Origin of the sequence: Alteromonas sp. CyTr2 (genome assembly GCF_947311905.1) — a bacterium.
Lineage (GTDB): Bacteria > Pseudomonadota > Gammaproteobacteria > Enterobacterales > Alteromonadaceae > Alteromonas > Alteromonas macleodii.
Genome location: NZ_CAMZMZ010000009.1, coordinates 1 through 57,671 on the forward strand (window position 1 = coordinate 1; position 57,671 = coordinate 57,671).

Below are 57,671 nucleotides of genomic sequence, written 5' to 3' on the forward strand. Positions count from 1 at the left end.
ATGCGAACAACCATCAAGGCTAGAAGTCAATTGACTTCACGAAAAAGCCGAATATATGGCAGCAATGAATCACGTTATTAAATCAACACGGTGTCTTGCAATCGGAGAGGGTCCATATATGGTATAAGGTATGTGCTCGGCTTTCGCTATCTATGTAGTAAAGTTTATTAGACTCTAACTATAGACCGAGTTGGACGTTTTTTTCATTCATTTACATCAAAGGAAAGCGCGCGCTGACGACTACACCTGTACTATCCTTCCGATTGGATAACGACAACTGACCTTTGTGGAAGGTCATTATGATGTTGGCAATGTAAAGCCCTAGCCCCAAGTGCGGCGAAGAGGCATTTTGCACATCGCTTTCTTTTCTCACCGACACCATAGACTGAAGCAACTGAGACCTCATTCCTTCAGGAAGAAGCGGCCCGGTATTACTAATGGTTAACTCAGCTTGCTTGTCCTTAACCGTAATACTGACTTGGATTTCACTTTCTTTTTCACTGAAATCTACGGCGTTAGCGATAACTTTATCGAACATTTGAGCCGTAAGTTCAGGGGAGCCAAGTATGCGCGCAGTATCAGCATTGTGGGTAAAACTAAAGCGTCGATGGCTATAGGCATGTTCGTAACCAGCAATACACCCAGATATCACCTTAACTAAGTCGAATGGTTCTAAATCTTCTTGTTGAATGGCCTGCTCTAATCGGGTGGCTTCACTCATACTGTTTAATATTGTACTTAGGCGGTTCACCCCTGATTGCGCCCTCTCAACAAAAACGGCTTGTTGGTCGGCGTCATTCACCTGAGTCAGCATATCCAGCGACGATTTTACCACGGCAATGGGCGTTCTAAGTTCGTGAGATAAGCGGGATGCCATGTTTTCTAAATAGGAGTTGTACTGCTGTAACCGTGAAAGCACATCCGCAAATGAACGGGATAAATCACCAATTTCATCACGCTGATTTGAAACCGGAAGGGTGCCAATGATTTTGCCATTATCATCTATCACCGCTTCGGTATTATCGCGAAGGGAGCGAATGCGGTTTGAAATTCGCGTAGCGAACAGCAGTAACCCTAAAGTACCTATGGTCATCACTGCTAAAATCACGTGAAAGAGCTGTTCTAACGCCCGGTTCCGCAACGTACGAATACCATTGGTGGTTTGCTCTACAATAACCGCCCCCATTACGTTGCCTTCAATAAAAATAGGGTAGGCAGCGGAAAGTACTATGGCTTTGTTATCGGGTGACAAACGCCATAGTGAATCGGGTTGGCCTTTCAGCGCAGTGCCTAAATCCTGCCCTACCAATGCATAAGCATCGTCTAGCTCGTCAATAAAGTCGGCAGGTGGCCGCGTAAGAATCTGATAATAAAGTGGAAGTAACCACTCACTCTCAACCCAGTGCCAAATTGCATTTGAAGAGGTTTCTTTTTCATCTACTTCAATGCCTGTGGCCGATTGAATGTCACCAGCGCGGGCGAGTACCCGCTTGTGCTTATCTACAACCCAAACCCGTGAATCGGCATATTTTAAACCTGCCAAAATGCGCTCAATTTCAGGGGAAGGAGTGATAACAGTACCTAATTCAGCGAGCTCTTTTGTATTCGCCGTACCTAACGCGTACTGCTTCAATCGACTTGCCCTGTCGTCCACATCGACAATTGAAAATGCTAAGCCGCCTGTGGTCATTGATAGCGGAAAGCGCAGTTCAATGTTGTAGCCCGTGGCAGTCTCTTGCCATCGGCCTTGAATAGAGAGCGCGTTCTCTACCGCCCGAGTTGTCGTTGTGTTATCTGCGAGCTTGTACGCATTTACCCAGCCACTTTCATAAGGAGCGACAACATACCTTGCTAATTCTCCCTGTGGAGTTTCCATGCCCACAAGTAAGTGGTCGCCAGTCTCCACGCTTAAACTATTGGGTTGCCGCCACAGCAGTACGTCATCACTGACTTCAAACATGGCATACAGAAATTGACCGTAGCGCCCCACCATATGCTTGAACGATAAGCTGGTAGGTTCTCCCGCGTAGCCATTGTAGTACTCAATAACTTCGCCACTGCCATACTCACTCATTAACTCGCTGACTTGCTGCCAGTCGTTAAGTTCGCCATCCAGTCGAATGGGGGACGGGATAGGTGGCGCGTAAAGATCTGTTCCAGGGCGCACGTCTTGAAGATACGCCGATTGGCTATCAAATAAAGCGGGACGCTCATGAAGCGCAGTGGCAACGGCTCGCGCCGTGCCAATCATGGTTTGTTCCTGACCGTTTCGCAGATACTGCTCAAGCTCCCACACGTAGTTATAACCTAAGTAGGGGATGGTGAATAAGAACAGCGACAGCACCATAAGCTGAAGGCGTATTGAAAAGCGAAATCCCATGTTTTTAGTCGGTTGCCCTTATCTTTTAATCAGATGAAACGCGGTCTTAGTCGAAAGCCAGCTACAGTTGCCAGCGATATCCCATGCCGTACACGGTGTCGATATGATCGAAGTTTGGGTCAAGCTGCACAAACTTTTTACGCATACGTTTGATATGCGAGGTAATGGTGGTGTCGTCTACTACCATTCTGGACTCATCCATTAGCTGTTGGCGGCTTTTCACATGACCTGGGCGCTTAATGAGTGCATGCAGCATCCAAAACTCTGTTACCGTTAATAGAACGGGCTGGTTCTGCCAGCTTACCGTCATTCTGGACACGTCTACTTTTAAGTCGCCAACTTTTAGTTCATCTTTTTGCTCTGTTGGGGCGGCAAGTAAATCTGTACGCCTGAACAAGGCGGCAATTCGCGCAAGCAGGTGAGCCATGCTGATATCTTTAGTCAGGTAATCGTCCGCGCCCATTCTAAGGCCACTGATAGTATCTACGTCGTTATCTCGTGCAGTAAAGAAGATGATAGGTAGGGTTTGCGATAGGCCTCGCAGTTGCTGACACAGCATAAAGCCCCCCTCAATTTCATCTTTCAAACCAATATCGATAATGGCTAAGTCGGGTAAGGTGTGGTTAAACGCTTCAGCAGCAGAAGGCCTGTCCTCATAGGCATTCACGCTATAGCCCTGCGCTTTAAGCGCCATAATGTAATTTTCGCGAATGGCCGCGTCATCTTCCACTAATGCAATTGTCTTTGGCATACATTAACCCGCAAATATAATTCTGATAGAGCGCACACTATACCTATGAATGACAGCTATTGCCTAAGTTCGGCATAAAATCCTCAAGCCTGCCTCATTTACGCCATATTTGAGGGGCTTATCGTGAACTTTATCTTTGGCGGCAGCCCCACACAACGTCCCGAAGCGCGGATTAATAAAACGCTTGGCGTGCAGCTTCACGTGCTAAATCTACAGGAAAGCTAAATCACCACCACATTTCCACAATTACGCGCTTTTTTTGCCATGAATAACGGGTTTAATAGTATTTGTCCGTCGAGTTTAGTGCACTGCTTTTTTTAAGTGCCAAGCAAGATAGACGGATTGCACTGTAGAAGCCTCTTCAAAGACTAGGAGAGGGGAAACAGTGCCGTGGAAGCGGTAAGGCTGAACTTCTACGTAAAAGTCTTAATTATCTATTCAGACTGGTATTAAGCTACCCTTTGCGCTGCGTACTACCCCAACGGTACGCGGCGCTTTTTTATTGGGGTTGAAAAAAGGCGTTTTCGCTCTCATTTAGAAGACGAAAGCTTAAACTGTTTAAAGCAACCACTAAACGCGAGTGTATTCATTTAATAGCATGAACTAGGTTACACTTCGTTGGTTGTAAGTTGTTAGCGACAGATAACTGCATCTCACTAAAGTTAATTAGGGCGTGCTGACCTTTGGTTTGCATCAAAGGTCAATACGTCTTAGTGATCACACTCTCACTACGGGCAAATCATGAAAGCGTTGGACATTAAAGGGTTAACCAAAACCTACAAAGGTGGCGTACAGGCACTAAAAGGCGTCGACCTTACAGTACAAGAAGGAGACTTCTTTGCATTACTTGGCCCAAATGGGGCGGGTAAATCTACCACTATTGGTATTATCAGTTCACTTGTAAACCAAACTAATGGCAGTGTGTCGGTGTTTGGTTATGACCTCACAACGCAAAAAGAGCAAGCCAAAGCCTGCATTGGTCTGGTGCCACAAGAGTTCAATTTCAACCAATTTGAAACTGTACTGCAAATTGTATTGAATCAGGCAGGTTACTACGGCGTACCGCGCAGTATTGCGAAAGAGCGTGCTAAAAAATACCTTGCTCAGCTCGACCTGTGGGAAAAACGCGATGCCCGCGCGCGTGAGCTATCGGGTGGTATGAAGCGAAGACTGATGATTGCTCGAGCACTCATGCATGAGCCGAAATTGCTTATTTTAGATGAGCCAACCGCGGGCGTAGATATTGAAATTCGCCGCTCAATGTGGGGCTTCTTAGAAGAGATTAATCGTCAGGGGATCACGATTATCCTCACTACCCACTATCTTGAAGAAGCAGAAATGCTGTGTCGCAATATCGCCATTATTAACAAGGGCACCATTGTCGAGAACACCAGCATGAAAGCTTTATTGTCTAAATTAAGCCTAGAAACCTTTGTGTTGGATATCAAAATACCAGAGGGCATGACGACGACAGATGACCTACTAACGGGCTTTGAACACCGTTTGATTGACGACCATACCCTTGAAGTTGATGTTGAGAAAACGGAAGGATTGAACCCGGTTTTCACCCAGCTAAGTGAAAAGGGCATTCAAGTAATGAGCATGCGCAATAAATCAAATCGCCTTGAAGAGCTATTTGTGCGTTTAGTTGAATCAGCGAAGCAAGCTGGCTAAACCCACAGCAGGTAAAGGTGAAAAACATGAAAACTGAAAGTACACAAATGAATACAGAAGAAAACGTGGGTTGGTTTAAGCAAAACTATGTGGCGCTAACCACTATTTGGATAAAAGAATGTACGCGCTTTTTGCGCATATGGGTACAAACCCTTGTGCCGCCAGCTATTACAATGAGTTTGTACTTCGTGATATTCGGTAGCCTCATCGGCAACCGTATTGGCGAAATGGGCGGCTTTACTTACATGGAGTTTATTGTGCCCGGCCTTATTATGATGTCGGTGATCACAAACTCCTACGCCAACGTGTCCTCTTCATTTTTTAGTGCTAAATTTCAGCGCAATATTGAAGAGCTGTTGGTGTCACCAGTACCCACTTCGGTCATCATTCTCGGGTATGTGGGCGGCGGCGTGGCCCGCGCCATACTGATAGGTATTATCGTTACCTTAGTGTCGCTGTTTTTCGTTGATGTTCAAATACACAATTTGGGCATTATTGCGCTCACGTTGTTACTCACTTCTACCTTGTTTGCGACTGCGGGTTTAATTAATGCGGTATTTGCGAAGACCTTTGATGATATTAGCGTGGTTCCAACGTTTGTATTAACACCGTTAACTTACTTAGGTGGTGTGTTTTATTCACTTACCCTATTGCCTGAATTCTGGCAGTGGGTGAGTAAGGCGAACCCTGTTGTGTATATGGTCAACGGGTTTCGTTATGGGTTCTTAGGGGTCTCTGACGTAAATGTAACCTTGTCGCTTGCCTTGTTAGTGGGCTTTAATGCACTGCTATTTGGTGTGGCGTACTACCTACTTAAAACGGGTAAAGGTATTCGTAGCTAATGGCCAGCGGTAATTCTAGAGAAATCACAACATCGCAGGTAGGTATTCACGATAAGTTAGACGACTTAGTGAAAAAGTACCAAGCGAGTGAAAATAAGCGACCGATTAGCGACCATACACAAGCCGCGTTTGATGATGTCAGCGCGTGGCTTGATGGCTTTAGCGGCGAGATCATTTTAGATTCATGCTGCGGCGTTGGCGAAAGTACGGCGAATATTGCAAGAGCAAACCCCGATGCGCGTGTTATCGGTATCGATAAGTCGGAGCTGCGGGTGGATAAACACGAGCATTACAGTGCACAGCAAGATAACTATCGGGTCATTCGTGCCGATGTGAACGACTTTTGGCGCTTAGTAAAGCAGTCTAGTTGGAACGTGACTCAGCACTTTCTGCTGTATCCCAACCCCTATCCTAAAAAGACGCAGGTTCAAAAGCGCTGGCACGGTAGTGCGGCCATGGTGGACCTGATGGCGATCACACCTAATATTGAGGTGCGTAGCAACTGGCTTATTTATCTAATGGAATTTGCGCAAGCGGCTAAACATTACGGCATGGTATCTGATTTATCTGAAGTTACTGGCGATGATCACATGACGCCGTTTGAGCGAAAGTACCGAGGGAGCGGTCAATCGTGCTGGCAGCTTAACTGCCGTAGCGAAGAAGGCTGAGTCTGCTATAGCAGCAAGAAATACTGAAAGCTGATAAAAGTGGGGTGAGATGAAAATCTCGCCCCGTTTGTTATTCAAATTCGTATAATTCGCTTGTTAATGGCGCGCAGTGGCACTTCGCACATTCGCCATGGGCGGACTAAACACATATCCCTGTGCATAACGAATGGGCAGGCGTTTTACGCGTTCTAGATGCGCCTCATCTTCTACGTGCTCGGCAATAGTGCTTACTCCATGGCGTTCACATAGCGACAGCAGATAGTCTACATATTCCCTCACTGCCTCTTGTTCGTCATAGTGTTTAATTAGCCCGCCAGCGAGCTTAATCCCCCGAACCGGCAAGTTCATAAGCGCTCGTATGTTACCTGGGCATGATCCAACGTTGTCGATGAAAACGCCCAGCCCCACATGCATGCTTTTTTCGATAAATGCGGTAAGGCTTTTCGGATTGGATAGGGCAGTAGAAGCACTCACTTCTATACTTACACGCTCCGGCGTGGGATAGCTTGCTAAATGGGTGATGAGGGTATTAGTAAGCTCTACATTGTGAAGGTCATTGGCAGTTATATTGATGTTCCAAGGGATATTAACGTCGTGAAAATAGCTGGCACATTGCACAAACATGCTCGCTGCAAGCGTATTTACGTGTTGTTCGCGCTCTATAAGGTAGAGAAATTCGCTAGGTAAAAAAGTCTTATCACCTCGGGTTATCAAGCGTGCCAGGCACTCGTAGCGCCATACTCCTTGGCTTTGTAAGTCAACGATGGGTTGAAAATAAGGCACGATATCATCGATAGAGAAATCCTCGGAAATTTCACGAATGGGCATAAACAGACCCCCTTGCTTTGAAGCAGTACTTTATCGCAGCGATGAATGCTTGAATGTGAGTTCAATGGCTACTTAGGCTCGCAATTAGAAGATGGAAAACCAATACGAGAGACTCGTGTTGGTACTATTCATAAATTAAATATAGTAGAGACTGATAAAATTTGCGGTACAAAATTCGGGGGAATTCGTTTAAATACGTGTGCAGAGTTATCCGCTTCATAAGTTTTTTGCATGTAATAAAACGTTAATAGTCGCTTAAATGCCGTGCGCTAACCCTTGGCGAGCATTGCAATCTGATGTAAAGTGCGACACCCTGAAAGTATTGTGATAAGTTTTCAGGTTTGGCAACGAATGGACCGCGTCAACGCGCATTAGCCCAGCCGATGTACCGTTAAGGGATATGTTGGATAAATAGCTGCACCAGTCGCAAAGTAATTGTGTCGAATGCTATTTGGCTAAAAGGAAAAGTAAGTGTCAGGCCGGTGTCCTACAAAACCGCCTGTTGATTTCGCCCAATAAATGTAAGCGAAATGTGTGATTGTTTTAAGTATGAGGTGTGTTGAGTGGGTGAAGCGCAAGTTAGTTTAGAGCACCTGTTTAGGGTCTTTACCAAGCCTGAGCACAAAGACTCAAAGCTGGCTCAAATAGAGCAGCATTTATCTGACAATATCTTAGATTTTTTGTCGCAGCACGTAGTGACAAAAAAGACGTCGTTAGAAGAAATTGAAAAAGACTTTTCAGACTCCAAGGTGCCTGAGTCACCCGAGTTTGTGTCTACTCATGCTGAAAGCTTGTTAGATAAGCTTGTTGCGCATTCAGTTAATACTTACTCGCCTACCTTTATTGGTCACATGACCTCAGCGTTGCCCTATTTTCACCTGCCGCTTTCTAAGTTAATGGTCGGGCTTAACCAGAACTTGGTTAAAATAGAAACGTCTAAAGCTTTCACGCCGCTAGAACGTCAAGTATTGGGTATGATGCACAACCTTGTGTACGATCAGCCTCAAAGCTTTTACGACAACCATCTACACAGTGCGGCCCATTCTTTGGGGGCATTTTGTTCTGGCGGAACCATTGCCAACATCACTGCCTTATGGGTGGCTCGCAACAAACTACTAGGCCCACAAAAAGGGTTTTCTGGCGTGGCAAAAGCAGGTCTTGCCGCTGCCTATCGTCACTACGACATTAACAATTTAGGCGTGATGTGCAGTAAGCGTGGGCATTACTCGCTGTCAAAGGCAGTGGATGTATTGGGGTTAGGCCGCGAACAATTATTAACTGTGCCCGCGCCAAAGCAAACCCTAGATCCAGCAAAAGCCCTTCGCATTGGCAAACGTTATCAAGAGGAAGGCAATAAGCTTCTTGCTATCGTTGGGGTAGGCGGCACCACCGAAACAGGGCACGTAGACCCACTAGACGAGCTTGCTGACGTAGCCAAAGAGTTAGGCTGCTGGTTCCATGTAGACGCAGCCTGGGGCGGCGCTACGCTGTTCTCGGCGCGCTATCGCGACAGATTAAAGGGAATAGAGCGAGCAGACTCTGTCACTATTGATGCACATAAGCAAATGTACGTGCCAATGGGCGCAGGAATGGCGCTTTTCAAAGACCCACAAAATGCCAATGCGGTAAGACATCACGCGCAATATATTTTGCGTGCAGGCTCTAAAGACTTAGGTGCTACCACGCTGGAAGGCTCCCGAAACGGTATGGCCATGATGGTGTACTCGGCGCTGCATATATTCGGTCGCAAAGGGTACGAGCTACTTATTGATCGCAGCATTGATAAAGCCAAAGACTTTGCGCAGATGATTGATAAAGCCCAAGACTTTGAATTGACGACCACACCTATTCTATCACTGTTGACCTATCGCGTTTGTCCCGCTGAAGTGCAGGAAAAGCTGAAGCATGTGAATGCTAAAACCCGCAACGCTATTAATGAGAAGGTTGACGCCCTTGTTGTTGCGGTACAAAAGCAGCAGCGTGAAGCAGGTAAGTCTTTTGTGTCTCGTACTCGCCTGGAAGCGCCTGATTACCCTTCCCAGTGTATTACCGTGTTTCGCGTAGTGTTAGCGAATCCGCTTACTAGCCATAACGACTTGGCCGCAATTTTGGCTGAGCAACACTTAATTGCGAAAGAGACTCAGGCTTGGAAAGAGCTAATGGATTTCGTTCGCGAAACAGAAACCGTTGCGTCTTAACCGCCGACTTTAACAGCAACATATAAAAAACGCCCGATACAGGCTCTGTTTAGGAGTCATGCATCGGGCGTTTTCTTTTGTAGTTCGAGACTATCCGCGAGGATTGGTATTACGCTTAATCTCGCGTAATTTGCATATTATCAATTAAGCGTGTCTTACCCATAAACATAGCAACAAGCAGAACTAATTCTTTGTCGCTATCGTTAGCTGGTTCAAAGGTGGCGGCGTTAACTACCTGACAGTAGTCTTTCTTAAAGCCTTTTGCTTCAAGGTTACTGACCATGGCATTTTCAAGCTGAACAAAGTCGGTGTTACCACTTTCTATGCCCGCTTTTAAGCGCTGCATTTCTGCAAAAATAGCACTCGCCGTCGCTTTTTCAGTGTCTGTCAGGTAGCCATTTCTAGAGCTCATTGCTAGGCCTGACGTCTCGCGTTCAGTAGAAACCCCGTGAACCTTCACTGCCATTGATAAATCGCGAGCTAACGCGCGAATAACTTGTAGCTGCTGGAAGTCTTTTTCACCAAAAAACGCATCGTCGGGCTGTACCATGTTGAAAAGCTTGGTCACCACGGTAGCGACGCCGCGAAAATGGCCAGGGCGACTGGCGCCACAGTGCGAGTCTGAAATACCGGGCACTTCAACGAACGTCTGCGCATCCAGACCTGCCGGATACATTTCCGCTACGCTAGGTAAAAACACCGCGTCTGCACCCACAGAAATAAGCTTAGCTTTATCTTCTTCGATAGTGCGTGGATACGCGTCTAAATCTTCGTTCGCACCAAATTGCATGGGGTTAACAAAAATGCTAACCACCACTTTGTCGTTGTGCGCTTTCGCTTTTTTAACTAGTTTGAGATGACCATCGTGCAGGTTGCCCATAGTGGGTACAAAACCTACGGTTTCACCATTACGTCGCCATGCGTTCACCGTGCTGCGTAATGCTGAAATACTATCAACCACCTTCATAATTTACCTCGTTACTCGAAGCTGTGTTCAGCCGATGGGAACGCACCGCTTTGCACATCTTCAATATATTTTGATACGGCTTTGCGCATATCGCCGGTTTCTACAAGGTAGTTCTTTGAGAACTTCGGCATATAGTTTGCGCTGATGCCAAACATGTCGTGCATCACCAGAATTTGACCGTCGGTATCTTTGCCTGCGCCTATACCGATAACCGGTATGGTTAGGGCTTCGCTAACCGCTTTGCCTAGCGATGAAGGCACGCACTCAAGCACTAATAACTGAATACCGGCTTCTTCCAACGCTTTCGCTTCGCTAAGCAGTTTTTCAGCCTGGCTCGCTTCGCGGCCTTGTACTTTAAAACCACCGAATACGTGCACTGACTGAGGCGTTAAGCCTAAATGGCCACACACAGGGACGCCGCGCAGGTTTAAGCCTTTGATGGTGTCGCACAACCAGCTTCCACCTTCCATCTTAACCATACTTGCACCTGCAGCCATAAGCTTTGCTGCATTGGCGTAGGTTTGCTCAGGAGTGGCGTAAGACATAAACGGCATATCGGCTAATACGAAGGCGCGTTCAGTGCCGCGACGCACACTTTTCGTGTGGTAGGCAATGTCATCGATGGTTACCGGTAGGGTGTCGTCTTCACCTTGAAGGACCATGCCTAAAGAGTCGCCAATAAGAAGGGCGTCAACGCCTTGTTCGTCGAACATTTTGGCGAAGCTGGCGTCGTAAGCGGTTAAAGAGGTGATCTTTTCCCCGGCCTGCTTTTTCTTAAGCAAGCCCGATACAGTTACTTTCTTCATGACATGTCTCAGATTGATATTGTTGGTATCGTGTGGCGAACTATACGGATTTTGCCGCTAATTGGAAGAGCGCAGGCGACGAAGTCCATCCAGCGAGCAGTTAGCGACCCATGCCGAGATGGGTTTGCCATCGTGCATAACCATATTGGGCGCAATTTCAAACAGCGGCACCATAACGAACTCGCGTTCTGCCATGCCGTAATGGGGAATGATTAAGTCTGCGGTGTCGATAGTTTCGCTGCCGTACAACAAAATATCCAAATCCAACGTGCGTGGTCCCCAGCGCTCACCTTTGCGCTCACGGCCTTCTTCCAGCTCTATGCGTTGCAGCTGCTTCAATAAGCCGTGGGGCTTTAACGAGGTCTCAATTAAGCACACCGCGTTAATATAGTCAGGTTGGTCTTGCGGCCCCATCGGTTTACTGGAATAAAGTGAAGAGGTTTTAAGTACGCGGGTGTCTTCTATTTGACCTATCGCATCAAACGCGCGCTGGGCTTTTCCCTGGCTATCGCCGAGGTTGCTACCTACACCAATGTACACGTGCTCTTTATGCATCAGGACCTCGCTTCGCTGGTTTACGCTTGCGCTTACGCGGGGCACCTTTTGCGCCGCCTTCGCTTTTGCGAAGGGCGTTAAGCATGCCTTTCTGCTTACCGTTGTCAGCGTGCTGGAAGTGCGTCCACCACTGAGCTAGCTCTAATAGATCGCCACCTTCAATTTGGCCTCGGGCAAGCAAAAAGTCATAGCCTGCTCTAAATTTAGGGTGCGTAAGCAATTGGAAAGCGCGACGGCCAAAGCGCTTAGGTAGACGTTGCTGTAAAATCCAGATGTCCCGAACCACGGTAGAGAAGCGTTTAGGGATCATAATACGTTGTGTTTGACGTGCGATGACCTCGCCTGACGCAATATTAAATGCATCATGAGCATTTAAGCCAGACTCGCTTTGTAAGCGTTGTGACTCTTCTTCAACCGGATACCAGAGTAGTGCGGCATAAAGGAACGCTGGCGTAACACGCTGGTCGCTATTAATGCGCTCGTCGGTATTGGCAAGTACACGACGTACAAACTGCATTTCACGGCTGTTTTCATCTTTCAAAAACGGCGTTAGCTGAGGGAACAATGGCTCGATTAAGCCGTATTCGTGCAGCATTAAGAAGGTTTCTTCTCCCTTACCCGATAAAAACAGTTTAAGGGTTTCTTCAAACAAGCGCGCTGGTGGAATGTTCTGTAAAAGGTTGGCCAGAGATTTTATCGGTGCAGCGGTTTTTGCTTCAATGCGCATGCCAAGCTTAACGGCAAAGCGCACCGCACGTAGCATGCGTACCGGATCTTCACGGTAGCGTGTTTCCGGGTCGCCAATAAGCTCAACTTCTCGTTTTTCTATGGCGGCTAAGCCATTAGCAAAGTCTTTTACCGTAAAGTCTGCCACGCTGTAATACATGGCGTTAAAGGTAAAGTCACGGCGTTCAGCATCTTCTTCAATGGTGCCAAATACGTTATCGCGTACTAATTGACCGTGAGCGTCGCGCTTTGCGATAGCCTTGCCCTTGGGAAGGTTTTCGTCTTCGTCTGACTCTTGGTGGTGCCCGCGGAACGTGGCTACTTCAATGATTTCACGGCCAAACACAATATGGGCCAAACGAAAGCGCCTGCCGATAAGGCGGCAATTTCTGAACAAGCCTTTAATTTGTTCAGGTGTGGCGTTCGTCACCACGTCGAAATCTTTTGGTTCGTGACCCATCAAAATGTCGCGTACACAGCCTCCTACCAAATAGGATTCGAAGCCAGCTCCATTAAGGCGATACATTACTTTCAATGCATTTGCGCTTACGTCTTCGCGAGATATACCGTGTTCTCCACGGGTCATAGTCCTTGGCTTTAAAGCGTTAGGAGACGAACTCTCTTTTGAAAAAGCGCGCTTAACAGATTTAAAAACACGATGAATGATGATGGTATCTCCGCAGACTATAAAGGTTCGCTATAATAAGTGGATTCATGCTGTGGAACAATAATTTCGGGTGTTTTCACTACTTTTTTCCTATTCCACATTGAAATAGCCGTCTTAAGCGCCGAATCAATATCACCAAATTCTGACGCATTTGGAAAGGAAAAGCCTAAAAAGTGCATCACACGCACGAGATTATCTAAAGCTGATTCGTTTTTAACTGGCGCTGCACGGTTTTGTTTACTTAGTTTTCTGCCTGGTGCCACGGCAGCGACCGGCACGTGACCGTATTCAGGAGTAGAATAGCCCAGCGTGTGATATACGGCGCGCTGTAAAGGCGTGACATCAATTAAATCACACCCTCTAATGACATGGTTAACTTGCTGAAATACGTCATCTAAAATCACGACAAGGTTATACGAAAATAAGCCGTCTCGACGTTTCAGCACTACGTCTTCGGCTATTAAATCAGAGCTTGAATTAGAGGGCATAACTTTGCCCATAAGCACGTCATCAAAGGCTTCAAGTTGAGTATCTACTTTTAAACGAACTGCACAGTCCTGTGTGTTGGAGTGTACTGGCTCAGTCCGACAGTAGCCGTTATAAACACCGCCCATGGCTTTAATTTGCTTACGTGTGCAGGTACAAAAATAGGCTTTTTGTTGTGTAAGTAAGTCATCGAGAACCCCTTGATAACGGGCATGTTGTTGGCTTTGATAGATGACGTCGCCGTCCCAATACAGGCCGTGGGCTTCTAGGGTAGTGAGTATGTCTTTATCTACACCTTTAATACAGCGCGGCTCGTCTATATCTTCCATACGTAGCAGCCATTTTCCGTTATGGCTTTTGGCATCTAGGTAGCTGGCAACAGCGGTAACTAACGAACCGAAGTGAAGTTGGCCGGATGGAGAGGGAGCAAAGCGCCCTACATAGTGGTTATGCATAATAAAGGCTTAACAAAAAGCCCCATCTTTTCGGGATGAGGCTTTCTATATCAACGTAATCGAGGCTAGTAACTTAACCTTGAAGTTGTTTTTCTTTAATTTCAGCCATGGTCTTACAGTCGATACATAAATCTGCTGTAGGACGAGCTTCTAAGCGACGAATACCAATTTCGATACCACACTGGTCACAGAAGCCGAAATCGTCTTCTTCAATTCGCTTAAGCGTTTTTTCAATTTTCTTTATTAGCTTACGCTCACGGTCACGTGTACGTAACTCAAGGCTGAACTCTTCTTCTTGAGCTGCACGGTCTACAGGATCAGGGAAGTTTGCTGCTTCATCCTTCATGTGCGTTACTGTACGGTCAACTTCTTCACGAAGTTGGTTGCGCCATGCTTTAAGCAATAGACGGAAGTGCTCCATTTGGGGCTCGCCCATGTACTCTTCGTCAGCTTTTGGCTCGTACGGCTGTAAACCTGCCAGCGCTAATAGTCCTAGGGATTTTGTTTCTTTTCCTGTTGGCATCTGCCACATCTCCTACACTACGACATCCATCTTGTCCTGATTGGACCGATATCTATATCAGACTCGACAACTTCAGGCAATCAATCGTGTCTATGTAATTATTATGCTGGTGTATTGCTTTCATAAATTAGCCAGGTGTTTTTTCATTTAGCCCACTGGCTACCAGCAAACGCATTAGTGCGTTCTCCCACTAAAACAAGGCGCAAATATGAAGGCGAAATGAAAAAAATCAACCTATTTTTTATAAAATCAAAGGGAGTGTTTGATTTAATAGGATTTTTTGTTCCTCTATTATACAGCTTGCCGCCAAAACCGTTACGCCAGCGTTTGCGGCAATCTTTACGCTTTCTGCATAAGTTGGATCAATATGCTCGGCCACTTGTACACTTTCGATGGCGGTGTGTTGTACGCAGAATAATAGATTGGTTTTTATACCACTGTCAGATAAACGAGCAAGTTCTAAACAGTGCTTCGCGCCGCGTTGCGTGACTGCGTCGGGGAAGAACCCTTTGTTTTCATCTGCTAAGGTGACGGATTTAACTTCCATATACTCAGTAACACTCTGATGTTCGGCATTTTTTCGAGTTAATGCAAAGTCGAACCGGCTATTGGCGGTTGGCGGTGTTACTTCTGCTTTCCAATCTGTGATGTCTGAAAATTCGCTTAGCACCTTGTTATCTAGCGCTTCCGCCACCAGTTTATTAGCATTGTGCGTATTAATGCCGATGAAGTGACCATCAAATGTTTGGGCTAGCTCCCATGTATACTTGAGTTTTCGATTAGGGTTGGTGGACTCACTTAAAAAGACAGTGTATCCAGGAACAGCGCAGCCAGTCATAGCGCCAGTATTTGGGCAATGTGCAGTTACAATAGTGCCGTCGTCTAACTCAACATCGGCAAGAAATCGCTTGTACCTTTTTATAAGGGTGCCGCGTAATAAGGAAGGTGAAAACTTCATGTGACGCCTTTTTTAGAATGTAGGTGAAAACACGTTAGTGTGTTTCGCTAATTGATATGTGTGCTTTTGAACGAGCACGTATAGCGTATGCGCTTAGCGAACAAAGCGTATGTGGTAGCGAACAACAAGCGCAGTAAACAAGGCGCCAAAGAGTAACAAACATTTGTGCAAGCGCAAAAAGCGCTTTGCAATAATATAACGATGTAATAAGGAATAAAACGCGATGGCAGAATTTACCGTTAGCCTTTCTAGAAACAGTGCTGAAGCAGTGTGGGGCGAGAGTGCTAAGCTTTCTTTCAATGAATCAGGTGCAGTTATTCACCTGCCTGACGACAAGCTTAATGAGCGTTTAATTCAGCAAGCGGCAAGAAAGCTAGATGGCTTAAGCCTGCCAGCAGTCACGCTAAGCGGTGATTGGCACAAAGAGCAGCAGTGGGCTTTTGCACTTAGCTTCACGCGTGCCCGCAAACCAGCGTCAATAAAATGGGCCGAAACGGCTGACAAAGAAGCGCTAGAGCAAGAATATGCGGCGTTACTATTTACCCGTCAGCTGGTAAACGAAACACCTGAAGACTTAAGCCCTGAAACCTTAGCAACCCGAGCAGCACAGTGGCTTAAGTCACTGGGTGGTGACAAGGTAACCTACTCAATGACGGTAGGTGAAGATCTTAAAGAGCAGGGCTGGATTGGCATTTATAATGTGGGCCGCGGTAGTGAACGTCCGCCTGCAATGCTGGTACTTGATTACAACCCAACAGGTAATACGGGTGCGCCAGTTGATGCCGTGCTAGTTGGAAAAGGCATCACCTTCGACAGTGGTGGCTACAGCATTAAATCAAGCGAAGGCATGTTAGATATGAAATGTGACATGGGCGGCGCAGCGACGGTAACAGGGGCATTAGGGCTATCTATTTCTCAAGGCAGTGAAAAGCGTATTCAGCTTATTTTGTGCTGTGCCGAAAACCTTATTAGCGGTCACGCTTATAAGTTAGGTGATGTGCTTACCTATAAAAATGGGGTAACCGTTGAAGTGGTTAATACCGATGCTGAAGGACGTTTAGTGTTGGCTGATGGCCTTATGGCGGCAACAGAGACGGGCGCACCGCTGATTATTGATGCAGCAACACTAACCGGTGCTGCAGTGGTTGCACTGGGTTCTGATTACCATGGCGTATTCTCGTTAGATGATAATGCCCGCGAACAAATGCTTAAAGCAGCAAAGGCAGAAAACGAACGTTTTTGGCCGCTACCACTTGAAGATTTCCACGCAGAGCGCTGTCCATCGGCGTTCGCAGATACAGCAAACAGTCGCCCGATGAAAGGTGGCGGTGGTGGCGGTGCATCAAACGCTGCGGGCTTCTTATCACGCTTTGTTAAGCCAGAAGGCTGGGTACATTTGGATTTAGCCGCTGCTTACCATGGCGGGGCAACATCTGAAATGCCGGTAGGGGCAACAGCGAAAGGTATTCGCTCAATTGCGAGAATGCTGAAAGACTTCAGTGCATAAATAAAATAGCGTTCGACGCCTCCAATGGCTGTCGAACGCTACTCTACTCTATTTTTAAACGTCGCACGTTGTGCCACGTGGATGAGTAGAAGCAAAGCGAATAGCGTTACTTGAACTAACGTCGCTTCGCGCAAAAAAATAAAAAGGGCGTGACTTTGCAAAAAATCACGCCCTTTTTCTGTAAATTAGATCCCGCCTAAACGCTCGGCTAGCGTTTTATAGCGTTCAACGTCGCCACTGTCGAAAAGTGGGTTACCGTCGGTGTCTTTATCTTTCGAAACCAAAAGGCTTTCACGCTCAAGGCGCTCTACGCGCACTTCTTGTACGCCAAGAAAAGCAGCCACTTCTTTAACAGTCATCAAACTCATTGCAATATTTCCTATTTTTGGTTGTTCTTATTGAGGATTAACAGGTTCCAACGCCGAACAATGCGCAGAACAAAACGTTAAACAAAATGATGTTACCCACTATTACATCAAAAGCTCTGGAGATAAGACATTATCCAAAAGGTGTAGAAAAAGCCAATTGGGCTGTTTGAATTCTGACCGTGAATAAGGCGAAAACACCGCTTAGAAATGACAAACACTTCTCCCTACGCTTTAGTAAAGCGCACTTTCGTTATTTTTCGAGTATTTTTTGCAGGCTCTAGATAAATGAAAAACAATCATGCCTTAAAAGGTGTTTTTAACTAAGTCAGCTTGGTTTACCATTGCGCGCCTAAAACGACCATCTGTAAGAACTTTGAGTTATACTCAATGGTTTACGCGCAAACGGGCTTAGCCTCACAACCGGAGACAGTAAAAAAATGGATACTTGGTCTGCTGCCATCATGCTCTTTTTGATCATGGATCCCTTAGGTAACCTCCCTGTGTTCATGTCGGTACTCAAATCGATAGAACCAAAGCGTCGTCAAGTCATCCTAATTCGAGAATTATTATTTGCTCTTGGCATCCTGTTTCTCTTTTTGTTCAGTGGCCAATCGGTTCTCAATTTTCTGAACGTGGAACAAGAGACAGTAAGTATCGCTGGGGGAATTATTCTGTTCCTTATTGCGCTTAAAATGATTTTTCCATCATCTGGCAACCCCAGTGGATTAGCTGTAGGTGAAGAACCTTTTCTAGTACCTCTAGCTATTCCTATGATAGCGGGCCCTTCAACGCTGGCTGCGCTTATTCTTCTTGCCAACCAAGCGCCAGACAGAATGGCTGACTGGTCGATTGCGCTTGCGGCTTCATGGTCGATAAGCGCAGTGATCTTACTATTTTCAAATGTGTTCCATAAAATTCTGGGGGAGCGCGGTCTAGTTGCGATGGAGCGATTAATGGGTATGATCCTAGTTATGATTGCTATCCAAATGTTGCTGGATGGCGTTACCCAATATTTCATGCATGCCACTGGAGCCCTTTAAATGGCAAAGCAAAAACTTAATACCTTTGGGCGCGTTCGCGCCTTGGAAGGCTGGAAAGCCGTTGCATTCGGTGCTGCATTACTTGAGCGTATGCTACCCAACTACACGCTTTTCTGTGAATTAACGGAAAGTGGTGATGCAAGCGCATTGCGCAACTGTTTGAATTTGGTGTGGGAAACGTTGAAATCACCCAAGAGCAAATTCAACATTGCGGTACAGCTTGAGAAAGTTGAAGTGGCTACACCTGATACCAGTGAGCATGACAACTATGGCGTTTATCCAGCAATTGATGCAGCTATTGGTCTAGCTGGTTTGCTAAATTTGATGGCAGGCGACGATCCGCAAGGCGCAGTGGTCATCAGCAAGTTATCGCAAGGCAGCGTAGAAGCCTATTTGCTAGAAAGCGAAGAAGCCGATGACGAGACTGTAAAAGGGCATCCGCTGATGGAGTTTGAAGTTGAGGTACAAAACGAATTGCTTGATTATGTAGAGCAAGCCAAATACCCAGCGAAAGCGGCAGACGAAATGAAGGCACTTGCCTTGGAAGCTGGAATCTCCAATATTGGTCTTGAGCTTTAATGACAATGCAACTTGATCTTGCTTAGGTAAAACGAGCAACAGATCCTTAGCTCTTATGCTCAATAAAAGCCGTGTACTTAGTTAAAGGTCACGGCTTATCTCTCCTCAATTGAGGCACTTCAATCGTTATCAATCAACATATCTCAATTAACATATAGCGCAGCGCGCTAGTTTGTTTGTCTTTAATAATTTGCCAATGGGCGGGGAGAGCGGGCGTTGTTAGCGCACTTTCGTGCTCTAAATACACCACGCTACCACTATGAACAAGTTTGTTATCTTCTAGCGCAGCCAGCGTAGGTGCTACCAATGATTTCGCAAAAGGCGGATCGACAAAAACAATATCGTAAGGCGCTTGGCTGATGCCTTTTAAAATACCTAGTGCGTCCCCTTGATGAACGGTTGCTGACGCCAGTTCATTTGCTTTTAATAAGGTAAGATTACTTTTAAGCTGGCTTGCTGCCTGTTTATCCAGCTCTATAAAATCACAATGTGCTGCATAGCGAGACAGAGCTTCTAAACCTAGTCCACCAGAACCCGCAAATACATCCAAGCAGCGTGCATCGTTTATGTACGGCATTAACCAGTTAAACAAGGTTTCTTTGTTTCTGTCTGTAGTTGGCCTTAACCCTTCTGCATTTAGTACGGGTAACTTTCTACCACGCCATTGGCCACCGATAATGCGTATTTGCCCAGGACTATTTGTGCTTTGGGTTTTCCCTGATTTTTTCCCTTTTTGGGATGAATAAGGTTTTTTTGCAGAAGATGGTGCCCGAGTAGGGCGAGAAACTCGCTTCATAGTGGCTGACAATGGTATCATGCGTTCATACATTAGGCGGCAAGTGTAGCCGAAATTGCTAAGAATTTATAAGGATTTGTCCTAACGATGTCGAAACTTTTTGGCTGGTTCAGTAAGAACAAAAAAGCAGATAAACAAAAAGCCCAAGCGGAAGAAGAAGCTCGCTTACAGGCAGAAGCTGAAGCGCAGGCGAAAGCTAAAGCGGAAGAAGAGGCCCGCGCAAAGGCGGAGGCTGAAGCGCAGGCGAAGGCGCAAGCGGAAGAAGACGCCCGCTTAAAGGCGGAGGCTGAAGCACAGGCGAAGGCGCAAGCGGAAGAAGAGGCCCGCGCAAAGGCGGAGGCTGAAGCGCAGGCGAAGGCGCAAGCGGAAGAAGCGCGCGCTAAGGCAGAAGCTGAAGCACAGGCGAAGGCTAAAGCTGAAGAAGAAGCGCGTGCAAAGGCAGAAGCTGAAGCACAGGCGAAAGCCCAAGCGGAAGAAGAAGCCCGCGCAAAGGCAGAGGCTGAAGCACAGGCGAAGGCGCAAGCGGAAGAAGAGGCTCGCGCTAAGGCAGAAGCTGAAGCGCAGGCGAAGGCTAAAGCGGAAGAAGAGGCCCGCGCAAAGGCAGAGGCTGAAGCGCAGGCGAAGGCGCAGGCGGAAGAAGAAGCGCGCGCAAAGGCAGAGGCTGAAGCGCAGGCGAGGGCGCAAGCGGAAGAAGAAGCGCGTGCAAAGGCAGAGGCTGAAGCACAGGCGAAGGCGCAAGCGGAAGAAGAGGCTCGCGCTAAAGCAGAAGCACAGGCTAAAGCCAAAGCCGAAGAAAAGCCTAAAGAGAAAAAGTCGTTATTTGCACGTTTAAAAGAAAGCCTATCTCGTACAAAAGAAAACCTAGGCAGTGGTATTGTTAGCCTGTTTAAAGGCAAAACCATCGATGACGAGTTGTATGAAGACCTTGAAACGCAGCTGTTAGTCGCTGACGTGGGCATGGATACTACGCAAAAAATCATCGATCACCTAACCGATAGTGCTTCTCGAAAAGATTTAAAAGATGCCGAAGCCTTGCTGGAGATCATGAAGCAGCAAATGTCTGGCATGTTGTCTCAAGTGAACCAGCCTCTGTCAGAAGTGATGCAGGCCCATGATTCCAGTGAAGGTCCGTTCGTTATCTTAATGGTTGGCGTAAATGGCGTAGGTAAAACCACGACTATTGGTAAGCTGGCTAAGCAGTTCCAGCAAGAAGGTAAGAAAGTGATGCTTGCTGCGGGTGATACCTTCAGAGCGGCGGCGGTTGAACAGCTTCAAGTATGGGGCGAACGCAACGATATTCCTGTAATAGCACAGCACACCGGCGCTGACAGTGCGTCTGTACTTTACGATGCACTAGAAGCAGCGAAGTCGCGCGGCACAGATATCCTTATTGCCGACACGGCAGGGCGCTTGCAAAATAAGAACAACTTGATGGAAGAGCTTAAGAAAGTGGTTCGCGTAATGAAGAAAATTAATCCGAATGCGCCTCATGAAGTTATGCTTACATTGGATGCAGGTACAGGGCAAAACGCCATTAGCCAAGCCAAGTTGTTTAATGAAGCCGTGGGCTTAACAGGCATCACGCTTACCAAGTTAGACGGTACAGCGAAAGGCGGCGTTATATTCTCTATTGCCGATAAGTTTAAAATTCCTATAAGGTATATAGGTGTTGGCGAAAGTATTGATGATTTACGCCAGTTTGATGGACAAGAATTTATTGATGCGTTGTTTAGCGAAATGGACACACCTGAAAGCTAAAACCAGCAAAGCGGTAGGGAAAAATAATGATAAAGTTTGAGCAGGTAAGCAAAACCTATCCGGGCGGACAACGTGCGCTAAGCAAGGTGAATTTTCATATTGCGCCGGGTGAAATGGCCTTTTTAACAGGGCATTCTGGCGCAGGAAAAAGCACGCTACTTAAACTTATCAGCCTAATGGAGCGCCCAACAGTAGGGCGCGTTCTTATTAATGGCCACGACCTTAACGCTATTACCCGTCGAGATATTGCCTATATACGCCGCGATATCGGCATGATCTTCCAAATTCACCAGCTGCTGATGGACAAGTCGGTTTTTGACAACGTGGCGTTACCGCTAGTCATTGAGGGTTACACCCACAAAGAAATTCGCAAGCGCGTAGAAGCTGCGCTTGAAATGGTAGGGCTAAGAGATAAAGCGCGTTGCCTGCCTATTACGTTGTCTGGTGGTGAGCAGCAGCGAGTGGGGATCGCGCGAGCAGTAGTAAATAAACCCCCGTTACTGCTGGCAGACGAACCGACCGGTAACCTCGACCCCAAGCTTTCCATGGAAATCATTCGCCTTTTTGAAGACTTCAATCAAGCGGGCGTGTCAGTACTTATTGCAACCCATGATTTAGGGCTGATTGCTCGCATGCGTTATCGCACGTTGACCCTCAAAAATGGTCAAATGATCACCGATGGCCTTACTGACGACCTTGATGGCACAAGTTCAGCCAGCAGTGAAGGAGACTGGTCATGAGCATTTTGTTTAAAGGACGTGCAAAAGGGGCGTCTTCTGCCAAAGTAGGCTTTGTCCAATCTATTGTGATGTTCTTTGTCAGCCATGTACGCCAAGCGCTGGCGAGTCTTGGAGAGCTGTGGCGTCAGCCGCTGGCATCTTTAATGACTATTGGGGTACTAGGCCTGAGTATTACGCTACCTAGTACGCTTTATATCATGGTGAAAAATACTGAGAAAATTACAGCAGGCTGGGATCAGGCGTCAGAAATATCTCTGTTTTTAAAGCCAGATATCAACGTGGCAAGTTCGCAACAGCTGGTGGCACGATTAAATAGCTGGTCTGAAATAGACAGCGTTGTTTATATTCCAGCGGATGATGCGCTTAAAGAATTTCAGCACTTGTCAGGGTTGGGCGATGCCATCGCCTATCTAGAGAAAAACCCACTGCCTGATGTAGTGCTAGTAACGCCAAACGAAAAACACGCGTCGCCGACGGCAGCGAAAGCACTGCTAGATAAACTGCGACAGCAGCGTGAAGTTGATATAGGTAAACTGGATATCGAATGGTTAGAGCGTTTATATGCCGTTATCGATATTGCCAGAGACTTGGTTACGCTAATAGGATTACTACTTTTCATCGCCGTTGTACTAATTATTGGTAACACCATTCGTCTGAATATTTTGAACAAGTATGACGAAATCGTAGTGATGAAGCTGGTTGGCGCAACCGATGCGTTTATCCATCGCCCGTTTTTATATACAGGCTTCTGGTATGGCCTATTGGGCGGACTAACGGCGTGGTTTGCCGTTATTATCATACTATGGTGGATGGATAGCAGCATCACTACGTTTGCCGCTATGTATCAGAAGGATTTCAACATTACCGGATTAACCGGTTCTGCATTGCTGACTATGCTGGGACTATCGGTGCTGCTCGGTTTACTGGGCTCACTTATCTCTGTGCAGCGTCATGTAAGGGAAATAGAGCCCAAGTAGTCGTAGACGTGAGTATACTTACACGCCTACAGTGCGAAATATATAAGTCACTGTATGACGTTATTGGCGGTAAGTAGGCGTGTTCTTAGTTTTGTACTTAAGCTATCGCACGGGGATAGTGTGAGGAGATAGCGCTGCGCACTCCATTGCCCCAAATGATGGCTTGGTTATACAGCATATGCAGCTGCTTCTGGTCAATATTAAGCACTTTAGCTTGTTTTATGACATTCATCCAAAGGGCGCTTTCAAAGGCGCGAACCAAAGTCATATAGCTGTTTATTTCTAAGTTCTTGCCAAGTAGTGCATCGTTAACCTCATCGGAAAGCGGCAGCTGCTTTACAATGTCTGTCATAGACTGATCAAGTAACCCTTCAAGAAGCGAAAATAAACCAACCAAAAAGGAGATGGGCGGATTATTTCTAAGACCTCTACGCTCAGCAAGTAAGTCGAAAAACTTAGCGCGAACTAACGACATATGAATGATTTCAAGAGGCTTTGTATCGCCTAAGTTCGTTAAACTTAACAAAGCGATGAATTTCTTAATCTCTACTTCACCCATGTAATTAAGCGCGTGCTTTAGTGATGTAATTTTGTAACGCTTATTAATAGTGGGGTTATTGATAAACTTCAGCAATAAGAAGCTTAAGGTGGCGTCTCGCTCTACAATTTGGCTGATACGGTCTATGTCAAAGTCGCTGCTAGAGCTTTCGCCCATCAAATCAACAATGTTCATTTTAGACGCTGGAAGCTGTCGTAGAATACGTGCTTCCGGTTGCGAGAAAAAATAACCCTGGAAGAAGTCGAAACCCAAATCTACGCACGTTGAAAAATTATCTTGTGTATCAACCTGTTCCGCCACTAATTGCACGTTCGCATCGTGATAGCGCGGAATGTGCTTTTCAATGGTTTCAAAGCGGGTTTTTGTCACATCGACTTTCACAATATCGATAAGAGGAAATATGTCGTGTTTTGAACCCACCATCATAGGGTCATCGATAGCTAGCTTAAAGCCAAGTTGCTTTATGTGCTGGCATGCTTCGAATAGGCCGCTGGTGTTGTCGGTTGGTTCAGCCAGTTCAACCACTACCGACTCAGGGTTCAGCGATGTAGGAAAGCGGGAAATAATTGTATCTGACGAGAACGTGATAAAAGACGTTTTTTCGCCGCTGATATCATCAAGCCCAAGTGGATGGAAGTGCTCAGAAATATACTTAGCTTTCTCTTCGTTATGTTCCGGATAAGCACCAGACTTGCCATCTCTGAACAGAAGCTCATAGGCGAAAACACTTTTGCTTTTATCTAAAATAGGCTGGCGAGCTATAAACGCGAACATAATCTATTCCTGATACAACACGGTTAAGGTTATTTTTATTGTTATATTTAGAGGCTTAGCTAGCGCTACGTCACACGCTAAGGTTAGGTGTTCTTTAATGTGTCATCCAAAAGAACTGACCCTAGTCTATGATATGTAAGCGCAATCTAACAACTATTCAACGATTAATTTCACATCAACTGGCGTAATCGTAGGCTTAGTTGTCGTTCAAAGCGGCCTTATGAATGTATTTAGCCCACTTTATCGCTTCGTTGTAATAACTATGCAGAAGACTCTGTTTAACACCATACTTTGTTGCGAATTGCTGAATGCCCGTCCATTTAGCTCTTTCAAAGAATTGTGACAGTGTCAGACAGTTGCGAAGCATACCAGGGCTACCGCACAGGGCATCTTTAACGTCGTCACTAATTGGAACCTTGCTGACCAAATCGTCAATTCGCTGTTCCATCATGGCATCAAGCAAAGAAAGCAGGCCAGTAAGAAAACCTTTTAACGGGTCATCGGCATCTTTAAGCTGGGTGTAGACCAGTTCACAGAACTTAGCGCGAACAAGCGCCATTTGCATTAGCTCAGTAGGTTGACCATCGCTTAGGTTTGCAAGAGCCAGCAATGATATGAACTTCTTCACTTCTACTTCGCCCATAAAGGTTAACGCGTGTTTAAGTGACGTTATTTTATATCGCTTGTTGACCAGAGGATTGTTGATAAACCGCAGCAGCAAGTAGGTAAGCGAGGGATCTCGTTCAATGATTTTGTTTACTTCATCGAAATTAAGCTTTGCCTGGCTACTTAGCGTAAGTAACTCCATCATGGTTAGGCTGCTGGGCCCTAACTTTCTGTGCCTTACGATTTCGGGTTTAGCTAGAAAGTATCCTTGGAAATAGTCGAAACCCATATCTTTGAATTTATTGAATTCTTCATAGGTCTCAATTTTTTCTGCAACCAACTGTATTTTGTTCGATTTGAAGCGTTCGACAAGGGCGGGAATTTTGTCGTGGGGGATCTCTGTAATGTCAATTTTGACTATGCTGGTAAATGGAATGAATGCTTCCCACTTCCCTTTCATGTCGTAGTCGTCAAGAGCAATAGGATAGCCAAGACCTCGAATATGTTTGCAAGCGGCTACCAGCGCATCATCAACGTCAACGGTTTCTACAATCTCAATGACCACTTTGCTTGCATCCAGAGAGGTCGGAAAACGAAACATAAGTGTGTCGCGGTGAAAGTTAATGAAGGCTTTCTTATCTCCGGTTATCTCTTCAATACCTAAGCTTAAATGGGTAGAGGTAAGAATTTTCGAGGTAGCCTCGTCAGGAGGTATATCGGGAAAGCAGTTATCTTCTCCAACACGAAAAAGTAGTTCGTAGGCGTAAACTTCTCTGTTTACATTAAATATTGGCTGTCTAGCGACGTAAGCAAACATCAAGATCCTCTTTGCTTCACTTGCCTTACTCCTTTCCTTAAGTATTTCCCTTCCAGTCTCTTATAATTGTTGTCTGGAAAATGCTGTACAGCGGTTGTAGTGCAAAATCGATTAATTCAATCTATTATTTTCAGTTTCCAGCCAGAAAAGCAAGGTATAAGATGACATATACAAGGTTTACATACTGTATTGACGCGTAGGCACCTTGCTGACTTATCTTAGAGATAATGGAAATCTTATGTTTCGGGTAACTAGCGTGTAATAAATAAGCGTTGGATTTCATACCAGTGAGATTAGCCTTCACTTTGGTATGTGTAATTAAAGTATAATGATGTAGTGGTTAAATGACCGACCCAAAGGCGCGACGCCAGAAAGTGCAGCGTGTCATTTGATGTGAAGTCGATAGTCTAGGCTTAGTGTTTGCGGTGAATGCATTCGTAAATGGACCGCAAGCTGTAGAGTTGAACTTTTTTTCTTTATTTAGGTCTTGATATTGTAGAAACTGTCACTATAACTACATATTGGTTAGACTTCATATCTTAATTAGGTCTCGCGCAGCTTCGGTTACTTTGCTAATATGAAGCGGCAATAAATGAGGTGAACAATGAGCAACAATTTGCAATCTATGGCCCTGTCAGTGCCACACAGCGGTAGCATTGAAGGCTACATCCAAGCTGTAAGCAGCATTGATATGCTTAGCGCTGAGGAAGAGCGCGAGTTGGCAGTGCGCCTTCGCGAAGACGAAGACTTACAAGCCGCTCGTAAGCTAGTAATGTCACATCTTCGTTTTGTAGTGCACATTGCAAAATCTTACTCAGGTTATGGCTTACCACAAGCCGACTTAATTCAAGAAGGTAACATCGGTCTGATGAAAGCCGTTAAGCGTTTTGACCCAACGGTGGGCGTACGTTTGGTTTCTTTCGCGGTACATTGGATCAAAGCAGAAATTCATGAGTTTGTACTTAAAAACTGGCGAATAGTGAAAGTTGCGACAACCAAAGCGCAGCGCAAACTATTCTTTAACCTTCGTAAGGCGAAGAAGCGTCTTGGTTGGTTTACTCATGACGAAGTGCAAACAGTAGCGAACGAATTGGGTGTGAGTACAAAAGAAGTGCTTCAAATGGAAGCGCGTATGAGCTCTCAAGACCAAGCGTTCGATTTAACTGCGGACGAAGATGAAACAGGTAACTTCGCGCCAGTTCAGTATTTAGAAGACAAATCTTCAGATGTTGAAACTGACGTAATCAACAACGACTGGGATACAGCGGCGAGCAAGCGCTTGTACTCAGCGATTAAAACGCTAGACGAGCGTAGCCAAGATATCATCGAAACTCGTTGGTTAGCAGACAACAAGATTACTCTGCAAGACTTAGCTGATAAATATCAGGTTTCTGCAGAGCGTGTTCGTCAAATTGAAAAGAACGCGATGAAAAAGCTTCAAGCAGCTATGGTCGCGTAGTACACGCAGTGCATAGCTTACAAATAGCTTAACTACGAAAAAAGCGCCTTACCGGCGCTTTTTTTATGAGTGGATTTTTGTTCTTAGTGACGGCTCGTACGAAATAGTGATGATCGCTAATCCGTAACGCTACTCTTCTTCATTTTTAGAGGGAGGAAGCACGTAGAATACCCCTTCAAATTCCGCCACAGGGGTGTCGCCATCCAAAATTGCCACACTCAGCTCAAACCTTGCCTTGTTGCAGTTCTCTAGCGGTTTGAATTTTCCAGACAAGGTTTCAATATTGCAGATTGCCCTTGGCTTCATCGTGATGGGTTTATGGTAATGAATATCACCATCGCCCAATACAATGTCACCGTCTAATCCACGCTCTTTAAGCTGCAAGTAAATCATGCCCCAGCCAGTTAGCGTAGCTAGAGAAAAAATACTGCCAGCAAACATAGTGCCGTGAATATTGATGTTTTTGTTTAATGATGCACGGGTTTCAAGTGTGCGGCCAGTGTACTGGTAAAGCTTAATTCCCATGTGCTCGGTAATAGGAATGGTCTCAGACCATGTCTCTTGCAGCGATTTACACCACTTAGGGTGAAGTACTAATGTGTTGTTTTCAGTGAACTTCTTGACCATTTGTTGACGTTTCAGCATGCCTAGTTCGTTAGGCGCTTCACGCTCAACTTCAAAGCCACATGCGCTAAAAAAGTCGATAGATATTTCGCGGCTGTTCGTTACAGCGCGCTCGGCGCCCAAGTCTTTCGCAACGTTTTCTAGTGCGGCCATGATCATTTGGCCTAAGCCCTTGCGTTGATGGCCTGGGTGAACCGCAATATGACGAATTTGTGCCTCTTCGGCTGTGTTCAAATGCACACGGCCGCAAGCTACAATTTCGCCATTTCGGTTAGTAATAATACGGTGCTCTGCGACTTGTTCATATTCGTCTTTTTCAGAGCCTGGAGGGAAATTCCATGGCTGGCGTAAGTGTTCCCACCGAAAATGAAAATAGGCTTCAAACTCGGCATCGCTTTTTGGTGTGACTACCTTGTACACAATAAACCGGCCTTCTTAAATGAATGAACGAGTATTTAAACGTAAGAATACATGCGGTACAAGCTTAATTATGTAAGCAAGTTTGGGATGCTGACGAAGCGTACGATTTTACCCGCTAAACGCTAAATTGAAAGGTGACGGGGCCGTCATTAATTAGGCCTACTTGCATATCAGCGCCGAACTCGCCAGTGGCCACCACCATACCTTTATTTTTTAGAGACTGAACGAACTTTTCATAAATGGCTTGGCCGTGTTCTGGCGATGCGCCGCGTGAAAAACCAGGACGATTACCTTTCTGCGTATCGGCTACGAGTGTGAACTGAGAAACCACCAGTATTTCGCCTCCCACTTGCTCAACATTTAGATTCATTTTTCCGTCTTCGTCACTGAACATGCGATATCGACAGAGCTTATTTGCTAGTTTCTCTATTTCCGCGTCACCGTCTTCTTTCTCAACACCCAAGAGCACCAGCATGCCTTTACCAATTTCGCCAATAAGATTACCGGCAACGGTGACATTGGCTTCCGATACGCGTTGAATTAGTCCTATCACTTTGACGACTCCTGAATAAAGCGAGACATGTCGCGGGTAGCACGGCAGAGTGCGTAACCTATACTAGGCTCGGAAGTACTGTGCCCCGCGTCGGGGATAATTTGTAGCTGACTTTGAGGCCACGCTTTGTGAAGTGCCTCCGCCGCTTCTGTTTTGCAGATCATGTCGTAACGACCATGTACAATTGTTCCAGGAATATGACTTATTTTGCTAATGTTTTCAAGAATATAGTTTTCGTCTAGGAAGCATTGGTTAGATAGGAAATGGCATTCCAATGTGGCTAAACAGGTGACCAGCTGCATAGGGTAATTAGTTGTCGAGTCACCCACACCAGGTGGTAGAGTTATACGAGAAAGTCTCTCTTCCCATTGGTACCATCTTTTAAGCGCTGAATGTCTTAGTACATCATTGCTAGAACGCACCATTGCACTATAGAAATCACACACTGAATTAGAGGTCACAGGCTTAGGCACATCTTTTGTAAATTTCCGGTAATACTCGGGAAATAATTGAGCTGCACAGCCATTTGGCGATAAAAACCAATCCCTGTCTTCCTGTCGAGCTAAAAATACGCCACGTACAATGAGTCCTGTCACTCGCGGCGTGTACTTTAACGCGTAGAGCAGGGCGAGTGTCGAACCCCACGAACCGCCAAACAAGAGAAATTTTGGAATTGAAAGGTGTGTACGTAATGCTTCGATATCTTCAACATTCGACCATGTGTCGTTGTTTAGCGTGTCAGCGATAGGCGTAGAGCGGCCGCAACCACGTTGCTCATAGCCGATAATGCGATACTTATTGCTGTCAAAAAAGCATTTGTAATTAGGGGGTAAGCCTGCACCTGGGCCTCCGTGAATAAAGAGCACAGGGATGCCGTTTGGATTACCACTTTGCTCGAAGTAAAGCGAATGCCCACTTCCCACTTCGATAAATCCATTTTCATAGTAGGTAACATCGGGGTAAAGTCGTTTCATTTTGTTTCTGCGCGTTGTGTGAGTGCCTGTTTTAGTTTAGTTTATTGTTATACAAACGGTTGCGTGCTGACTGCTTTAACGCTGTTTATGCTTGTAAAATAAGCGATAAATCTTAAGTGTATACTATAGAACAAGTGTCATTACGTGCTAGCTAATCATATTATAGTCATAAATGCGAGGAGGTTTATATGGCAGGTCAAGGATCGGGCGGTAATGTAATCGCCGCAATTTGTAACTTCTTTATTCCTGGTTTAGGTCATTTGGTTCAAGGCAGAATACTGGGCGCGCTGTTCTATTTCATTACCGTAGGCGTCTGTTATGCCCTAGCTGCGACCGTCGTTCTTGCTATCGTATTCTGGCCATTAGGTGCCATTTTGCATTTAATCAGTATTATAAGCGCAGCGCGCTTTAGAGGTGGAGTAACCGCATGAAGCTACTTGCATCAGCATTTGTTGCTATCCTTGCCCTTAGTGGGTGTCAGTCTGCATATTACGCAGCATGGGAAAAGGTGGGCGTTGAAAAGCGTGATATCTTAGTAGACCGCGTTGAAAACGCGAAAGAATCACAAGAGGACGCTCAAGAGCAGTTTAATTCGGCGCTTGAGGCATTCAGCGCGGCCGTTGCATTTGATGGCGGTGAGCTTGAAGATGTTTACAATCGATTAAACGGTCAGTACGAAGATAGTGTTGCCGCCTCGGAAGAAGTGAGTTCACGTATAGACAAGGTGGAAAGTGTAGCTGAGGCTTTATTCGATGAATGGTCTGAAGAGTTAGAGAAGTATGAGAACGCATCGCTGAAGCGGGATAGTGCGGCGAAGCTTCGCGAAACTAAGCGTCGTTACTCTTCACTAATGACGGCTATGCGCAAAGCGGAAAGTAAAATGCCGCCGGTATTAAGCGCGCTTCAAGATAATGTGCTGTACTTGAAACATAACTTAAATGCCAGCGCGATAGGCGCGCTGCAGGGCGAGCTCTCTACCATTGAGAACAACGTCGCTCAGCTTATCAGACAAATGAATTCTGCTATTGCCGAGTCTGATGCGTTTATTTCTTCAATGAAAAACTAGCTTTTAAGCAGTAATAAATAGAAAGGGAGCGAGAAGCTCCCTTCTTTATTTTAAACCTGTAGGGCTGATTATTCTTGAGGTACCTTGCGGGGTTCGTTTTCTGCTTTTCTGTTTTCAAACGCTTCACCTAGGCTGCAGGTAAATTCAGCACCAAACAGCACAATTACCCACGACAAATACACCCATAAAAACAGAATAGGTACCACCGCAAGCGCGCCGTAAATAAGTTCGTACGAAGGAAAGTTCGTAACATAAAGCGCAAAGCCTGACTTGGTAATTTCAAAAGCGATAGTAGCCACGATAGCGCCAACCAGTGCGTGACGAGCAAAGACTCTTCTATTAGGAACCACCATGTATAAAATGGTGAAAGCAAGCATGGCTGCGCCGCTTGGTACAAGACTGAGTAAGAAGGTACCAAGACCTGGTGTGTATTCTTCGGTGAATGCCGCTAATCCAGTTAAATAAGAACTGACCACCACACTGGACCCGATTAACATTGGACCAAGAGTGATCACCATCCAGTAAATAGCAAAGGTATACACAATAGGTCTGTCACTTTGCGTACGCCAAATTCTATTCAGGGTTTTATCTACGTTTGATATAAGCATTAACGCAACGAGCAGCAGCGACAAAATACCAATAGCACTCATTTGTGAGGCATTGCCTACAAAATCGGTCATGTATTTATGCACCACATCACTGGCGGTGGGAACAAAGTTGCTAAAAACAAAATGTTCGAGCTTGCTTCTCACAGATGCGAAGGCAGGAAAAGCCGACATAATGGTAAAGGTCACCATGATAAATGGTACTAAAGATAATAAAGTTACATAGGCTAAGTGCCCAGCAGAGATAGTAATATTGTCTTCTCTACAGCGCTTTATGAAGATGTTAAAGAGATCTCTAACCTGAGGAGTAACATTGTTATATAAGGCTTTAACCTTGTCTAAATCCACTCAATTTCTCCTGACGATACCGTGTAAATGGTAAACAGCGCGGTTTTATCTATGCGTACTGTTATAAAGCATCGATAGTTCATTACATGTTATATCAGATGGTAACTGCGGGCGGCCTTGGTGGCAAAGTTTAATGCAGGCTTTATACAACAAAGGCGCATTGACTGCGCCTTTTGTGGAGTACTTCATTAAACAACGTAAGCACGGTCCTGATTGTCGTTATTTATTAAGCGCCTGAACGCACGCCGAGCATGTGGCAGATGGCGTAGCTCAATTCACTACGGTTCAAAGTATAGAAATGGAAGTGTTTTACCCCTTCTTTAGCGAGTACTTTAACTTGGTCCATAGCAATGTTAGCGCCTATAAGATTACGGGTAGCTTGGTCGTCGGCATCAAGGCCGTCAAACATCTTGTGCAACCATCCCGGCACATGAACATTTGTGAACCCCGCAAATTTCACCAGTGTTTGGTAGTTGGTTACCGGCAAAATACCCGGAACGATATCTAAGTCGACACCCGCTGCGGCTGCACGGTCTCTAAATCGAAGGTACACACTCGTATCGAAAAAGAACTGGGTTATCGCTTCTGTGGCACCTGCTTCTGCTTTGCGCTTAAGGTTTAGTAAATCAAACTGCGCATTTGGTGCTTCAGGGTGCTTCTCTGGATAGGCAGCAACAGAAATATCAAAATCGGCAACGTCTTTTAGCAAGGCAACAAGATCAGAGGCATACATCTCTGTCTTTTCTACTCCTGGCGGTAAATCGCCACGAAGCGCAACAATACGGCGAATGCCTGAATCCCAGTAGTCTTTAGCAATTTGTTTAAGTTCATCTCGGCTAGCATCAACACAGGTCAAGTGAGGAACAGCTGCTACACCGGTTTGCTGCTGAATGCGTTTTACAACGTCGTGGGTTCTGTCACGCTCACCGCTATTCGCGCCGTAGGTTACCGACATGTAGCTTGGCTTTAGTGGCGCGAGACGTTCAACTGACTTCCACAGGGTCTGTTCCATGGCTTCCGTTTTAGGCGGAAAGAATTCAAAAGATACATCAATATCACGCAGTTCCGACAGGGACTGGTTTAATGCATCGATACCTTGTGCGTAAGAAACCATGGCTTTTTCTCTCAAAAATGTATTCTTATAGACGTTTAGACGTCTAAATTAAAGAATATATGTCTAGACGTCAAGAGGTTTACACTGCTCAATTGACCTTTTCGTGAACTTGTTTAGAATTTCTCTTCATAACATAAAAAAGAGTAGACCGAGTTAGTACAATGGCAGAATGGAACGGTAAATATATTCACCCCTACGCAGAGCATGGCAAGAAGAGCGAACAGGTAAAGAAAGTCACTGTCTCTATACCTATTAATGTGCTTAAGGCGCTTACTGATGAGCGTACTCGCCGCCAAATCAATAATCTGCGTCACGCCACTAATTCAGAACTGTTGTGCGAAGCATTTTTGCATGCGTTTACCGGTCAACCATTGCCTAACGATGATGACCTGCGCAAAGACAATCCCAATCGCGTACCGGCTGAAGCAAGACGCATTATGGAAGAAATGGGCATTGATCCAAGCTTCGAAAACGATGTGTCGGAAGACGACTGATATTTGGTATTAAAGAGAAACGGCGCTTTGTTGTAAGTTATTGCTAGTTGGTAACCTACAACACGGCGCCGTTTTTTATGTACTTGTATTCTCGAAGCGCACTTTTTAGCAAATAAAGGTTGAGCACTAGCCCCTCCATTTTTTTGCCTTATGCGCCAGAATTTTATTCTTCTGGGCTTTCAGGCACGCGTGCAACGCCAGATTCAATCGCAGCCTTAGATACGGCGGTAGCAATACGCTCGCATAAACGCGGGTCCATAGGTTTAGGAATAATGTACTCCTTACCAAATGTCAGACTAGTACTCTTACTGGCAGCTAGTACTTCTTCTGGTACAGGCTCTTTCGTGATAGCACGAAGGGCTTCTACTGCCGCTACTTTCATTTCATCGTTAATGGCCGTTGCACGAACATCTAGTGCTCCACGGAAAATAAACGGGAAACACAGTACGTTGTTAACCTGGTTAGGGTAGTCCGAGCGTCCGGTAGCCATGATAAGATCTTTACGTACTTCGTGAGCAAGTTCAGGTTTTATCTCAGGATCTGGGTTAGAGCATGCAAATACAATTGGGTTTTCAGCCATCAAGGCCAGTGTTTCTGGTGGTAAAACATCCGGTCCAGACACACCAACAAAAATATCCGCACCTTCCATTACATCTTCAAGCGTACGCTTGTCAGTATTGTTAGCAAATAGCTTTTTGTGCTCAGTTAAGTCTTCGCGACGAGTATGGATAACGCCTTTTCTGTCTAGCATATAAATACGCTCACGCTGGGCACCACACTTTATAAGCAGTTCCATACAAGCGACCGCTGCTGCACCGGCACCCATACACACAATTTTAGCGCTCTCTATGCTTTTACCCTGAATTTCCAGAGCATTAAGCATGCCCGCTGCAGTTACAATAGCGGTACCGTGCTGATCATCATGAAATACCGGAATTTTACAGCGCTTAATTAGCTCTTGTTCAATCTCAAAGCATTCAGGCGCTTTAATGTCTTCTAAGTTAATGCCGCCAAATGTGTCAGCGATATTCGCTACTGTATTAATGAACTCTTCGGTTGTACGATGCTTCACTTCAATGTCAATGGCATCCAGGCCAGCAAAGCGTTTAAACAGAAGGGCTTTACCTTCCATAACAGGTTTCGATGCCAGTGGGCCTAGGTTACCCAACCCTAAAATTGCGGTTCCGTTACTGATAACGGCAACCAGGTTTCCTTTACCCGTGTACTTATAGGCGTTATCTGCATCTTCAGCAATTTCTCTGACCGGCTCGGCAACGCCTGGGCTGTAGGCAAGAGCAAGGTCATCGACGCTGTCTGCTGGCTTAGATAACTCTACGCGGATTTTTCCAGGTGTGGGTTTGGCGTGATAGTCGAGTGCGCGTTGTCTAAAATCTGACATGTAAAAAGGTATCCTTAGATGTAGGGTTCATCGGTGTTTTCGTTCACGCTCTGTAGCTATTTTATTGTCGTTATAGTTATAGGTAGATAAACGTAAGCGCGTTACAACCAAGTAATGACAAAAGTGATTATAAATAGTTGTTAGCACTAGGGCTTGTTGATCTTTGTTTTACAGCAATCATCAATAGGCCCCAAGGTGGCATGTGGAAAAGCAGACTAGGCGTTAACCTTTACTGATTTTGTTCACATACCTTAATGGATACAAGCCTCAGGTTTATGTACCCAAAAGCGCCACAAGTCTTGAAAGTAATGCATTATTCACAGAATTAATGCTCACTATCAAAGTGCCGATCGCAACTCTAACACAGCCTATCACTGTGTACATATCTGATCAGAATTCTCATATACCAATGTAGGTTAGGCATACTAATTAGACCAGTAAAATGGGGCTATAATTGCCATTCATGCTATTTATTTTGACTTGCCATAGCATTCCGTAGGTCTATTGTGTGGAGGATGAAAACAAAGCTATCAAAGGGATCTACGTTCTCATAAATGCATTGGACAGAAACCCAAATCAGGAAAATAGAACGCAGGGAGACACCTCGTTAATTCTCCATCCAATATTTCTGATAAAATCCTGTGAAAGCCCACTCAAAATTCGCGCTGAAGGCGAGGATATGACAGAAAGAAAACTAATAACCGTGCTAACCGATGTGTGCGAAAGCGTAAAATCTACCAATAATGGATTTGTTTGGCTAACTCACGTAGGGCATTGGAGAGCGCCGCAAGTGATTGCCGTGTTTAATACTGAGCAGGAGAAGCAGCGGGCGTTAACTAATGGTTGGGATATAGACTTCATAAACCAAGTGAATATTGCTTTAGCGTCAATTAAGTCAGCACCCGTTGGTATTTATTTTGATAGCGAAGAAGAGTGTAAGAAAGTGAGTGGCGGCAATTGGGATAGGCATTTATCTAATGTTAAAAACCTTCACTGAGTTCAGGTTACGCTGAATGTTGCAAATTAAGCTAAAAACGTTTTCAGAAAGGCGAGTTGCAGGGCTTGTTACACTGGCTAGGTACTGGCCTGACGTAGGATAACGGCGGTAAAGCGCTGTTTGGCACACCTTGTTTGTGTGAAGCGTGAATTTTAAGCAATAAAAAAGCGCCATAAAGGCGCTTTTTTCGAACTCGATATCAGGCTTACTTTTTGCCTAATGCACCGAAACGCTTCTTGAAGCGATCAACACGACCACCAGTGTCAACGTTACGTTGCTTACCAGTGTAGAATGGGTGACACGAAGAACATACGTCTAGGTTGATGTCTTTACCAAGCGTAGAGCGAATGTTCATTACGTTACCACATGAGCAAGTTGCTGTGATTGCTTCGTATTTTGGGTGGATATCTTGTTTCATTGGGTTACCTCACATAATAAGGCCGTATCGCTATACAACCCGAAGTCGCACACCATACGTTACTTAATTCAAATGATAAGTCGTTCAAAGAACAGCCTATCGCAAAAGAGCGGCGCATAATAAAGGATGGCAGGGCCTTGATCAAGCGGTTTTTGGCCAAATGCTAAACAAGAGAGCTAGACAAGGCAGCCGTATAAAAAGGTAGCCGTATAAAAAGGCCAAACAAAAAACATTCCTTTTATGCTTACCTGTAAAGTATGTTTAAATATTTGTGTTTCAAGGCTAGGCCATAGCTCTAGTAGCAAAATCATGCGCTAATAGCAAAATGTGTAGCTAGCTGTTAGCAGCGTAAATTGCTGTAACGTATAGGTCTGCAAGAAGCCTCAGTATAATTAGTTTCAACATAAGAAGCTTAGTAAGCGCATTACGCGCTGTAACAATCGTCAAATAAGGTAGAACCTTCGCAATGGCCTTTATCCAAGTTGCCGTGCCAGTGCCACTGCGCCAACTTTTCACGTATACCCACGGAAACGCGCTAAGTGCGGGTGTAAGAGTGGTTGTGCCTTTCGGTCCGCGCAAACTTGTGGGCGTAGTTGCTGAAACCCTACACAAAACTGAAAGCGACATTGAAAACTCCAATAAGCTAAAAGCTATTGAGTCGGTACTGGACGATAGCCCTATTATAGATGGGGTGCTGCTGAAAATGGCCCAATGGCTGTGGCAGTACTATCATCATGCGCCGGGTGAAGTGCTACACGCCATGCTGCCTGTCTTATTACGCAAAGGCGAGTCAGCAGCGCCAACACCCCAAGACATGTTAATGCTTACCGAAGAAGGTAAGCAAACGACTGCAGACACGTTATCGCGGGCGCCTAAACAACAAGCCTGTTTTACTGCAATGGCCGGTGGTGCCTTATTAGCGTCCCAAGCGCGCAAGCAGTATGGCGCACCTGCGGTCAAAGCACTTGTCGAAAAGTCATTGATAAGCATTGAAGAAGTCGCGCCTGAATTTAAGTCAGGCAGTTGGCTTGCCTCGTTATCGGTGTCTGAAAAGCCAATTCCAGATACTGAGCAGTCGGTTGCCATTGCCGCACTTAATCGTCAGCAGGGCAATTTCGCTGTAAGTTTGCTTGAAGGGGTTACCGGTAGCGGTAAAACGGAAGTGTACCTTCAAGCCATCGAACCCTTACTGCGCGACGGAAAACAAGTGCTTATACTTGTGCCAGAAATTGGGCTTACGCCGCAAACGGTGTCACGCTTTGAAAAGCGCTTTGGTATTGCAGTGGGCGTTTTACACTCTCAGCTTTCTGATAAAGAACGGCTACAGGTATGGCAGCGAGCAAAAGCAGGTGAACTCGGGATAATCATCGGTACTCGCTCGGCTATTTTCACCCCGCTGCACAACCCCGGCATGCTGATTGTGGATGAAGAGCACGACGAGTCTTTTAAACAACAAGATGGACTTCGCTACCACGCCCGTGACTTGGCAGCTATGCGGGCTAAGCAGCACAATATTCCTCTTTTATTAGGCAGCGCCACGCCCGCACTCGAAACACTTAATAATGCGCTAAGCGGTCGCTATGCCCATTTGCAGTTAACTAAGCGAGCGGGAGGGGCGAAAAGCACGCATCAGCATGTGTTGGACGCGCGTGACCAACCCATTCACTACGGTATTTCGCAAGGCTTGCTAACGATAATGCGCCAGCATATCAACGCGGGAAATCAGGTATTGGTGTTTGTGAATCGCAGAGGCTATGCGCCAGCGCTGCTTTGCCATCACTGCGGCGAAACCGTCATGTGTAAGCGTTGTGACCGCCCGTATACGGTGCATAAAGCGCAGAACCGTTTGCAGTGTCATCACTGCGGCGGCATGCGCTCAATGCCATCAAACTGCGAAGCGTGCCATCACAATGAATTAGTTACGGCGGGTACGGGCACCGAGCAAGTCGAGCAAGGTCTTGCAAGCTTATTTCCCGGTGTTAAGCAGGTACGAATAGACAGCGATACCGTGCGGGGCAAAGACAAACTGCACCAGACGCTAGAAGCAATAAACCGCCAAGAGTACCAGCTGCTGGTAGGTACCCAAATACTATCAAAAGGTCATCATTTCCCGCATGTAACCTTAGTGGCGGTGCTAGATTGTGATGGCGCACTTTTTAGTGCCGATTTTAGAGCACCAGAAAAGCTCGCTCAGCTTGTAACTCAGCTTGCAGGAAGAGCAGGGCGCGCTAGTAAACCCGGTGAAATGTGGCTGCAAACTCACAATCCCCACCATCCTTTGCTACAAGATTTAGTACATAACGGCTATGGGCATTTCGCCAGACACGCTTTAATGGAGCGAAAAGCGGCAGGGCTTCCCCCTTTTATTAGCCAGTTTGTCATTCGCGCAGAAGCGACCGACAGCAGTTTGGCCTATCGCTTTTTACAAGACAGCAAGCAAGTATTTCACCAGCAGCATGCTATTGCGTTAAATGGCCCGTTTCCTTGTTTGATTGAAAAGCGGCAAGGCAGGTTTCGGTTTATGCTGGTATGCAGTCATGAAAAGCGTGCGCCGCTTCACAATGCGCTGCGTTTGGCGCTGCCATTTTTACAGGCGTTGCCACAGGCAATGAAGGTAAGGTGGTCGATAGATATTGATCCTACCGATTTCAGTTAGCTTGTTGGGTAGCAATACGTTAAAATTTCCGCAGGATTGAAGTGCAGGAAAGCTGCTGCTTCATAAAGATTTGGTATATGACGTTTTCTTACGCATACAAACAACGATAACAAGTAGGAATATTGCCGACTATGGCTCAACGCGATTATGTCTCTCGTGGACGCTCTCCTCAAAAAAAGAAGCCGGCTGGTAAAGGTAGAAAAACAGCCAGAAGTGCGCAATCAAATGCGCAATCTAACGCCCCGGTTTCTGGAAAACTTCCTATTGTGCGCCTTGTTGGCGTATTCGCATTGGTGATTGGCTTTGGTGCATTTTTGTGGTCAATAAAAGACAATGTAGAAGACGACGTGGATACACAAGCTTCACGACCTGTGGCTCCTACAGAAGAGACGTTACCTGAGCTTCCTGAAGAAGAATGGGAGTACATTAAGACCCTTCCAGGATATGAAGTAGAAGTTGAGGTCAAAGAGCAAGAAAAATCTGACAAACGCTATTTAATGCAGTGCGCCTCGTTTAGAACCCGCGCGCAGGCTGAAGAGATGAAAGCCAAAATTGCATTCCAAGGTTTAGAGGCGCTTATCAGACACAGCACTGGCAGCAACGGCGATTGGTTCCGCGTTATTCTGGGCCCTTACGAGTCTAAGCGTGATGCAGAAAAAGCCAAGCACAGTCTGCGTAAAGTGAACATTGCGACATGCCAAATTTGGTACTGGAATTTGTAGCAGTTTATTGTAGGTAACACTTAATGCGGTGCATATGGCGCTGAAATAGCGCGTAGAGAAAGGATGCGTTTACAAGGAAGTATCAATGAGTATTGCCATCACCGAGCAACCAAATTACGCCGCTTATAGCATAGAAGAGCTTGAGGACGTTCTGGAAAATATTGATAAGCAGGCCTTTCCAGAACGCTATCAGGCAGCAAAAAATGAGCTCGCTGCTAAGCGGGCAACGCTGCCACCTGAGAATGATACGGATAGCGCCCATCAAGATGAGCATTTTACTCGACCTAAGTGGTCTGAGCTTCATCCAATAACACGTATCAGTAACGGCGCTTTTTTAGTACTTATTGGCGCTTTGATTGTATCGGCATTCACCAACTTTATCGTGATTAACGCATGGCTAAATAATTCAACATGGGCCATTGTTTTATTTACTTTTGTTTATTGTGCCTTTTATTACCTGTCTATTTCCATCGATAAACGACAAGCGCAATTTGTGATGAAAGATTGGCGTGGAAAAGTAACAATTTTCACCATGCCGTTTTTGGGGCTTATTTTTACTTGGAATTTTATTGATAGGGCATTGCCCTACACGCTTCACTTGGCGTCCGGAAAACAAGAAACGGAACTGAAATTTGCTTATGAAAAAGGCAGCGGCTCTAAACACTGTCGACACTCACTGTTGTTAAAAGAGAGCGGTACCTTGTCAGATGGGCGATTATGCTTAAATCAAAGTGAGCACAAACGCTTACCAAATAAAGGATGGGTGTATGTTAAGGGCTCCGAAAGTGGTTTTGGTTTTGACATTGAAGGGTATCGATTTCGCTAAATTTCAACCATGAATGCCTGCGTACTAATCACTTCAAATGCAATTAGCCCAAGCAAAATGAGATTAACCAAAACCGTTACCCAATAAACCCTCATAAATGACGATTTACTACGCTTATGCTCATACCAGTCCGCATAGATCATTACCCACTCAGCGAGAGTTAAAATGTTCGTAATCGCGGCGTGTTACCGCAGGTATAGTGGTTCTACATCAAGGTGACACAACAAAGAGTACGGACATTTTAAACTCGCCCTTCGGGAAGGTCTGGCAAGCTTCCTAGCTTCATTCTGGGAATTTGAAAGGGAACAGCCATTCCTGCATTCCCACGCTTTGCTAGGAAACTTGCCAGCGCCTTCTGAGTGGGCAATTATCTATGCGGATTGGTATTGACATCTGTTGGACTAGCAATGCGCCAGGCCAACCTCCCAATAAGCTTAATATATGCAGTTTTGCCTCTGAAACTCGCCGTTTTTCCTTTTTTGCAGCCGATTTGTCTATGCCGTAAAACAGTATGGTAAGCAAACTTACCGCGCCATAAACGATAGGTACTATAAACGGTAGCCGACCTGACAATGTAAATAACGCAAGTGCACCGGAGAAAATACTCAGTACGATAACATTACGTTTTCTTTGCGAGGTTGGCTTATTGGCGCGTAAACGTTTTGCTTTGTGATCCTTGAGTAAGCTGATGTTGCAGGCGCGGTGATTACCATTTCTATCCTGCTCAACTTCATAAACAATAATGTCGCCATTAACCGGGCGCCTAGAGCGTTGTTTAAACGCTTTGATATGAGTAAACGCGCGCGTGCCTCCACCGTTAGGCTCTACAAAACCATAACCTTTAGCATCGTCCCACTGTTGAATTCTTCCCTGATACTTCACTACCACTCCTTTAAAACCATTATGTAGCGTCTTCATTGTTGCTACTTTATCTGTGCTCTATCACCTAGGCATTATTTCACTTGGCCATAGAGTGTGTTGGCGAGAGTATGCACTCAATAAATGGTGTATTCAATACACTAGCGAACACGCTAAGCCCATATAGTAGGCAGCTCAGAGCGCACATTCTTTTGTATTACCCTTGAAATTAAAAAGCCTTCCCCCACTTATTTGTTATTGAATTTGAACGCTGCTGCCTTTGCTAGACGAAAAACGCAGCAGCGCCCAGCCAAACGGGGAATTAACGTGACAACGATTGTATCTGTACGACGTGGGAATCAAGTGGTAATGGCCGGTGACGGACAGGTATCACTGGGCAATACCGTAATGAAAGGTAATGCGCGCAAAGTGCGCCGTTTATACCACGACAAGATTTTAGCGGGCTTTGCTGGTGGCACGGCCGACGCATTTACGCTGTTTGAGCGCTTTGAAGCAAAGCTTGAAGCCCACCAAGGCCATTTGACCAAAGCGGCAGTAGAGCTCGCCAAAGATTGGCGGACTGACAGGGCGCTTCGCAAACTAGAGGCATTGCTTGCCGTAGCAGACGAAACCGCATCGTTTATTATTACCGGTAACGGTGATGTGGTGCAGCCAGAACAAGATCTTATCGCGATTGGCTCTGGTGGTAACTACGCGCAAGCCGCAGCTACTGCACTACTTGAAAATACAGAGCTAAGCGCAAAAGAAATTGCCGAAAAAGCGTTGACCATAGCGGGTGATATTTGCGTATTCACTAACCATAGCCAAACGGTTGATGTACTAGATTACTAAGTAATAGCTGAGTGCTGTTATCGGCTTGCTGTCGCTCGTATGAATTTGAGTACAGCAAGCGCTGTTAGAAAAGGGTTTATTCATGTCTGAAATGACACCAAGAGAAATTGTTCACGAGTTAGACCGACATATTATTGGTCAACAAGATGCCAAGCGCGCTGTATCTATTGCACTTCGAAATCGCTGGCGTCGTATGCAGCTTGAACCTGAGCTGCGCCAAGAAGTTACGCCAAAAAATATTTTGATGATTGGCCCTACGGGTGTGGGTAAAACTGAAATAGCCCGCCGTTTAGCAAAACTTGCTAACGCGCCGTTCATTAAAGTTGAAGCTACTAAGTTCACTGAAGTGGGCTACGTAGGTAAAGAAGTTGAGACCATCATTCGTGATCTTGCTGATATTGCGGTGAAGATGACGAAAGAAAATGAAATGAAAAAGGTGAAATTCCGCGCAGAAGAAGCTGCGGAAGAGCGCATTTTAGACGTTTTGCTGCCTCCACCAGAAGATGCATGGGGTAATAAGGAAAACGTTGAAGATCGCGGTACGCGCCAAGCATTTCGTAAAAAGCTTCGTCAGGGCGACTTAGACGACAAAGAAATTGAAATTGATGTGGCACTTCCGCAGGTGGGCGTAGAAATTATGGCGCCTCCAGGTATGGAAGAAATGACCAATCAGCTTCAAGGCATGTTCCAGAACTTGTCGGGTTCGCAAAAGAAAAAGAAGAAGCTGAAAATTAAAGAAGCGTTCAAACTACTAATTGAAGAAGAGGCGGCACGCCTTGTTAATCAAGAAGATTTGAAGGAGAAAGCCATTGAGTCGGTAGAACAGCACGGTATTGTGTTTATCGACGAAATTGACAAAATTTGTAAGCGAGAAGGCAACTCGTCGGCAGATGTATCTCGCGAAGGTGTTCAACGTGACCTGCTTCCACTGGTGGAAGGTTCAACGGTATCGACAAAACACGGCATGGTTAAAACTGACCATATCTTGTTTATCGCTTCGGGCGCATTTCAAATGAGCAAGCCGTCTGACCTTATTCCAGAGCTTCAGGGTCGTCTTCCAATTCGCGTTGAGCTATCTGCCCTTAAAGTCGGTGACTTCAAGCGCATTCTTACCGAGCCGAATGCGTCATTAACGCACCAGTACATTGCGCTAATGAAGACAGAAGGCGTGGATATTAGTTTCGACGATTCTGGTATTCAGCGTATAGCCGAAGCGGCATGGCAGGTGAATGAGCGCACTGAAAACATTGGTGCCCGCCGTTTGCACACCGTGCTAGAGCGCCTTATGGAAGACATCTCGTTTGACGCCTCTGAAAAGAGCGGTGAGTCATTCGTGATTGATGCTGATTACGTTAACAGCCACCTAGAAACCTTGGTAGATAACGAAGATCTGTCGCGCTTTATTTTATAATGCAGTTTTGAGATAGCGAACAGCTCAGCTAAAAAGCTTATCGGGTATAACATGTCCCAGTGAGCTTTTGAAAATAGAGTATTTAAGCCCAGAGATATGCTCTGGGCTTTTTATTTTTCATTCAAAAATCTTGTCTTAATATTGCTATATAACATTTTAACGTTGCCCTCCTGCAAAATTTTTCGGCATACCAACTTCTAAAAGCCTCAATTAAAAACGACGTAGCGTGTAAAACCTCTTGTTAAATTTTTGTTGATCAGACTTTACATAAATAGTATAAACTAAAAAGACAACGTTGTTTATTTGAAATTACAGCACTTCAACAATCAAGGCGCGATATGAAAAATTACACATTGCATCCATTAACACGTCAGCTAAGGAAGGCCATAAAGCCTACTCCACTTTTACTGATGCTAATGGCAACGTCGTTACAAGCTCAAGAGGCTGGGTCTGGATCTGATGATTCGGAATTGCCAGAGGAAGTAGAAGTAATAGAGATTTCTTACGGTTACAGCGCCGTCGAGAAGAAAGATTTGACTGGAGCAATAGCTACAGTAGACATCGAAGACGTGATTGATTTGCCTGCCGGCAACATTATGCAAAATCTTCAAGGAAGAGTACCTGGTTTACAAATCACCACCACAGGTAATCCAAGTTCGACAGCAACCGTGAGGATCCGCGGTCAGGGACTAGGACCTCTTGGCAACAATGACCCGCTTTACATTATCGATGGAATTCCAACAAAGTCTGGCCTACACGAAATTAATAGCAACGATATTGCCGATGTACAGGTGTTACGTGATGCGGCCGCCGCAAGTATTTATGGGGCTCGCTCTGGAAACGGTGTAATTGTTGTGACCACAAAGAAAGGTCACGATGGCCTAGACTTTAGCTTCCGATACAACCAGAGTATTGAAGAATATGACTATGACCTACAGCCACTCAACACGTTAGAGCGTGGTGCCGTAGTGTGGCGGGCGGCAGTCAATGACGGGTCAAACCCTAATTCAGCAAGCCCGCTTTATACATTTGACTGGAATCAAAATTTTCAAAATCCAGAATTATATTCGGTCATTCTTCCTACCTTTACTGATCCAGAAGGTGTTCAACGCCCCGCCGATACTAGATGGTTTGATGAAGTTACAAGAACCTCTAAAGTCTCGGATGCGAATTTCTCGGTGGCAGGCGGCAATGACGTTTCCAAGTTCTATACATCGCTGGGCTATTTTGAGGCCGAGGGTATCGTAGATGGTTCCAAGTTCGAGCGATTAGCTTTCAGAGTCAATTCTGAACATGTCGTTGTTGAAGATAAATTAAAAGTCGGTCAGACATTTTTGATCACTGATCAACAAGCTAACCTTATCAACGACCTAGCGGGTCAGATTTTAGGACTATCAATTGAGCAGCAGTCAATCGTTCCGGTTTACAACGATGTAGGAGGCTGGGGTGGGCCGGTACCTGGAATTACTGACAGAGACAATCCGGTTCGAATAATCGAGCAAAATCGTGATAACGGCCATACCTACAATAAACTCATGGCGAACTTTTTTGTTGAGTACACACCGATTGAAAACTTAACGCTTAGAGGAAATGTAGGGGTTGATTACAGTCAGTTTTATTTTAGAAATTTCACTCGTGCGTTTACCGCTGGCTCACTCAGTGGCGCAGACAGATTAACGGTTGAAGACAACTGGAATCAAAGCATCATTACGGGCGCTACAGCCACTTACAAACTCGTACTTGATGACCTGCACAAGTTCAATTTCTTAGCCGGGGTTGAGCAAATTAATTATGAGCGTGAACTATCCCGAGGCATTGGGTCAGGCTTCGCTTCGGATGACCGTTCTTTCGCTTATCTGTCGCAGGCTACGTCGGATGTAAGGGTAGAAGGCGAAGGAGACAATTGGTCCCTAGATTCCCAGTTTGCACGAGTGGACTATAACTATGATAACCGTTACTTGTCCTCATTTACGATTCGTCGAGATGGGTCGTCGAGATTTGGTGATGCTAATGAATACGGCAATTTTCCAGCAGCGTCATTGGGCTGGGTTGTTAGCAACGAAGACTTTTTCGATATTGATTTTATCGACACCTTAAAGTTCAGGGGAAGCTGGGGGGAAACGGGTAATCAGGAAATTCCTACTGATGCGACGGTAACAACTTATATACCCCGTTATGCGACCCAGTCACTTTTCACAAACCAGCAAGATGAGGGCACAGCATACGACATTACTGGCGCAAATGGTGGTACGTTGCCTTCGGGCTTTGTTCGTGCGCAAACTGGCAACCCTGATCTGAAATGGGAAACATCAACGCAGGTTAACTTCGGCTTAGACTTCGAATTGTTTGAGAGAACGGTTTATGGAAGCTTTGATTGGTTCAAAAAAGAAACCCGCGACATTCTTACTCTCACTCAACCAATTGCAACGCTTGGCGAAGGGGCGCAAAAGTGGGTCAATGGCGGCACCATTGAAAATGCCGGTGTTGAATTGGTGCTTGGATATGAAAAGTGGATAGATACGGGCTTGCTGGAAGACGAGTTGCTTGTAGATATCAACTTCAATATATCTTCGGCTGAAAACACCGTTACAGCCTTGCCTGAAGATGTTGTTAATTCCTTTGGGGGAAATGGACAAGATAAAACAATCTTGGGGCGTTCAATTAATTCAGTATATGGGTATGTTGCAGACGGTATATTCCAAAATCAAGATGAGGTGAATGAACATGCTACACAATCGGGCGCAGCACCGGGTCGAATCCGTTGGCTAGACCTAGATGGAAATGGCGTTATTGATGAGAACGACCAAGACTTCTTTGCAGACACGGATCCAGATTTTATCTATGGAATGAACTTCACGTTCAAATATAGAGACTGGGACTTCAACATGTTCTGGCAAGGGATCAAAGGAGGACAGATAAGGAATAACTGGCGACTATTCACCGATTTCACTTCTTTAAACATTGGCTCAAATTATGGTGCACGAACGCTTGATGCCTGGACTCCTCAAAATACAGACAGCGATGTCCCTGCGCTTACCCTGATCGATAACAATGGGGAGGGCCGTCAGTCTAGCTTTTTCTGGGAAGAGGGCACTTACCTGAAACTTCGCAATATCAGCGTGGGTTACACCCCTACATTAGATTTCATCGAACGCTTAGGCCTTAACGATGCACGCATTTATTTGCAGGCTCAGAATCTTTTGACTATCACGCCTGATGGCACTTTGAGTGAAGATCCTGAAACTCCTAATGAAGTTTTTCCTGTACCCCGCCGCGTCACTATCGGGCTGGAATTCTCTTTTTAAGCTAACAGGATAATGGATAAAGACACATGAACTATATAAGCAAACTTTTGACAACAAGCTTGATTGCGCTTTCAGTCGTATCTTGCGGCGGAAGCGATGAATTGGACAGTGAACCACAAGCAGTGCTCACAGAAGATCAGGTAGCAACGACTGAGAATATAGATGCTTTGGTTATCGCCACGTACTCCTATCTTGGCAATGACCACTACACAGCACCTAATTATCTGTGGCCGACAGGCAACCTGCGCGCTGGTGATGCGCACAAAGGTGGAAACGGTCCTTCGGATATCTTTGCATACCACGCACTTTCAATGTACGAGCCGTTAGTGCCGGATATGGAGTCATTCCCACCTGATTTGATCGATCTCAACAATAAGAAATGGACACGCAACTATACCGGTATTTCAAGAGCTAACACGGCACTTAAGGTTATCGCTGAGACGCCTTCTGGTGAATTACCAGGCGCTGATGAAAAAGCAGCAGAGTTACGTTTTTTAAGAGCTATCTTTTATTTTGATTTGAAAATCCATCACAAGCATATTCCTTGGATTGATGAAACGATGACTCAAGAGGAAGTACTAGCGACGACTAACCGCGATCTCACAGACCAGCAGTTATGGGACAACATCGCAGCAGATTTTCGTTTTGCCGCGAACACCTTGCCAGATGTTCAGCAGGATGTCGGCCGGGCGTCCGCACTATCAGCCAAAGCCTATTTAGCGAAAACCCTTTTGTATCAGGCGTATGAGCAAGACGAACTGCACAACGTGGTGAATATCAATCAGCAGAAACTCGAAGAAGTAGTCAGCTTGGTAGATAGTATTGAAGCCAGTGGACAGTACGGTCTTTACGACGATTATGCAGAGAATTTTCTTATCGAATTTGAGAATGGAAAGGAGTCTGTATTTGCCATTCAGCGTTCATTGAATGATGGCAGTCCTGACGGAAGAGGTTCTTGGTCTAGCGCGTTGAATGCGCCGATGTCAGGCGGTTTTGGTTGCTGTGGTTTTCACGTTCCAACAGAAAACTTTGTTAACGCGTTTAAGACCGATAACTCGGGTTTGCCCCGCTTCAACACATTCAATGACAGTGAGTATAACGTAAATAATGACCATGTTGACCCTCGGCTCGACCATACAGTGGCGATGGAAGGCAAGCCATTTAAGTACGACCCTGACCTTATTCATGGCGGCGACAGCTGGGCACGGGCACCAGGTATCTATGGCAATTACACGGGAATGAAAGACTTAGAACACCCTGAGTGTGACTGCCGGGGTGAAAACGGTCCTTTCCCAATATTCTCTCTCAATACCGTATTAGTGCGCTATGCCGATGTATTGCTTTGGAAAGCAGAGGCGCTGATAGAGCTCGACCGCTGGGAAGAAGCAACCCCGATTATCAATCGTCTTAGAGAGCGGGCCGCAGCCAGCACGGCGAGATTGAACGATGCGAGCTTATACCGTATTGGCACTTACGACACATTTACCAGTAAAGCAGAAGCAAGGCAGGCACTGCGCTGGGAAAGGCGCGTTGAGCTAGGGCTAGAAGGTCATCGATTTTTCGATTTGGTTCGCTGGGGCGTGGCTAAAGAGACCATTGACGAATACCTCACTACCGAGCGCGGCAGAAAGCCCTACTTGGAAGACGCTGCATTTACTAAAAATAAGCATGAATACCTCCCAATCCCTAATCAGCAGATTAATTTGAGTGGCGGAATTTATATACAGAATCCGGGCTATTAAGCCCGGTATTCCTAAAGTGGTTAAGAGGTAAAAATATACATCATGAACAAAATAGTTTACTGGTCACTCACTGTTGCAATAGCCGGATTTTTATTTGGTTTCGACACCGCAGTGATATCTGGAGCAGACCAATCCATTCAAGCGCTGTGGGACACTACGCCCCTTTTTCATGGGTTGTTCGTCATGTCTTCTGCTCTGTGGGGAACGGTGATTGGCGCGTTGATGGGGAACTGGCCCTGCGATAGGCTTGGGCGCAAAAAGACGTTAGTTCTTATTGGCGTCCTCTATCTACTCTCTGCTATAGGTTCAGCACTCGCTCAGGATCCGTATACCTTTGCTATTCTTCGGTTTATCGGAGGCTTAGGAGTGGGGGTATCTTCAATCGCCGTACCCGCTTACATTTCTGAAATTGCACCAGCCAAAATCAGGGGGCGGCTAGTCGCAACCTATCAGTTTCAAATAGTATTTGGGATCCTCATCGCTTTTCTTTCAAATTATTTGCTCTCGGGCGTTATTGTCGATGACTGGCGAGTGATGCTGGGAGTTGAAGCCGTGCCAGCATTGATCTACTTCCTAATGGTGCTGAAAGCACCGGAGAGTCCTCGCTGGTTGTTGCTGCATCGCGATGACGAAGCCCGTGCTCGAGAGGTCTTTTTATCGCTACAGAGTGAAGGTGTCGAACAAACTATCAGCGCAATAAAAGCTGATAAGGCAGGGCGTAAAAGAGAATCTTTATTTAAACCTGAGTTTCGACTTCCGGTGATGCTTGCCTTTTTACTTGCTGCATTTAACCAACTATCAGGTATTAACTTCATCATCTATTACGCACCACGTATTTTTGATATGGCGGGTTTAGATGGCAGCACCGCATTGCTTTCCACTGCGGGTGTCGGATTAATCAATCTTGTATTTACGATGGTTGGATTAAGTCTGATAGATCGGCTTGGACGAAAATCACTCATGTATATAGGCTCAATCGGTTACATCCTGTCTCTAGCCACTGTTTCATGGGCATTCAGTAGCCAAGTCGGCGGCACCATTGTAGTGAGCGCAGTGTTCGTATTCATCGCGTCTCATGCTGTTGGGCAGGGCGCCGTTATCTGGGTTTTTATTGCTGAAATCTTCCCCAATTCCGTGCGCTCTAAAGGACAGTCATTGGGAAGTGGTACACATTGGGTTTTTGCTGCGCTGATCGCGCTTTTAATGCCTCAGGTATTAGCCGCCTTTTCTGCCAGCCAGGTCTTCGCGTTCTTCACATTTGCGATGTTCTTACAGCTTATTTTCGTTCGATTCATGATGCCAGAAACGAAAGGGAAAACGCTTGAGGATGTGTCTGCAGCGTTATCAAAGTAGAGGCATTTTAACTATGAAAACACTATTAGGTCTTATTATTTCTTCAGCTCTTGTTGGATGTTCCATGAATCAAATTAGTCCACTTCCCGAGAACTCGACTCTTGTGGTCGAGGCCGCTCGCAACGAAGCTTTTCGTCCCCAGATCCATTTCTCACCGAAAGAAAAGTGGATGAATGATCCCAACGGTATGTTTTATCTCGATGGCGAGTACCATCTATTCTTTCAGCATAATCCCGATGCCTCCACCTGGGGGCCTATGCATTGGGGGCACGCTGTGAGTAAGGACCTTATGCATTGGGAGGAGTTACCAATAGCGCTTTACCCTGATGAGCTTGGCACCATTTTCTCTGGAAGTGCAGTCGTCGATGTCGAGAACACCAGTGGTCTGGGAAGCAAAGATAATCCCCCTATTGTTGCGTTGTATACCTATCACAATGCATCACTGGAGAAGCAGGGAAAAATTGACTACCAAACCCAAGCACTGGCTTACAGCTTAGATAAAGGCCGGACGTGGGAAAAGTATGTCAATAACCCTGTTATTGACAACCCGGGCATAAAAGATTTTCGCGACCCAAAGGTCATGTGGCATGAACCGTCAGGAAAGTGGGTGATGGTGCTAGCACAAAAAGATCATATTGGTTTTTACAGTTCAGATAACCTGATTGACTGGTCGTTAGAAAGCACATTCGGTGAAGAAATAGGTAGTCATGGCGGTGTGTGGGAGTGTCCGGAACTGCTGCTATTGCCTGTCGAAGGAACTGATGAATCTAGATATGTATTGTTGGTAAGTATATCGCCAGGCGGCCCAAATGGAGGCTCGGCAACCCAATACTTTGTTGGGGATTTCGACGGCAAAGAATTCGTATTAGATGCTAAGTGGCAAAGCGAACTCTCACCTACAGTGGCTAATTTTCCAAAAGGCACGGTCTTTGATAATTTTGAAGATGGAGCCGACAAGTGGACGCAGCAAGGTAATGCCTTTGTTGATGCTCCCACCGAAGGTGGACATGCCAACCAGCCGTCCCCCACTGGTTACTCTGGTGATTATCTTGTAAACAGTTTTGCAGATGAAGATCGTGCGCAAGGAACGCTGACGTCGGAAACGTTCACCTTATTTGAACCTTATATCAACTTTAAAATTGGTGGCGGCCATCATCCAGACAGGGTTGGCGTTCAACTCGTGGTGGAAGGCAATATAGTAAAATCTGAAACAGGCCTCAATCGAGAAACGCTCCATTATGCGAGCTGGGATGTGAGTCAGTGGCAAGGCAAATCCGCATTTTTGAGGATTATCGATAACGAGTCCGAAAGCTGGGGACACACTTACATTGACGATATTGTGTTTGCGAGCGAGCCTGCAACAAATCGAATTGAGCCCGCTATTTGGCTGGATCACGGCACAGACAATTATGCAGGGGTAACTTTTTTTAAATCGCCAGAAAGTAATGAATCACGTCATATCTTCATGGGATGGATGAGCAATTGGTTATACGCAAATGATGTACCGACAGAAATATGGCGTAGTGCGATGACACTACCTCGCACGCTGCATCTCGTTAAAACTAGCAAAGGACTCCGTGTCCGTAGTCAGTTGGTAGACGAAGTGGATAGATTAGTTGAAGCGTCTACTAAGTCGCCAATCTTGAAGGCAGGACAAGCAATGAGCCTTTCTTCTCTAGATAGCAACGGCAGGGAATCGGCGCTTCGCTACGCTTTCGATGTTCAGGGGAATTCACCTTCACCTATTTCGATTCGACTTGAAAACCAAAGCGGTGAATTTGTTGATATTGAAATAGATCAACAACGATCCTTGGTATCACTAAACCGAAGTCACTCTGGAGAAACATCATTCAATGAGCATTTTGGAAAAGTCCAGAAGGCGGAGTTAACAACGACAAGCGACTCATATAACGTCACAATAATTGTCGACCGCTCATCATTGGAATTGTTCATTGACAATGGCACTACCGTTATGACGGCACTAGTGTTTCCCAAGACTGTTTACGAAACGCTACACGTGGCGCCTAACAGTCAATCAATACACCAGCTATCAATTGACCGATTGGGCTCTGTGTGGTCTTCTAATTAGGTATTATGCCTAGGGTATTATTATGAAGTGGCAGTCAAACTCAGCATACTGGTCGTCCGCATTAACGTTTTTTACGTTTTTCCTGACCTGGTCGTTTTGCTATTCGCTCTTTCCGTTATGGCTAAACCAAACCCTAGGGTTAACCGGAAGGGAGACGGGCGTTGTCTTTGCGACCAACGCGATGGCTGCCTTATTCATAATGCCCGTTTATGGTGTTCTTCAGGACAGGTTAGGAACCGGCAAGCAGCTTTTGTTTATGTTAGGTATCCTTATGGCTGGTGTGGGTCCATTCTTTATCTTTGTCTATCAGCCGTTGCTAGAATCTTTCTTCTTTTTCGGCGCAGTAGTGGGCGCGGTGTATAGCGCGTTATCCTTTGGTGCCGCGGTGGGAACGCTTGAAGCGTTTATTGAAAGGCTTGGTCGGCAACATAATGTTGAGTTTGGTAAAGCCCGATTATGGGGGTCGCTAGGCTGGGCAAGCGCGACGTTTATTGCTGGTGGTCTTTTTAATGTTGACCCTAGGCTGAATTTTGCGCTTGCAACCATCAGCGGACTAGCGTTTGTCATCTGTCTATTCTGGTTGCCTAAATCTGCGAGCACGGCGTCGTCTTCAAACAGCAAAGTCAATTTAAGAGATGTTTGGTCGCTCTTTGGGCAGAAGAAGTTTTGGCGTTTAAGTGTGTATGTGATGGGCGTATCGTGCCTATATCAAATATACGATCAGCAATTCCCTATTTACTTTGCATCGTTATTTACCTCGCCAGAGGAAGGAAACAGGTTCTACGGTTATTTGAACTCACTGCAGGTATTCGTTGAAGCAGGGATGATGTTTGTTGCTCCTTATATTGTCAATCGAATAGGTCCAAAACAGGGCTTGCTGTTAAGTGGGGCCATCATGGCCAGTCGAATGTTGGCTTCTGGTCTGGTTGCCGACCCTGTGTCCATTTCATTGGTCAAATTGCTACATGCATTAGAGCTCCCGATCTTATTGGTCGCAATTTTCAAGTACATTGTAGCGAATTTTGACGCAAGGTTATCGGCGACGATTTACCTCGTTAGCTTTCACGTATTTACCCAGGTAGTAACAACACTTCTCTCATCGCCAGTCGGGGCGCTTTACGACACACTGGGATTCGCAGATGCTTACTTACTCCTTGGCTGTGCGGTCACGGTTAACCTTGTTGTTTCTTTTTGGCTTCTGGAAAATGCTAAGCCTGAAACGTTAGTAACAGTTAAAACGACTGACGGCTGACAAGAGAAAAACGCGCGGTTTCGCGCGTCTTGTCTGTTCTTTCTGTAAGCAGATAATTAAACGCCCACTTACCCATTTCGTAATGAGGAAGTGCCATGGTTGTTAGCCCCGGTTGTAAAAGAGAAGGGATGATATCCCAGTCATCGAAGCTGCCTATTCCAATGTCTTTACCCACTTGAAGCCCAAGAGATTGAACAACAAAGTAGACTTCCATGGCCATTGGGTCCTGACCACAGAGAATAGCGTCAGGTTTAAAGTCTTTAATTAATTCTGCTGCGCGTTTGCGGGTAATTGAGCGCTCTTCATTTTCGTCGCCAATAATGACGGACTCGATTACAAGATTGTCAGGGCTTTGTTTGGCGTCAGCAAACGCCTGCTCAACCCCTTTTTTACGAAGCTTGGCGGCAATGATATTTTCATTCAGGTTCAAAAAAGCAATACGTTTATAGCCCTTGCTCAGTATGTTCGCCGTAATCTCCCGTGCGGCTTCTTGTTCGTCGGGGACTATAGAGGGGAATTTACCATCGCTATCGAAGCAATTAGCAAGCACTGTAGGGACTTCTGAAAACTGAGACGGTAGACGAACTTCCCGATGGTACATTGCGGCATAAATGATCCCTTCCACTCGGTGCTCAAAAAGGTGATTTACGGCTCCTTCAACGCTGTACTTATTCACGTTTACGTTGAGTACCATCAACTCTTTATTGTGCTGCCACGCAAGATCTTGCGCCCCCCTAATAAGGTCAAAAGTGTAAGGCACTCTGAGTAGCTCATCTGCAATAAAGCCTACAACGCCAGATTTCTTGCGACGGGTCATTTGTGCTGCGCGATTGGGACGATATCCGAGTTCTTCGATTGCCTTAAGCACCTTCTCCCTATTCTTGGGTTTAACTGTGGGGTCGTTATTTACTACCCTAGAAACAGTTTTGAATGCGACGCCTGCATGTGCAGCTACGTCTTTTATCGTCACCATAGCAGATTATTCCCAAAAATTTTTTCATCAATATCAACGTGCTAACGCTTAACACTTTTATCACACTTTTGAATAAACTGGTAATAGCCGCGACGATTTTTATCAGCCTCATAAAAATGTAAAAAAAATGTTGAGTTAATGTGCGGCTGACATTAATATCGTAAAGACAACGTTGTTTATTTGTGTGGAAACCCAAAAAAGAATGTCAAAGAACAGCCGTACGATTTTGACATAACCAATTAAAAGTAAACGGACATAGCCTTACAGGGGGCTATGGAGGAAAACCATGAAAATATTAAAACCCACTAACAGAGGGTGGAAATTATCAGGACTCATTTTAGTGGTAAGTGCTTCTCTTACAGCATGTTCCGATAGTGATACTGATAAAAATGAGGTTGAGGCAGAGTTAATTGTTTTACAAGAAGGGCAGAGCCCCTCTGATGTAATTGGCGGTGGAAATCCTCCCGAAGAGCAACAGCCTGATGAAGATATCGTTATCACAGACAACCCAGAAATTTCCGGTCAACCTCTTTTTAACAACCCCGAAAATAGTCAACAGGTGCTCTCTGGCTTTGAATTCTGTTGTGGACAGTATAATACCTACGCTGAACACGGATTTGAAAGCGTGACTGGCGACTTCGACAAATTAGACGGAGGCTGGTGGGGAGCCGATGTTGCAGGTGTTATCGGAGAACGGGTTTTCTCAAGCTTTGGTGATGGATTTGATAGTAGTGACCAAGCACTGGGTTGGATAGGATTTAGTGCAGTTGGCACGATGGAAAGTCCATCATTTGAAATATCCGAACGATTTATAAACTTTCTTGTTGGTGGTGGCGCAAATGGTGTGTCGGAATCCAACACCACAGCGGTAGCGCTGGTTGTTGATGACGAAATAGTGTTGCAGGCTAGCGGTGACGACACAGCTATGAGTATGAGATGGGTCAGCTGGGATTTGGCCGATTATCTTGGTATGACCGCGAAAATTCGTTTTATCGATCACCACCCTGATGACAAATCTGATACTTCTTTGCCTTATTTATTGGCTGATGAGTTTCGTATATCCGATGAAGCGGCCGCCCTTCCAGAAGCAAGCAGTCAGTTGTTAACGTCGGTAAATATTTCTGTCGAACCAGAGGTGGAGGGAATCTCTGCATTTAGACGTGTTTCAGATCCTGGCCAGAATATCGCTGGGTTCGAGTTCTGCTGTGGTCAATTTAACACCTACGCGAATCACGATTTCTTGGCTACGGGAGAAATGGTCAAGCTTGATGGTGGCTGGTGGGCTGCTGATATTGTCAACCATCAGGGCGAGCGAATCTTTTCCAGCCGCGGGGATGGCTTTTCAGCAGACGGCACTGGACTTGGCTGGATTGGAGATGAAGCTACTGGCACGTTAAGCACGCCTCCTTTTGAAATCACACACAAATTTTTAAACTTTTTAGTAGGTGGCGGTACCAACGACTTTCGCAGTGACAATGCAACGGCAGTGGTGTTGCGAGTGAATGGCAAAATAGTGCGTCAGGGCGTAGGGAATGGACTAGAGTCGCAGCTTGACTGGTATACGTGGGATGTGAGTTCATTGCAAGGGCAGACCGCTGTACTGGAGATTATTGACCAGCACGAAGGAGGAGATGACGGAAGTCTCGCCTTCATCATGCTAGATGAAGTCAGACTTGCCGATTTTGCGGCAGTAGAGCCAAATAAACTCGATTTGGTGAGCATGCCAGAAGGCCATGACGTGTCTTTACCTTTGGTAATGGCCGACCCAAATCCGTATTTCCGTGATGGTGAATTCTACATTTATTATTTAATAGATACCGCATTTCATGATTGGTATCTCACTAAAACGAGCAACCTTCAGCAGGCTAGCTTTCCCCAGCGGGTGCTTGAAGCTACTGGAGATACCAATACGCAAGACCAGTGGACGGGCTCAGGCAGTGTTGTGGAAGATGCAGAGGGTCAGACGCATATTTTCTTTACAGGCCATAATGCTGACTTCAATCCAGTGGAGGCAACAATGCATGCCGTGGCGATAGACAACACGCTTACAAACTTTACTAAAATCCCAGAGGATACCTTTACGGGAAGTAATGGATATAGCGATTTTGACTTCCGTGACCCCAAAGTATTCTGGAATGAGGAAACCAATAACTACTGGATGCTTATAACCACACGCTTTGAAGGGCAAGCGGTAATTGGCTTGTATACTTCTGACAATCTTATAACTTGGGCAGCGCAAGACCCCCTGTTTATGATGAATACGCCACTTAACCTTGAAGTGCCGGACTGGATTGATTTTGGTGACAATCAGTTCATGGTGTTTTCAGATCAGAATGACGGCGAAAGGGATATCAAGTATTTGCATCAGACGAGTGCTGGGTGGGAGCTCGGAAACTATGCGTCGCTTGATGGCAAGTTTTATTATGCTGGCCGCACAGCATCTTCAGAAGACGCGACGCTTATGTTCGGCTGGATACCTCATAAAATTACCAGAACTAATGCCAGTGTGGGAACGTTTGGCGGCGACTTGGCGATTCATCAATTGCATCAGACTTCTTCTGGTGAGTTAGCAGTGATGATTCCGCATTCTTACAAAACGGAGTTTGCGGAGCCTATTTCTACCGATATACAGCAACAGGAGGGCTCGGTATCAGGTGTTGCCCCTATCTCATTGATGTCATCCTCTGCTTTTACGTTAGACACAGTGAGCGAAAAAAATCGCCTGTCGATGACGGTAAGAAGTGAAGCATCAGGCGGTAGATTCGGAATTTACTTCCCCACTGAGGGAGAAGGTGAGCAGGTGGCCAGACTTGAATTTGACACCAACAGCAATAAAGCATCATTTTATTTTGGTGACACACCTCCGACGGGTGGTGCGAGCGTAACTCCCACTCCAGCCCTTGAAGGTGAGTCGCTTTTCGTCAGAGAAGAGGCTCCTGAACAAAATATAGCGGGGTTTGAATTTTGCTGCGGACAGCACGGTACGTTGTCAGGGCATGAATTCACAAACGTCACTGGCGATTTCGTAAAGCTTGATGGCGGCTGGTGGGGTGGTGATGTCGCTAACAACGTGGGTGAAAGGGTATTTTCGAGCTTTGGTGACGGTTTTGAGGAAGACGGAACTGCCCTTGGCTGGATTGGTTTCGAGGCAACTGG

At 45.7% G+C, this 57,671-nt stretch carries 49 protein-coding genes (1 of these 49 running past the window's edge); 26 read left to right on the forward strand and 23 right to left on the reverse strand.

The window, feature by feature from the left end; all coding sequences use genetic code 11:
* Positions 1-211: 211 nt before the first annotated feature.
* Together pdsS and pdsR are read right to left on the reverse strand one after the other, a co-directional pair.
* A complete protein-coding gene (gene pdsS, locus QME20_RS07095) occupies positions 212-2,380 on the reverse strand; it encodes a proteobacterial dedicated sortase system histidine kinase (RefSeq protein ID WP_239240500.1) in 2,169 nt (722 codons plus the stop codon).
* 61 nt (positions 2,381-2,441) lie between these two features.
* The gene (gene pdsR, locus QME20_RS07100) at positions 2,442-3,131 is read right to left on the reverse strand and encodes a proteobacterial dedicated sortase system response regulator (protein ID WP_014951008.1); all 690 of its coding nucleotides are present in this window, start codon (positions 3,129-3,131) and stop codon (positions 2,442-2,444) included.
* Between the two features lie 741 nt (positions 3,132-3,872).
* Here pdsR and QME20_RS07105 point away from each other — a divergent pair.
* Genes QME20_RS07105 through QME20_RS07115 form a run of 3 tightly spaced genes read left to right on the forward strand, consistent with a single transcriptional unit; the run spans position 3,873 to position 6,315 of the window.
* Positions 3,873-4,805: an ABC transporter ATP-binding protein gene (locus QME20_RS07105; protein ID WP_039226809.1), complete on the forward strand. Its 933-nt coding sequence runs from the start codon at positions 3,873-3,875 to the stop codon at positions 4,803-4,805.
* A 26-nt stretch (positions 4,806-4,831) separates the two neighbouring features.
* Positions 4,832-5,647, forward strand: a complete 816-nt coding sequence (locus tag QME20_RS07110) for an ABC transporter permease (protein WP_014951006.1) — start codon at positions 4,832-4,834, stop codon at positions 5,645-5,647.
* Entirely contained in the window at positions 5,647-6,315 is a 669-nt protein-coding gene (locus QME20_RS07115) for a methyltransferase domain-containing protein (protein ID WP_281715692.1), read from the forward strand. The genes QME20_RS07110 and QME20_RS07115 overlap by 1 nt, the downstream gene beginning before the upstream one ends.
* A gap of 96 nt (positions 6,316-6,411) precedes the next feature.
* Here the strand turns inward: QME20_RS07115 and QME20_RS07120 are convergent, their stop codons facing one another.
* Entirely contained in the window at positions 6,412-7,143 is a 732-nt protein-coding gene (locus tag QME20_RS07120) for an EAL domain-containing protein (RefSeq protein ID WP_014951004.1), read from the reverse strand.
* Positions 7,144-7,706: 563 nt separating this feature from the next.
* Between QME20_RS07120 and panP the strand changes: the two genes are divergently transcribed.
* Entirely contained in the window at positions 7,707-9,341 is a 1,635-nt protein-coding gene (gene panP, locus QME20_RS07125) for a pyridoxal-dependent aspartate 1-decarboxylase PanP (protein ID WP_014977595.1), read from the forward strand.
* A gap of 115 nt (positions 9,342-9,456) precedes the next feature.
* Here panP and panC read toward each other — a convergent pair whose 3' ends face one another.
* From panC to sfsA, 7 genes are all read right to left on the reverse strand, one after another.
* Positions 9,457-10,308: a pantoate--beta-alanine ligase gene (panC, locus tag QME20_RS07130; protein WP_110289378.1), complete on the reverse strand. Its 852-nt coding sequence runs from the start codon at positions 10,306-10,308 to the stop codon at positions 9,457-9,459.
* Between the two features lie 11 nt (positions 10,309-10,319).
* Positions 10,320-11,114 carry a 3-methyl-2-oxobutanoate hydroxymethyltransferase gene (gene panB, locus QME20_RS07135; protein ID WP_014977593.1) on the reverse strand — a complete coding sequence of 265 codons (795 nt, stop codon included), beginning with the start codon at positions 11,112-11,114 and terminating at the stop codon, positions 10,320-10,322.
* A gap of 57 nt (positions 11,115-11,171) precedes the next feature.
* Positions 11,172-11,669, reverse strand: a complete 498-nt coding sequence (gene folK / locus QME20_RS07140; RefSeq protein WP_014951000.1) for a 2-amino-4-hydroxy-6-hydroxymethyldihydropteridine diphosphokinase — start codon at positions 11,667-11,669, stop codon at positions 11,172-11,174.
* Positions 11,662-12,981, reverse strand: a complete 1,320-nt coding sequence (gene pcnB, locus QME20_RS07145; protein ID WP_281715693.1) for a polynucleotide adenylyltransferase PcnB — start codon at positions 12,979-12,981, stop codon at positions 11,662-11,664. Before pcnB ends, folK begins: the two co-directional genes overlap by 8 nt.
* A 98-nt stretch (positions 12,982-13,079) precedes the next feature.
* The gene (gluQRS, locus tag QME20_RS07150) at positions 13,080-14,003 is read right to left on the reverse strand and encodes a tRNA glutamyl-Q(34) synthetase GluQRS (RefSeq protein WP_281715694.1); all 924 of its coding nucleotides are present in this window, start codon (positions 14,001-14,003) and stop codon (positions 13,080-13,082) included.
* Between the two features lie 73 nt (positions 14,004-14,076).
* On the reverse strand, positions 14,077-14,526 hold the full coding sequence (gene dksA, locus QME20_RS07155; RefSeq protein ID WP_014950997.1) for an RNA polymerase-binding protein DksA: 450 nt from the start codon (positions 14,524-14,526) through the stop codon (positions 14,077-14,079).
* A gap of 241 nt (positions 14,527-14,767) precedes the next feature.
* Positions 14,768-15,484, reverse strand: coding sequence for a DNA/RNA nuclease SfsA (gene sfsA, locus QME20_RS07160; RefSeq protein WP_278711845.1), 717 nt, complete (start codon positions 15,482-15,484; stop codon positions 14,768-14,770).
* 223 nt (positions 15,485-15,707) lie between these two features.
* Here sfsA and pepB point away from each other — a divergent pair, with 223 nt between their 5' ends.
* The gene (pepB, locus tag QME20_RS07165; protein ID WP_168533197.1) at positions 15,708-16,991 is read left to right on the forward strand and encodes an aminopeptidase PepB; all 1,284 of its coding nucleotides are present in this window, start codon (positions 15,708-15,710) and stop codon (positions 16,989-16,991) included.
* Between the two features lie 185 nt (positions 16,992-17,176).
* Here pepB and QME20_RS07170 read toward each other — a convergent pair whose 3' ends face one another.
* Positions 17,177-17,359 carry a hypothetical protein gene (locus QME20_RS07170; RefSeq protein ID WP_014950994.1) on the reverse strand — a complete coding sequence of 61 codons (183 nt, stop codon included), beginning with the start codon at positions 17,357-17,359 and terminating at the stop codon, positions 17,177-17,179.
* 437 nt (positions 17,360-17,796) lie between these two features.
* Between QME20_RS07170 and QME20_RS07175 the strand changes: the two genes are divergently transcribed.
* Positions 17,797-18,399 (forward strand): YhgN family NAAT transporter, encoded by a 603-nt coding sequence (locus QME20_RS07175; RefSeq protein WP_014977587.1) that lies wholly within the window; start codon positions 17,797-17,799, stop codon positions 18,397-18,399.
* On the forward strand, positions 18,400-18,978 hold the full coding sequence (locus QME20_RS07180) for a YjaG family protein (RefSeq protein ID WP_014977586.1): 579 nt from the start codon (positions 18,400-18,402) through the stop codon (positions 18,976-18,978).
* 133 nt (positions 18,979-19,111) lie between these two features.
* Here QME20_RS07180 and rsmD read toward each other — a convergent pair whose 3' ends face one another.
* A complete protein-coding gene (gene rsmD / locus QME20_RS07185; protein ID WP_039226844.1) occupies positions 19,112-19,795 on the reverse strand; it encodes a 16S rRNA (guanine(966)-N(2))-methyltransferase RsmD in 684 nt (227 codons plus the stop codon).
* A gap of 66 nt (positions 19,796-19,861) precedes the next feature.
* On the opposite strand from rsmD, the gene ftsY reads away from it, so the two are divergent.
* The 3 genes from ftsY to ftsX are packed head-to-tail and all read left to right on the forward strand — an operon-like array spanning position 19,862 to position 23,249.
* Positions 19,862-21,532, forward strand: a complete 1,671-nt coding sequence (gene ftsY, locus QME20_RS07190) for a signal recognition particle-docking protein FtsY (protein ID WP_281715695.1) — start codon at positions 19,862-19,864, stop codon at positions 21,530-21,532.
* A gap of 26 nt (positions 21,533-21,558) precedes the next feature.
* Complete coding sequence (ftsE, locus tag QME20_RS07195) at positions 21,559-22,272, forward strand: cell division ATP-binding protein FtsE (protein ID WP_281715696.1); 714 nt, start codon at positions 21,559-21,561, stop codon at positions 22,270-22,272.
* On the forward strand, positions 22,269-23,249 hold the full coding sequence (gene ftsX / locus QME20_RS07200; RefSeq protein WP_281715697.1) for a permease-like cell division protein FtsX: 981 nt from the start codon (positions 22,269-22,271) through the stop codon (positions 23,247-23,249). Before ftsE ends, ftsX begins: the two co-directional genes overlap by 4 nt.
* A gap of 97 nt (positions 23,250-23,346) precedes the next feature.
* Here ftsX and QME20_RS07205 read toward each other — a convergent pair whose 3' ends face one another.
* Both QME20_RS07205 and QME20_RS07210 read right to left on the reverse strand, forming a co-directional pair.
* Positions 23,347-24,582 carry an EAL domain-containing protein gene (locus QME20_RS07205; protein ID WP_281715698.1) on the reverse strand — a complete coding sequence of 412 codons (1,236 nt, stop codon included), beginning with the start codon at positions 24,580-24,582 and terminating at the stop codon, positions 23,347-23,349.
* A gap of 196 nt (positions 24,583-24,778) precedes the next feature.
* Positions 24,779-26,005 (reverse strand): EAL domain-containing protein, encoded by a 1,227-nt coding sequence (locus tag QME20_RS07210; protein ID WP_061096012.1) that lies wholly within the window; start codon positions 26,003-26,005, stop codon positions 24,779-24,781.
* A gap of 604 nt (positions 26,006-26,609) precedes the next feature.
* Here QME20_RS07210 and rpoH point away from each other — a divergent pair.
* On the forward strand, positions 26,610-27,464 hold the full coding sequence (gene rpoH, locus QME20_RS07215) for an RNA polymerase sigma factor RpoH (RefSeq protein ID WP_014950987.1): 855 nt from the start codon (positions 26,610-26,612) through the stop codon (positions 27,462-27,464).
* A 129-nt stretch (positions 27,465-27,593) separates the two neighbouring features.
* Here the strand turns inward: rpoH and QME20_RS07220 are convergent, their stop codons facing one another.
* The 3 genes from QME20_RS07220 to pip all read right to left on the reverse strand — a co-directional run bounded on the left by QME20_RS07220 (position 27,594) and on the right by pip (position 30,035).
* On the reverse strand, positions 27,594-28,508 hold the full coding sequence (locus QME20_RS07220; RefSeq protein ID WP_281715699.1) for a bifunctional GNAT family N-acetyltransferase/hotdog fold thioesterase: 915 nt from the start codon (positions 28,506-28,508) through the stop codon (positions 27,594-27,596).
* Between the two features lie 115 nt (positions 28,509-28,623).
* Entirely contained in the window at positions 28,624-29,061 is a 438-nt protein-coding gene (gene dtd / locus QME20_RS07225) for a D-aminoacyl-tRNA deacylase (RefSeq protein WP_281715700.1), read from the reverse strand.
* On the reverse strand, positions 29,058-30,035 hold the full coding sequence (pip, locus tag QME20_RS07230) for a prolyl aminopeptidase (protein WP_168463740.1): 978 nt from the start codon (positions 30,033-30,035) through the stop codon (positions 29,058-29,060). The genes dtd and pip overlap by 4 nt, the downstream gene beginning before the upstream one ends.
* A gap of 188 nt (positions 30,036-30,223) precedes the next feature.
* Between pip and QME20_RS07235 the strand changes: the two genes are divergently transcribed.
* Complete coding sequence (locus QME20_RS07235) at positions 30,224-30,466, forward strand: hypothetical protein (RefSeq protein WP_014950983.1); 243 nt, start codon at positions 30,224-30,226, stop codon at positions 30,464-30,466.
* Positions 30,463-31,101, forward strand: coding sequence for a DUF2959 domain-containing protein (locus QME20_RS07240; protein ID WP_061096009.1), 639 nt, complete (start codon positions 30,463-30,465; stop codon positions 31,099-31,101). Before QME20_RS07235 ends, QME20_RS07240 begins: the two co-directional genes overlap by 4 nt.
* Positions 31,102-31,169: 68 nt before the next feature.
* Here the strand turns inward: QME20_RS07240 and QME20_RS07245 are convergent, their stop codons facing one another.
* Both QME20_RS07245 and metF read right to left on the reverse strand, forming a co-directional pair.
* Positions 31,170-32,054 (reverse strand): virulence factor BrkB family protein, encoded by an 885-nt coding sequence (locus tag QME20_RS07245; protein ID WP_168463670.1) that lies wholly within the window; start codon positions 32,052-32,054, stop codon positions 31,170-31,172.
* 226 nt (positions 32,055-32,280) lie between these two features.
* A complete protein-coding gene (metF, locus tag QME20_RS07250) occupies positions 32,281-33,168 on the reverse strand; it encodes a methylenetetrahydrofolate reductase (protein WP_014950980.1) in 888 nt (295 codons plus the stop codon).
* Positions 33,169-33,329: 161 nt separating this feature from the next.
* Between metF and metJ the strand changes: the two genes are divergently transcribed.
* The gene (gene metJ, locus QME20_RS07255; protein ID WP_014950979.1) at positions 33,330-33,662 is read left to right on the forward strand and encodes a met regulon transcriptional regulator MetJ; all 333 of its coding nucleotides are present in this window, start codon (positions 33,330-33,332) and stop codon (positions 33,660-33,662) included.
* A gap of 163 nt (positions 33,663-33,825) precedes the next feature.
* On the opposite strand, the gene QME20_RS07260 is transcribed toward metJ, so the two are convergent.
* Positions 33,826-35,061 carry a malic enzyme-like NAD(P)-binding protein gene (locus tag QME20_RS07260; protein ID WP_014950978.1) on the reverse strand — a complete coding sequence of 412 codons (1,236 nt, stop codon included), beginning with the start codon at positions 35,059-35,061 and terminating at the stop codon, positions 33,826-33,828.
* Between the two features lie 679 nt (positions 35,062-35,740).
* On the opposite strand from QME20_RS07260, the gene QME20_RS07265 reads away from it, so the two are divergent.
* Positions 35,741-36,058, forward strand: a complete 318-nt coding sequence (locus QME20_RS07265; RefSeq protein ID WP_039226843.1) for a hypothetical protein — start codon at positions 35,741-35,743, stop codon at positions 36,056-36,058.
* 205 nt (positions 36,059-36,263) lie between these two features.
* Here QME20_RS07265 and rpmE read toward each other — a convergent pair whose 3' ends face one another.
* Complete coding sequence (rpmE, locus tag QME20_RS07270; protein ID WP_014977577.1) at positions 36,264-36,476, reverse strand: 50S ribosomal protein L31; 213 nt, start codon at positions 36,474-36,476, stop codon at positions 36,264-36,266.
* A gap of 466 nt (positions 36,477-36,942) precedes the next feature.
* Here rpmE and priA point away from each other — a divergent pair, with 466 nt between their 5' ends.
* The 3 genes from priA to QME20_RS07285 all read left to right on the forward strand — a co-directional run bounded on the left by priA (position 36,943) and on the right by QME20_RS07285 (position 40,680).
* Positions 36,943-39,132: a primosomal protein N' gene (priA, locus tag QME20_RS07275; protein ID WP_281715701.1), complete on the forward strand. Its 2,190-nt coding sequence runs from the start codon at positions 36,943-36,945 to the stop codon at positions 39,130-39,132.
* 131 nt (positions 39,133-39,263) lie between these two features.
* The gene (locus QME20_RS07280) at positions 39,264-39,854 is read left to right on the forward strand and encodes an SPOR domain-containing protein (protein ID WP_281715702.1); all 591 of its coding nucleotides are present in this window, start codon (positions 39,264-39,266) and stop codon (positions 39,852-39,854) included.
* An 85-nt stretch (positions 39,855-39,939) separates the two neighbouring features.
* Positions 39,940-40,680: a hypothetical protein gene (locus QME20_RS07285; RefSeq protein ID WP_110289371.1), complete on the forward strand. Its 741-nt coding sequence runs from the start codon at positions 39,940-39,942 to the stop codon at positions 40,678-40,680.
* Between the two features lie 333 nt (positions 40,681-41,013).
* Here QME20_RS07285 and QME20_RS07290 read toward each other — a convergent pair whose 3' ends face one another.
* Complete coding sequence (locus QME20_RS07290) at positions 41,014-41,562, reverse strand: DUF1294 domain-containing protein (protein ID WP_281715703.1); 549 nt, start codon at positions 41,560-41,562, stop codon at positions 41,014-41,016.
* Positions 41,563-41,865: 303 nt separating this feature from the next.
* Between QME20_RS07290 and hslV the strand changes: the two genes are divergently transcribed.
* From hslV to QME20_RS07325, 7 genes are all read left to right on the forward strand, one after another.
* Positions 41,866-42,390, forward strand: coding sequence for an ATP-dependent protease subunit HslV (gene hslV, locus QME20_RS07295; RefSeq protein ID WP_014950969.1), 525 nt, complete (start codon positions 41,866-41,868; stop codon positions 42,388-42,390).
* 82 nt (positions 42,391-42,472) lie between these two features.
* A complete protein-coding gene (gene hslU / locus QME20_RS07300; protein ID WP_014950968.1) occupies positions 42,473-43,801 on the forward strand; it encodes an HslU--HslV peptidase ATPase subunit in 1,329 nt (442 codons plus the stop codon).
* Between the two features lie 338 nt (positions 43,802-44,139).
* Positions 44,140-47,106, forward strand: a complete 2,967-nt coding sequence (locus QME20_RS07305; protein WP_110289370.1) for a SusC/RagA family TonB-linked outer membrane protein — start codon at positions 44,140-44,142, stop codon at positions 47,104-47,106.
* A gap of 26 nt (positions 47,107-47,132) precedes the next feature.
* The gene (locus tag QME20_RS07310) at positions 47,133-48,848 is read left to right on the forward strand and encodes a RagB/SusD family nutrient uptake outer membrane protein (RefSeq protein ID WP_110289369.1); all 1,716 of its coding nucleotides are present in this window, start codon (positions 47,133-47,135) and stop codon (positions 48,846-48,848) included.
* A 42-nt stretch (positions 48,849-48,890) separates the two neighbouring features.
* The gene (locus tag QME20_RS07315) at positions 48,891-50,201 is read left to right on the forward strand and encodes a sugar porter family MFS transporter (RefSeq protein ID WP_110289368.1); all 1,311 of its coding nucleotides are present in this window, start codon (positions 48,891-48,893) and stop codon (positions 50,199-50,201) included.
* A gap of 13 nt (positions 50,202-50,214) precedes the next feature.
* Entirely contained in the window at positions 50,215-52,290 is a 2,076-nt protein-coding gene (locus tag QME20_RS07320; protein ID WP_278939409.1) for a glycoside hydrolase family 32 protein, read from the forward strand.
* Between the two features lie 22 nt (positions 52,291-52,312).
* The gene (locus QME20_RS07325; protein ID WP_110289367.1) at positions 52,313-53,542 is read left to right on the forward strand and encodes an oligosaccharide MFS transporter; all 1,230 of its coding nucleotides are present in this window, start codon (positions 52,313-52,315) and stop codon (positions 53,540-53,542) included.
* Here the strand turns inward: QME20_RS07325 and QME20_RS07330 are convergent.
* Positions 53,523-54,515: a LacI family DNA-binding transcriptional regulator gene (locus tag QME20_RS07330; RefSeq protein WP_110289366.1), complete on the reverse strand. Its 993-nt coding sequence runs from the start codon at positions 54,513-54,515 to the stop codon at positions 53,523-53,525. The genes QME20_RS07325 and QME20_RS07330 overlap by 20 nt on opposite strands.
* Before the next feature lie 286 nt (positions 54,516-54,801).
* Between QME20_RS07330 and QME20_RS07335 the strand changes: the two genes are divergently transcribed.
* A protein-coding gene (locus QME20_RS07335) for a hypothetical protein (protein ID WP_110289365.1) crosses the window boundary here: on the forward strand, positions 54,802-57,671 show its 5' portion. It continues 571 nt past the right edge of the window; only the first 2,870 of its 3,441 coding nucleotides appear in the window; the start codon lies at positions 54,802-54,804; its stop codon lies beyond the right edge, outside the window.

Bases quoted from the DNA above. Each gene is read 5' to 3' on its own strand.
- pip (WP_168463740.1), bottom strand. From the start codon at position 30,035: ATGAAACGACTTTACCCCGATGTTACCTACTATGAAAATGGATTTATC.
- QME20_RS07170 (WP_014950994.1), bottom strand. From the start codon at position 17,359: ATGAGTTTGATGACTGTTAAAGAAGTGGCTGCTTTTCTTGGCGTACAA.
- gluQRS (WP_281715694.1), bottom strand. From the start codon at position 14,003: ATGCATAACCACTATGTAGGGCGCTTTGCTCCCTCTCCATCCGGCCAA.
- ftsY (WP_281715695.1), top strand. From the start codon at position 19,862: ATGTCGAAACTTTTTGGCTGGTTCAGTAAGAACAAAAAAGCAGATAAA.
- pdsS (WP_239240500.1), bottom strand. From the start codon at position 2,380: ATGGGATTTCGCTTTTCAATACGCCTTCAGCTTATGGTGCTGTCGCTG.
- QME20_RS07265 (WP_039226843.1), top strand. From the start codon at position 35,741: ATGACAGAAAGAAAACTAATAACCGTGCTAACCGATGTGTGCGAAAGC.
- QME20_RS07110 (WP_014951006.1), top strand. From the start codon at position 4,832: ATGAAAACTGAAAGTACACAAATGAATACAGAAGAAAACGTGGGTTGG.
- QME20_RS07120 (WP_014951004.1), bottom strand. From the start codon at position 7,143: ATGCCCATTCGTGAAATTTCCGAGGATTTCTCTATCGATGATATCGTG.
- folK (WP_014951000.1), bottom strand. From the start codon at position 11,669: ATGCATAAAGAGCACGTGTACATTGGTGTAGGTAGCAACCTCGGCGAT.
- QME20_RS07280 (WP_281715702.1), top strand. From the start codon at position 39,264: ATGGCTCAACGCGATTATGTCTCTCGTGGACGCTCTCCTCAAAAAAAG.
- ftsE (WP_281715696.1), top strand. From the start codon at position 21,559: ATGATAAAGTTTGAGCAGGTAAGCAAAACCTATCCGGGCGGACAACGT.
- QME20_RS07330 (WP_110289366.1), bottom strand. From the start codon at position 54,515: ATGGTGACGATAAAAGACGTAGCTGCACATGCAGGCGTCGCATTCAAA.
- QME20_RS07175 (WP_014977587.1), top strand. From the start codon at position 17,797: ATGGATACTTGGTCTGCTGCCATCATGCTCTTTTTGATCATGGATCCC.
- sfsA (WP_278711845.1), bottom strand. From the start codon at position 15,484: ATGAAGTTTTCACCTTCCTTATTACGCGGCACCCTTATAAAAAGGTAC.
- metF (WP_014950980.1), bottom strand. From the start codon at position 33,168: ATGGTTTCTTACGCACAAGGTATCGATGCATTAAACCAGTCCCTGTCG.
- rsmD (WP_039226844.1), bottom strand. From the start codon at position 19,795: ATGATACCATTGTCAGCCACTATGAAGCGAGTTTCTCGCCCTACTCGG.
- QME20_RS07235 (WP_014950983.1), top strand. From the start codon at position 30,224: ATGGCAGGTCAAGGATCGGGCGGTAATGTAATCGCCGCAATTTGTAAC.
- hslU (WP_014950968.1), top strand. From the start codon at position 42,473: ATGTCTGAAATGACACCAAGAGAAATTGTTCACGAGTTAGACCGACAT.
- QME20_RS07325 (WP_110289367.1), top strand. From the start codon at position 52,313: ATGAAGTGGCAGTCAAACTCAGCATACTGGTCGTCCGCATTAACGTTT.
- QME20_RS07205 (WP_281715698.1), bottom strand. From the start codon at position 24,582: ATGTTCGCGTTTATAGCTCGCCAGCCTATTTTAGATAAAAGCAAAAGT.
- pcnB (WP_281715693.1), bottom strand. From the start codon at position 12,981: ATGACCCGTGGAGAACACGGTATATCTCGCGAAGACGTAAGCGCAAAT.
- priA (WP_281715701.1), top strand. From the start codon at position 36,943: ATGGCCTTTATCCAAGTTGCCGTGCCAGTGCCACTGCGCCAACTTTTC.
- pdsR (WP_014951008.1), bottom strand. From the start codon at position 3,131: ATGCCAAAGACAATTGCATTAGTGGAAGATGACGCGGCCATTCGCGAA.
- rpmE (WP_014977577.1), bottom strand. From the start codon at position 36,476: ATGAAACAAGATATCCACCCAAAATACGAAGCAATCACAGCAACTTGC.
- QME20_RS07180 (WP_014977586.1), top strand. From the start codon at position 18,400: ATGGCAAAGCAAAAACTTAATACCTTTGGGCGCGTTCGCGCCTTGGAA.
- pepB (WP_168533197.1), top strand. From the start codon at position 15,708: ATGGCAGAATTTACCGTTAGCCTTTCTAGAAACAGTGCTGAAGCAGTG.
- metJ (WP_014950979.1), top strand. From the start codon at position 33,330: ATGGCAGAATGGAACGGTAAATATATTCACCCCTACGCAGAGCATGGC.
- ftsX (WP_281715697.1), top strand. From the start codon at position 22,269: ATGAGCATTTTGTTTAAAGGACGTGCAAAAGGGGCGTCTTCTGCCAAA.
- panB (WP_014977593.1), bottom strand. From the start codon at position 11,114: ATGAAGAAAGTAACTGTATCGGGCTTGCTTAAGAAAAAGCAGGCCGGG.
- dksA (WP_014950997.1), bottom strand. From the start codon at position 14,526: ATGCCAACAGGAAAAGAAACAAAATCCCTAGGACTATTAGCGCTGGCA.
- QME20_RS07240 (WP_061096009.1), top strand. From the start codon at position 30,463: ATGAAGCTACTTGCATCAGCATTTGTTGCTATCCTTGCCCTTAGTGGG.
- QME20_RS07105 (WP_039226809.1), top strand. From the start codon at position 3,873: ATGAAAGCGTTGGACATTAAAGGGTTAACCAAAACCTACAAAGGTGGC.
- QME20_RS07285 (WP_110289371.1), top strand. From the start codon at position 39,940: ATGAGTATTGCCATCACCGAGCAACCAAATTACGCCGCTTATAGCATA.
- QME20_RS07210 (WP_061096012.1), bottom strand. From the start codon at position 26,005: ATGTTTGCTTACGTCGCTAGACAGCCAATATTTAATGTAAACAGAGAA.
- QME20_RS07320 (WP_278939409.1), top strand. From the start codon at position 50,215: ATGAAAACACTATTAGGTCTTATTATTTCTTCAGCTCTTGTTGGATGT.
- QME20_RS07315 (WP_110289368.1), top strand. From the start codon at position 48,891: ATGAACAAAATAGTTTACTGGTCACTCACTGTTGCAATAGCCGGATTT.
- QME20_RS07310 (WP_110289369.1), top strand. From the start codon at position 47,133: ATGAACTATATAAGCAAACTTTTGACAACAAGCTTGATTGCGCTTTCA.
- panC (WP_110289378.1), bottom strand. From the start codon at position 10,308: ATGAAGGTGGTTGATAGTATTTCAGCATTACGCAGCACGGTGAACGCA.
- rpoH (WP_014950987.1), top strand. From the start codon at position 26,610: ATGAGCAACAATTTGCAATCTATGGCCCTGTCAGTGCCACACAGCGGT.
- QME20_RS07260 (WP_014950978.1), bottom strand. From the start codon at position 35,061: ATGTCAGATTTTAGACAACGCGCACTCGACTATCACGCCAAACCCACA.
- QME20_RS07115 (WP_281715692.1), top strand. From the start codon at position 5,647: ATGGCCAGCGGTAATTCTAGAGAAATCACAACATCGCAGGTAGGTATT.
- QME20_RS07305 (WP_110289370.1), top strand. From the start codon at position 44,140: ATGAAAAATTACACATTGCATCCATTAACACGTCAGCTAAGGAAGGCC.